At 65.1% G+C, this 56,335-nt stretch carries 54 protein-coding genes and 2 riboswitches (2 of these 56 running past the window's edge); of the genes, 38 read left to right on the top strand and 16 right to left on the bottom strand.

Annotation, left to right across the window (positions count from 1 at the left end):
- The 3 genes from ltrA to JJC00_RS26000 all read left to right on the top strand — a co-directional run.
- A protein-coding gene (ltrA, locus tag JJC00_RS26010) for a group II intron reverse transcriptase/maturase (protein ID WP_246773922.1) crosses the window boundary here: on the top strand, positions 1-859 show its 3' portion. Its footprint begins 395 nt before the window's first position; only the last 859 of its 1,254 coding nucleotides appear in the window; its start codon lies beyond the left edge, outside the window; the stop codon is at positions 857-859.
- 303 nt (positions 860-1,162) lie between these two features.
- Entirely contained in the window at positions 1,163-2,146 is a 984-nt protein-coding gene (locus JJC00_RS26005; RefSeq protein ID WP_246773921.1) for an alpha/beta hydrolase family protein, read from the top strand.
- 15 nt (positions 2,147-2,161) lie between these two features.
- Positions 2,162-2,314 (top strand): hypothetical protein, encoded by a 153-nt coding sequence (locus tag JJC00_RS26000; RefSeq protein WP_200468725.1) that lies wholly within the window; start codon positions 2,162-2,164, stop codon positions 2,312-2,314.
- A gap of 40 nt (positions 2,315-2,354) precedes the next feature.
- Here the strand turns inward: JJC00_RS26000 and JJC00_RS25995 are convergent, their stop codons facing one another.
- Both JJC00_RS25995 and JJC00_RS25990 read right to left on the bottom strand, forming a co-directional pair.
- Positions 2,355-2,975, bottom strand: a complete 621-nt coding sequence (locus JJC00_RS25995) for an alpha/beta hydrolase (protein ID WP_200468724.1) — start codon at positions 2,973-2,975, stop codon at positions 2,355-2,357.
- The gene (locus JJC00_RS25990; RefSeq protein ID WP_200468723.1) at positions 2,972-3,910 is read right to left on the bottom strand and encodes a ring-cleaving dioxygenase; all 939 of its coding nucleotides are present in this window, start codon (positions 3,908-3,910) and stop codon (positions 2,972-2,974) included. The genes JJC00_RS25995 and JJC00_RS25990 overlap by 4 nt, the downstream gene beginning before the upstream one ends.
- Positions 3,911-4,039: 129 nt before the next feature.
- On the opposite strand from JJC00_RS25990, the gene JJC00_RS25985 reads away from it, so the two are divergent.
- Positions 4,040-4,951 carry a LysR family transcriptional regulator gene (locus tag JJC00_RS25985; protein WP_200468722.1) on the top strand — a complete coding sequence of 304 codons (912 nt, stop codon included), beginning with the start codon at positions 4,040-4,042 and terminating at the stop codon, positions 4,949-4,951.
- Positions 4,952-5,055: 104 nt separating this feature from the next.
- On the opposite strand, the gene JJC00_RS25980 is transcribed toward JJC00_RS25985, so the two are convergent.
- The 4 genes from JJC00_RS25980 to cobU all read right to left on the bottom strand — a co-directional run bounded on the left by JJC00_RS25980 (position 5,056) and on the right by cobU (position 7,648).
- On the bottom strand, positions 5,056-5,589 hold the full coding sequence (locus JJC00_RS25980) for an REP-associated tyrosine transposase (protein WP_200468721.1): 534 nt from the start codon (positions 5,587-5,589) through the stop codon (positions 5,056-5,058).
- Positions 5,590-5,723: 134 nt separating this feature from the next.
- The gene (gene bluB / locus JJC00_RS25975; RefSeq protein ID WP_200468720.1) at positions 5,724-6,356 is read right to left on the bottom strand and encodes a 5,6-dimethylbenzimidazole synthase; all 633 of its coding nucleotides are present in this window, start codon (positions 6,354-6,356) and stop codon (positions 5,724-5,726) included.
- A 3-nt stretch (positions 6,357-6,359) separates the two neighbouring features.
- Positions 6,360-7,145 carry an adenosylcobinamide-GDP ribazoletransferase gene (gene cobS / locus JJC00_RS25970; protein WP_200468719.1) on the bottom strand — a complete coding sequence of 262 codons (786 nt, stop codon included), beginning with the start codon at positions 7,143-7,145 and terminating at the stop codon, positions 6,360-6,362.
- A complete protein-coding gene (cobU, locus tag JJC00_RS25965) occupies positions 7,142-7,648 on the bottom strand; it encodes a bifunctional adenosylcobinamide kinase/adenosylcobinamide-phosphate guanylyltransferase (RefSeq protein ID WP_200468718.1) in 507 nt (168 codons plus the stop codon). Before cobU ends, cobS begins: the two co-directional genes overlap by 4 nt.
- A gap of 121 nt (positions 7,649-7,769) precedes the next feature.
- On the opposite strand from cobU, the gene cbiB reads away from it, so the two are divergent.
- Both cbiB and cobD read left to right on the top strand, forming a co-directional pair.
- Positions 7,770-8,723 carry an adenosylcobinamide-phosphate synthase CbiB gene (cbiB, locus tag JJC00_RS25960; RefSeq protein WP_246773920.1) on the top strand — a complete coding sequence of 318 codons (954 nt, stop codon included), beginning with the start codon at positions 7,770-7,772 and terminating at the stop codon, positions 8,721-8,723.
- Positions 8,724-8,734: 11 nt separating this feature from the next.
- Positions 8,735-9,700 (top strand): threonine-phosphate decarboxylase CobD, encoded by a 966-nt coding sequence (cobD, locus tag JJC00_RS25955; RefSeq protein WP_200468717.1) that lies wholly within the window; start codon positions 8,735-8,737, stop codon positions 9,698-9,700.
- Here cobD and JJC00_RS25950 read toward each other — a convergent pair.
- Together JJC00_RS25950 and cobO are read right to left on the bottom strand one after the other, a co-directional pair.
- Complete coding sequence (locus JJC00_RS25950) at positions 9,689-11,137, bottom strand: cobyric acid synthase (protein ID WP_200468716.1); 1,449 nt, start codon at positions 11,135-11,137, stop codon at positions 9,689-9,691. The two genes, cobD and JJC00_RS25950, sit on opposite strands and share 12 nt — an antisense overlap.
- 22 nt (positions 11,138-11,159) lie before the next feature.
- Complete coding sequence (cobO, locus tag JJC00_RS25945) at positions 11,160-11,795, bottom strand: cob(I)yrinic acid a,c-diamide adenosyltransferase (protein WP_200468715.1); 636 nt, start codon at positions 11,793-11,795, stop codon at positions 11,160-11,162.
- A 40-nt stretch (positions 11,796-11,835) separates the two neighbouring features.
- Positions 11,836-12,053: riboswitch (cobalamin riboswitch) on the top strand.
- 95 nt (positions 12,054-12,148) lie between these two features.
- Here cobO and JJC00_RS25940 point away from each other — a divergent pair.
- From JJC00_RS25940 to cobJ, 7 genes are read left to right on the top strand one after another with little or no spacing between them, the layout of a single operon-like run.
- Complete coding sequence (locus JJC00_RS25940; RefSeq protein ID WP_200468714.1) at positions 12,149-12,523, top strand: DUF1636 family protein; 375 nt, start codon at positions 12,149-12,151, stop codon at positions 12,521-12,523.
- Positions 12,520-13,554: a cobalamin biosynthesis protein CobW gene (cobW, locus tag JJC00_RS25935; RefSeq protein ID WP_200468713.1), complete on the top strand. Its 1,035-nt coding sequence runs from the start codon at positions 12,520-12,522 to the stop codon at positions 13,552-13,554. The genes JJC00_RS25940 and cobW overlap by 4 nt, the downstream gene beginning before the upstream one ends.
- The gene (gene cobN / locus JJC00_RS25930) at positions 13,554-16,802 is read left to right on the top strand and encodes a cobaltochelatase subunit CobN (RefSeq protein WP_200468712.1); all 3,249 of its coding nucleotides are present in this window, start codon (positions 13,554-13,556) and stop codon (positions 16,800-16,802) included. The genes cobW and cobN overlap by 1 nt, the downstream gene beginning before the upstream one ends.
- Positions 16,799-17,959 (top strand): precorrin-3B synthase, encoded by a 1,161-nt coding sequence (gene cobG / locus JJC00_RS25925; protein ID WP_200468711.1) that lies wholly within the window; start codon positions 16,799-16,801, stop codon positions 17,957-17,959. Before cobN ends, cobG begins: the two co-directional genes overlap by 4 nt.
- Positions 17,959-18,588 carry a precorrin-8X methylmutase gene (locus JJC00_RS25920; protein ID WP_200468710.1) on the top strand — a complete coding sequence of 210 codons (630 nt, stop codon included), beginning with the start codon at positions 17,959-17,961 and terminating at the stop codon, positions 18,586-18,588. Before cobG ends, JJC00_RS25920 begins: the two co-directional genes overlap by 1 nt.
- Before the next feature lie 2 nt (positions 18,589-18,590).
- On the top strand, positions 18,591-19,322 hold the full coding sequence (locus JJC00_RS25915) for a precorrin-2 C(20)-methyltransferase (RefSeq protein WP_200468709.1): 732 nt from the start codon (positions 18,591-18,593) through the stop codon (positions 19,320-19,322).
- On the top strand, positions 19,319-20,053 hold the full coding sequence (gene cobJ / locus JJC00_RS25910; RefSeq protein WP_200468708.1) for a precorrin-3B C(17)-methyltransferase: 735 nt from the start codon (positions 19,319-19,321) through the stop codon (positions 20,051-20,053). The genes JJC00_RS25915 and cobJ overlap by 4 nt, the downstream gene beginning before the upstream one ends.
- On the opposite strand, the gene JJC00_RS25905 is transcribed toward cobJ, so the two are convergent.
- On the bottom strand, positions 20,029-20,775 hold the full coding sequence (locus tag JJC00_RS25905) for a cobalt-precorrin-6A reductase (RefSeq protein WP_200468707.1): 747 nt from the start codon (positions 20,773-20,775) through the stop codon (positions 20,029-20,031). The two genes, cobJ and JJC00_RS25905, sit on opposite strands and share 25 nt — an antisense overlap.
- Between JJC00_RS25905 and cbiE the strand changes: the two genes are divergently transcribed.
- The 7 genes from cbiE to cobT are packed head-to-tail and all read left to right on the top strand — an operon-like array spanning position 20,774 to position 26,946.
- Positions 20,774-21,955 (top strand): precorrin-6y C5,15-methyltransferase (decarboxylating) subunit CbiE, encoded by a 1,182-nt coding sequence (gene cbiE / locus JJC00_RS25900; RefSeq protein ID WP_200468706.1) that lies wholly within the window; start codon positions 20,774-20,776, stop codon positions 21,953-21,955. The genes JJC00_RS25905 and cbiE overlap by 2 nt on opposite strands.
- Positions 21,952-22,320: a cobalamin biosynthesis protein gene (locus tag JJC00_RS25895; RefSeq protein WP_200468705.1), complete on the top strand. Its 369-nt coding sequence runs from the start codon at positions 21,952-21,954 to the stop codon at positions 22,318-22,320. Before cbiE ends, JJC00_RS25895 begins: the two co-directional genes overlap by 4 nt.
- On the top strand, positions 22,317-23,099 hold the full coding sequence (gene cobM, locus JJC00_RS25890) for a precorrin-4 C(11)-methyltransferase (protein ID WP_200468704.1): 783 nt from the start codon (positions 22,317-22,319) through the stop codon (positions 23,097-23,099). The genes JJC00_RS25895 and cobM overlap by 4 nt, the downstream gene beginning before the upstream one ends.
- Positions 23,099-24,409, top strand: a complete 1,311-nt coding sequence (locus JJC00_RS25885; RefSeq protein ID WP_200468703.1) for a cobyrinate a,c-diamide synthase — start codon at positions 23,099-23,101, stop codon at positions 24,407-24,409. The genes cobM and JJC00_RS25885 overlap by 1 nt, the downstream gene beginning before the upstream one ends.
- A complete protein-coding gene (gene cobA, locus JJC00_RS25880; protein ID WP_200468702.1) occupies positions 24,406-25,137 on the top strand; it encodes a uroporphyrinogen-III C-methyltransferase in 732 nt (243 codons plus the stop codon). Before JJC00_RS25885 ends, cobA begins: the two co-directional genes overlap by 4 nt.
- Positions 25,134-25,883: a precorrin-6A synthase (deacetylating) gene (cobF, locus tag JJC00_RS25875; protein ID WP_200468701.1), complete on the top strand. Its 750-nt coding sequence runs from the start codon at positions 25,134-25,136 to the stop codon at positions 25,881-25,883. Before cobA ends, cobF begins: the two co-directional genes overlap by 4 nt.
- Before the next feature lie 10 nt (positions 25,884-25,893).
- Positions 25,894-26,946 (top strand): nicotinate-nucleotide--dimethylbenzimidazole phosphoribosyltransferase, encoded by a 1,053-nt coding sequence (gene cobT, locus JJC00_RS25870; protein WP_200468700.1) that lies wholly within the window; start codon positions 25,894-25,896, stop codon positions 26,944-26,946.
- On the opposite strand, the gene JJC00_RS25865 is transcribed toward cobT, so the two are convergent.
- Positions 26,947-27,519, bottom strand: a complete 573-nt coding sequence (locus JJC00_RS25865; protein WP_200468699.1) for a histidine phosphatase family protein — start codon at positions 27,517-27,519, stop codon at positions 26,947-26,949. It abuts the gene before it with no gap.
- A 73-nt stretch (positions 27,520-27,592) separates the two neighbouring features.
- Positions 27,593-27,794: riboswitch (cobalamin riboswitch) on the top strand.
- A gap of 116 nt (positions 27,795-27,910) precedes the next feature.
- On the opposite strand from JJC00_RS25865, the gene JJC00_RS25860 reads away from it, so the two are divergent.
- Positions 27,911-30,268 carry a TonB-dependent receptor gene (locus tag JJC00_RS25860; protein ID WP_200468698.1) on the top strand — a complete coding sequence of 786 codons (2,358 nt, stop codon included), beginning with the start codon at positions 27,911-27,913 and terminating at the stop codon, positions 30,266-30,268.
- Positions 30,269-30,280: 12 nt separating this feature from the next.
- Positions 30,281-31,708, top strand: coding sequence for a PepSY domain-containing protein (locus tag JJC00_RS25855; RefSeq protein WP_200468697.1), 1,428 nt, complete (start codon positions 30,281-30,283; stop codon positions 31,706-31,708).
- A 52-nt stretch (positions 31,709-31,760) separates the two neighbouring features.
- Here JJC00_RS25855 and JJC00_RS25850 read toward each other — a convergent pair whose 3' ends face one another.
- The gene (locus tag JJC00_RS25850) at positions 31,761-32,894 is read right to left on the bottom strand and encodes an MFS transporter (RefSeq protein WP_200468696.1); all 1,134 of its coding nucleotides are present in this window, start codon (positions 32,892-32,894) and stop codon (positions 31,761-31,763) included.
- A 246-nt stretch (positions 32,895-33,140) separates the two neighbouring features.
- Between JJC00_RS25850 and JJC00_RS25845 the strand changes: the two genes are divergently transcribed.
- From JJC00_RS25845 to JJC00_RS25815, 7 genes are all read left to right on the top strand, one after another.
- A complete protein-coding gene (locus tag JJC00_RS25845; protein ID WP_200468695.1) occupies positions 33,141-34,073 on the top strand; it encodes an N-carbamoyl-D-amino-acid hydrolase in 933 nt (310 codons plus the stop codon).
- 60 nt (positions 34,074-34,133) lie between these two features.
- Positions 34,134-35,603 carry a dihydropyrimidinase gene (gene hydA / locus JJC00_RS25840; RefSeq protein WP_200468694.1) on the top strand — a complete coding sequence of 490 codons (1,470 nt, stop codon included), beginning with the start codon at positions 34,134-34,136 and terminating at the stop codon, positions 35,601-35,603.
- A 181-nt stretch (positions 35,604-35,784) separates the two neighbouring features.
- Positions 35,785-37,389: an ABC transporter substrate-binding protein gene (locus tag JJC00_RS25835; protein ID WP_200468693.1), complete on the top strand. Its 1,605-nt coding sequence runs from the start codon at positions 35,785-35,787 to the stop codon at positions 37,387-37,389.
- A 17-nt stretch (positions 37,390-37,406) separates the two neighbouring features.
- Entirely contained in the window at positions 37,407-38,348 is a 942-nt protein-coding gene (locus JJC00_RS25830; protein ID WP_200468692.1) for an ABC transporter permease, read from the top strand.
- Entirely contained in the window at positions 38,345-39,268 is a 924-nt protein-coding gene (locus JJC00_RS25825; RefSeq protein ID WP_200468691.1) for an ABC transporter permease, read from the top strand. The genes JJC00_RS25830 and JJC00_RS25825 overlap by 4 nt, the downstream gene beginning before the upstream one ends.
- Before the next feature lie 19 nt (positions 39,269-39,287).
- Positions 39,288-40,277, top strand: coding sequence for an ABC transporter ATP-binding protein (locus tag JJC00_RS25820; RefSeq protein WP_200468690.1), 990 nt, complete (start codon positions 39,288-39,290; stop codon positions 40,275-40,277).
- The gene (locus JJC00_RS25815; protein WP_200468689.1) at positions 40,274-41,257 is read left to right on the top strand and encodes an ABC transporter ATP-binding protein; all 984 of its coding nucleotides are present in this window, start codon (positions 40,274-40,276) and stop codon (positions 41,255-41,257) included. The genes JJC00_RS25820 and JJC00_RS25815 overlap by 4 nt, the downstream gene beginning before the upstream one ends.
- Positions 41,258-41,296: 39 nt before the next feature.
- On the opposite strand, the gene JJC00_RS25810 is transcribed toward JJC00_RS25815, so the two are convergent.
- From JJC00_RS25810 to JJC00_RS25800, 3 genes are all read right to left on the bottom strand, one after another.
- Entirely contained in the window at positions 41,297-42,283 is a 987-nt protein-coding gene (locus JJC00_RS25810) for a helix-turn-helix domain-containing protein (protein ID WP_200468688.1), read from the bottom strand.
- Between the two features lie 193 nt (positions 42,284-42,476).
- Positions 42,477-43,184, bottom strand: coding sequence for a hypothetical protein (locus JJC00_RS25805; protein ID WP_200468687.1), 708 nt, complete (start codon positions 43,182-43,184; stop codon positions 42,477-42,479).
- Positions 43,185-43,301: 117 nt separating this feature from the next.
- Complete coding sequence (locus JJC00_RS25800) at positions 43,302-46,139, bottom strand: ATP-binding protein (RefSeq protein ID WP_200468686.1); 2,838 nt, start codon at positions 46,137-46,139, stop codon at positions 43,302-43,304.
- 332 nt (positions 46,140-46,471) lie between these two features.
- Between JJC00_RS25800 and JJC00_RS25795 the strand changes: the two genes are divergently transcribed.
- From JJC00_RS25795 to msrA, 6 genes are all read left to right on the top strand, one after another.
- Positions 46,472-47,143: a sensor histidine kinase gene (locus JJC00_RS25795; protein WP_200468685.1), complete on the top strand. Its 672-nt coding sequence runs from the start codon at positions 46,472-46,474 to the stop codon at positions 47,141-47,143.
- 132 nt (positions 47,144-47,275) lie between these two features.
- Positions 47,276-47,977: a VOC family protein gene (locus JJC00_RS25790; protein WP_200468684.1), complete on the top strand. Its 702-nt coding sequence runs from the start codon at positions 47,276-47,278 to the stop codon at positions 47,975-47,977.
- A 240-nt stretch (positions 47,978-48,217) separates the two neighbouring features.
- Positions 48,218-49,531 (top strand): epoxide hydrolase family protein, encoded by a 1,314-nt coding sequence (locus JJC00_RS25785; RefSeq protein ID WP_200468683.1) that lies wholly within the window; start codon positions 48,218-48,220, stop codon positions 49,529-49,531.
- Between the two features lie 52 nt (positions 49,532-49,583).
- Positions 49,584-50,432 (top strand): enoyl-CoA hydratase/isomerase family protein, encoded by an 849-nt coding sequence (locus tag JJC00_RS25780; RefSeq protein WP_200474237.1) that lies wholly within the window; start codon positions 49,584-49,586, stop codon positions 50,430-50,432.
- Between the two features lie 114 nt (positions 50,433-50,546).
- Positions 50,547-50,969, top strand: coding sequence for an OsmC family protein (locus JJC00_RS25775; protein WP_200468682.1), 423 nt, complete (start codon positions 50,547-50,549; stop codon positions 50,967-50,969).
- Positions 50,970-51,095: 126 nt separating this feature from the next.
- Positions 51,096-51,611 (top strand): peptide-methionine (S)-S-oxide reductase MsrA, encoded by a 516-nt coding sequence (gene msrA, locus JJC00_RS25770; protein WP_200468681.1) that lies wholly within the window; start codon positions 51,096-51,098, stop codon positions 51,609-51,611.
- A 142-nt stretch (positions 51,612-51,753) separates the two neighbouring features.
- Here msrA and JJC00_RS25765 read toward each other — a convergent pair whose 3' ends face one another.
- On the bottom strand, positions 51,754-52,377 hold the full coding sequence (locus JJC00_RS25765) for a TetR/AcrR family transcriptional regulator (protein WP_200468680.1): 624 nt from the start codon (positions 52,375-52,377) through the stop codon (positions 51,754-51,756).
- Positions 52,378-52,518: 141 nt separating this feature from the next.
- Between JJC00_RS25765 and JJC00_RS25760 the strand changes: the two genes are divergently transcribed.
- From JJC00_RS25760 to JJC00_RS25750, 3 genes are all read left to right on the top strand, one after another.
- Positions 52,519-53,664, top strand: a complete 1,146-nt coding sequence (locus JJC00_RS25760; RefSeq protein WP_200468679.1) for an HlyD family secretion protein — start codon at positions 52,519-52,521, stop codon at positions 53,662-53,664.
- Positions 53,661-55,163, top strand: a complete 1,503-nt coding sequence (locus JJC00_RS25755) for an MDR family MFS transporter (RefSeq protein ID WP_200468678.1) — start codon at positions 53,661-53,663, stop codon at positions 55,161-55,163. The genes JJC00_RS25760 and JJC00_RS25755 overlap by 4 nt, the downstream gene beginning before the upstream one ends.
- Before the next feature lie 72 nt (positions 55,164-55,235).
- A complete protein-coding gene (locus JJC00_RS25750) occupies positions 55,236-56,174 on the top strand; it encodes an aldo/keto reductase (RefSeq protein ID WP_200468677.1) in 939 nt (312 codons plus the stop codon).
- Between the two features lie 83 nt (positions 56,175-56,257).
- Here the strand turns inward: JJC00_RS25750 and JJC00_RS25745 are convergent, their stop codons facing one another.
- Positions 56,258-56,335: the final stretch of an ATP-binding protein gene (locus JJC00_RS25745; protein WP_200468676.1), read on the bottom strand. 2,763 nt of this gene lie beyond the right edge of the window; the window shows 78 of its 2,841 coding nt (coding positions 2,764-2,841); the start codon falls outside the window, past its right edge — the gene reads right to left on this strand; the stop codon is at positions 56,258-56,260.

The following is a 56,335-nucleotide window of genomic DNA, read 5'->3' as shown; positions in this document are numbered from 1 at the left end:
CGACCTCGATTTGGAAAAGTTCTTCGACCGGGTGAACCACGACGTGCTGATGGCACGGGTGGCGCGCCGGGTTGCGGACAAGCGGGTGCTGCGGTTGATCCGCCGCTACCTGCGGGCTGGACTGATGACGGGCGGGATTACGACGGCACGGAGCGAAGGCACGCCGCAAGGCGGCCCTCTGTCACCTTTGCTGTCGAACATCCTGCTCGACGATCTGGACAAGGAACTCGAGCGACGAGGCCATGCCTTCTGCCGCTACGCCGACGACTGCAACATCTATGTTCGGACGCGACGGGCCGGCGAGCGGGTGATGGCGTCGATCACGCGATTCCTGACCGAGCGGTTGAGGCTCAAGGTCAACGCAGCGAAGAGCGCGGTTGACCGTCCCTGGGTGCGGACCTTCCTCGGCTACACCATGACCGCTCACAAGCAGCCGCGCCTCCGGGTAGCGGTCAAAAGCGTGAAGCGGTTGCGGAGCAAGCTGAGGACGACGCTGCGCCAAGGGCGTGGACGAACACTGGCATCGACCGTCAAGACCCTGACCCCCATCCTGCGCGGCTGGCTGCAATACTTCCGGCTGGCGGAGGCCAAAGGGGTGTTCGAGGAGCTCGACGGCTGGATGCGGCGCAAATTGCGCTGTGTTCTCTGGCGACAGTGGAAACGGCCACGGACACGCCTCAAGCGTTTGATGCAACGCGGGCTCGATCCGGAGCGGGCATGGCGGTCGGCCTACAACGGCCGCGGCCCTTGGTGGAATGCCGGGGCCAGCCACATGAACGACGCCTATCGCGCCGCCTTCTTCACGCAACTCGGCCTGCCGTCCTTCGTCGGACTGCACCGCCACCTCAATCGTGCTTGACGAACCGCCGTATACGGGACCGTACGTACGGTGGTGTGGGAGGGGGAAGCCGCAAGGCTTCCTCCTACCCGATCGGCATCAAAGCGAAACCTGCAAAACAACCCCATGCACAGTAGCCGGGGCTAGTTCTTTCAATGGCTTGCGCGGCCCGTTCGGGTTGATTTCGTAAATCCGAAATTGCAGTTGACCCGTCGGGCAAAACACTGGCATGATGGCATTGTCGACACAGGCTGCGATGTTAGGCGAGGCACGCCATCAAGAATGCGCCACCAGTCGAGCGCCGTTGCACACGCAGGAATGGCAATGTTGAAAACCGCGAGAAGCGCGGCCCTCATGTCCTTGATTGTGAGCGCAAATTTACTCCTGATTTCGTCGGGAGCTTTGGCCCAGTCCCGGCCAGACGACGAGATGTTCGATCCAGTCAAAGTCATTAACGGAACGCAGATTTCGCCTGAGGCTTGCAAAGAGATGGAGGCGCGTCAAACGGCGGTCGGGGTGAGCGTAGAGGGCAACGGATATTGCCTCAGATACTACGCTGCAGGATTGAATGCAGACGGACAGAATCCGCTGGCGGAAGTCTGGATGCCGGGTGATGTAATGGGCGGCCCTAAAGGCGTGCGCCACCAAGCAGGGCTGGGCGTTGCAGCGATGATCGAACAATCGCAAGGGCAATTCGGACGATACGGCGTGCCGTTCATTTTCCTGGCCAGGCCGGGCACGTATGGAAGTGCGGGAAAGCACTATGACATCAGGCACACGCTGCTGGAAGCGAAGCTGATGGCCTCAGCAATCGATACCTTGAAGTCGCGCTATCACATCGGCCGCTGGGTGCTTGGAGGGCATAGTGGAGGCGGGACGCTTGCGGCAGAGTTCCTTGCTCAGCGCAATGATCTTCAATGCGTCGTCCTTTCTTCGCCGGCTGCGGCGTATCGCGCGCGATTGAGGGCGAGGGGATGGGTCAGCCGTTTGAAGACGGAAGTCTTTTTTGATCCTTATGATTCCTTGAAGCAAATACCGGATCAACCTGCGCGCAGGATATTCCTAATCTCCGACCCGCGTGACTCCAACATCCCGTTTTCAACGCAGGAACTGTATTTCAATGGACTGAAATCGCATGGACATGCTGCTTGGCTTGTCCCACTCACGAAGGCCCGAGGCCCGACGTATCATAGCCTCGTTGACTTTGGACTAGCGGCCGAAGGCATGTGCGCGAGCGGGGTGGCGACTGACGTCATGCTGCAAACCTTGCGTGCGATGCCAATGCAGTCAGATCGCATATCAAACTAATCGCGGCTTAAAAAAATGCGTTGGCCGTACTCAAAGTTGCTTCCTGGACCATTCCAGCATCCGAGCCGCAAGCTCATCCAACGTTTTGCTGTTCTCGAACACTTCAATTCCCTGGTCGGCGGCGTGCTGCCGCTGATCTGGTTCAAGCGGCGCGGTTGGTTCGAGTGAAGCTGCGGCGCACCGTTCGAAAACGATGCGCCGCCATCTGTTAAGCCGCTTTCGCGTCGACGTTGCCGATCCAGTTGCGGGCCAGCGTCAAATCGGCCTGCGACAGTTGGTGTCCTGCCGGCAGGACCTTGTGGTCGACACGCGCTCCTGCTTCCGACAACAGCGCCGCAAGCTTTGCCGAATTGCTCGCCGGCACGATCGGGTCAGCCTGTCCGGACAACAGCAGAACGGGCTTGCCTGCCAGGTTAGCCTTGGGTGGATCCGACAGCGGCACCATGGCACGCAGCAGGATCGCGCCTGCGAGCACGTCCGGCTTCAGCAGCAACAGCGAGGCTGCGATGTTGGCGCCGTTGGAGAAGCCGACCGCAATCGGTGCGGCGATGCCGTGTTGCTTCCTTGCTTCCGCGACAAAATCGCCGAGCTCGAGCGCGCGGCGGCGCACGTCATCCTCGTCGAACACGCCGTCCGCGAGACGGCGGAAGAAGCGCGGCATGCCGTGCTCGAGCACGCGACCGCGCGGCGAGAGCAGGGCGGAGCCGGGCGAGATCATCCTGCCGAGCCCGAGCAGATCGTTCTCGTCGCCACCGGTACCGTGCAGCAACAGGAGAGGCGGAGAGCCCTCGTCGCGCGCGGGCTCGAAACGATGGATGAAGTCGGTCATGACGCGGTCTCTTCCAAATTCGGCAGCACATCCTCGATCTGCTTGCGATGCTGTTCGAGGAAGCTCGGCAGCTTCAGGTCGCGTCCGAGCGTCGCGACGGGTTCGTCCACGGCGAAGCCGGGGATGTCGGTCGCGATCTCGAACAGCACGCCGCCGGGCTCGCGGAAATAGATCGAGCGGAAGTAGTTGCGGTCCTTCTGCTCGGTCGGGTGCAGGCCGTGGTTGCTCACGAGCTTTTGCGCCATCGTGCCCTGCTCGGCATCATCTGCCGCGCGAAAGGCGATGTGATGCACCGAGCCGCCGCCCTGATGTCCCCGCAGAAAGCCCTTGGCCTCGTAGATGTCGACGACGCTGCCTTCGGCATTGCCCGGCGCCTTGAAGCGGATCACCGAGCCTTCGCGCCCCGCTTCCTTGAAGCCGAACACGTCGGTGAGGACGGCGGCGGTCTTCGCCGCGCTGTCGAGCAGCAAGGTCACGCCGTGGAAGCCGCGGATCGCATGCTCGGCCGGCACGTCGCCATTGCTCCAGCCGGGCTCGTTCTCGGCGTCGGGAATGCCGACGAGCGCGAGCGCCATGCCATCCGGATCGGTGAACGGCAGCACGGGTTCGCCGAAGCGCTTCTCAAGCGCCTCATAGGCGATGCCCTTCTCGATGAAGCGCTGCGTCCAGTAGCCGAGTGAGCGCTGCGGCACACGGAAGGCGGTCTGATGGGTCTCGCCGACGCCGCGCCGCCCGGCCGGGACGCCGGCCCAGGGGAAGAAGGTCAGGATGGTGCCGGGGCGGCCGGTCTCGTCGCCGTAATAGAAGTGATAGGTGCCGGGATCGTCGAAATTGACCGTCTTCTTGACGAAGCGCAGGCCGAGATCCCTGGTGTAGAAGCCGAAATTGCGGATGGGGTCGCCGGCAATCGCGGTGACGTGGTGCAGTCCAGACATTGTCGTCCTCCTGAGTACGGGGAGCGGTCTTGCTCTGAACGGAAATATCGTTCCGCTTTGGATTGGAGACAATCCATGCAAATATGACATCTATGTCTACGATTTGGAAACAGTCGCGAGGCCTGGCCCTTGGATAAGGTCGCCAGCCTCCGGGCCTTCGTCAAAGTGGTCGAAAGCGGCAGCTTTGCCGAAGCCGGCCGGCAATTGCGGCTGTCGCGCTCGGCGATCAGCAAATACATCGCCGACCTCGAGGAGAGCCTTGGCGTCCAGCTTTTGAACCGGACCACCCGCCATGCGAGCCCGACCGAGAACGGCCAGCGCTATTTCGAGCGCGCCGTCGTCATCCTCTCGGAGATCGAGGCCGCCGATCAGGCGGTGTCGCAAGCCCAGTCGGCGCCGCGGGGACTGTTGCGCGTCAACGCGCCGATGTCGTTCGGCACCATGCGGCTCGGGCCCGTGCTGGCCGACTTCATGGCGCGCTATCCCGAGCTTCAGCTCCAGATCGTGCTCAGCGACGATCTGCTCGATCCCGTCCAGGACGGTTTTGACGTGACCTTGCGCATCGCGGAGCTGGAATCGTCTAGCCTCATTGCGCGCAAGATCGTGCCTGTGTCGCGCATGGTCTGCGCCTCTCCGGATTATCTGGCGCGCCACGGCACGCCTAAGCATCCGCAGGATCTGCGCGAGCATGCCTCGCTCACTTACGGCTTCCTGCTCACCGGCAATCAGTGGAAGCTCACAGGCCACGACGGCGACCACTGGATCCAGCCAGCCTGGTCGCTCTGCGTCAACAATGCCGAGGTGCTGCGCGACGTCGCGATCAAGGGCAGGGGGCTCGCGCTGCTGCCCGAGTTCATTGCCGCGGATGCGTTGCGGAAGGGCGAGTTGCGGACGGTGCTGGACAATTATTCTGCGCCGCCGCTTGCGCTCTATGCAGTCTATCCGCCGACGCGGCACCTGTCGGTGAAGGTGCGGCTGTTTATCGATTTTCTGGTGGAGCGGTTTGGGCGTGAAGAAGAGATGCGCGTGGGGACGCGCTGAGGCCGGGGGGCGCTGTCTCGTCAAGTGTCAAGCCGGCCGATGTCTGCTTAGCCCGACCAGCTCGTAGGATGGGTTGAGCCCTTGCGAAACCCATCTCTTCGCGATCATCGCTCGCCGTAATCGCGGCCATCATCTGACTGATCGCCTGCCCAATCGGGAGGATAGTTGCCAAGCTCTACGTGGCGATGAAACGAGGACGGCGCCCAATCGCCGACACGGTCGACGAGCCTGTGCTTGACCGGATTGATATGAACATAGTCGACATGCCGGGCAAAATCGATTTCGTCGCGAATAGTATGTTCCCAATATCTGCGTTGCCAGATGCCCCGTTCACCTTTTGCCGCGCGGCTTCGGGACATTCGTTCGTTTCGCGCCAGGCGGCGCGAAAAGGCGGACTTGATCAATTGCCAGCGCGTCGCAAAATCGGCGTCACCTTCAGGTAGTGTCCATACGGTGTGAAGGTGATCGGGCGACACCACGATGGCGTCGATCGTGAATGAGTGGCGTTGGCGTGTCTCACGAAACGCCACGCGCAACAGCTCGACATGATCCGTCAGCAAGGATAGCTTCCTCTCCGCCAGATTGACGGTGAAGAAGAAGCATCCACCCGGAACGAAGTTGCGACGGTAGGCGGTCATGGTACGACGTTATCACGAAACACGTGCGATGGGTTTCGCAAGAGCTCAACCCATCCTACGAGTCCCCGCGGTTAGTCCGCAACGGGTCCAAAAGCAGTCTACGCCGCACGCGTTGCAAAGGTCTGCTCGTCTAATTAGCGCCGCAGTGTAAACTCGTCCGCACCCCGCCGGTGTTCCCACTTCGCCCGCTCGAGCTCGGGCTGATCGCACTCGGCCTCGGGATAGCCGATGCAGAGATAGGCGATGAATTTCCAGGAAGCGGGTACGTCGAGCACCCCGTGGATGCGCTCCGGATTGAGGATGGAGACCCAGCCAAGCCCGATGCCTTCGGCGCGCGCGGCGAGCCACATCGCGGTGATTGCCGCGACCACGGAATATTCCGTCGTCTCCGGCATGGTCGCGCGGCCGAGGCCGTGGCCGATGTCGCTGGCCTTGTCGGCGAATACTGCGAGGTGGCGAGGTGCCTGTTCGAGGCCCGAGAGTTTTAGCGCGGCATAGCGGCCGGCGCGTTCGCCGGAGTAGCAATTCAGCGCCTCGGCGTTGCAGCTCCTGAAATCGTCGACCACGGCGCGGCGCCGTGCCGCATCATCGACGGTGACGAAGCGCCACGGCTGGCTCAGGCCGACCGACGGCGACAGGCAGGCCGTCTCGATCAGCCGCTCCACGGCGCCGTCGGGCAGCGCATCGCTGCGAAAGCGGCGCACGTCGCGGCGCCACACGAACAACTCGCGCAATTGCCGGCGGAAGGCGTCGTCGAACTCGACCATCGATCATCCTCCCGCGCGAAGGAAGGCTGCGGCCACCAGCAGGATCAGGATCTCGCCGATCTGCTCGAAAGCGCCGAGGATGTCGCCGGTCTGTCCGCCGATCTGACGGATGGCGAGCCGCGCCAGGATCAGCCCGGCGAGCGACAGCAGGACCAGGCCGACCAGCGCCTTGGCCGGTCCGAGCGCAAGGGCGAGGGCGAGCGTTCCAACAGCGAAGGCGATGGCCACGCTGCGGCCCGGCGGCGATCCGGCGCGCGCGGAGAGCCCGTCGGGACGCGCCGGGGTAACCAAGGACATGAAGGCCGGCACGCCTGCGCGGGCCGCAGCGTGGGCTGAGCACAAAGCGAGCATCACCGCCCATGGATCGGCGATTGCGATCAACGCGCTCCAGCGCAGGCCGAACGACAGGATCAGCGCGCAGACGCCATAGCTGCCGATCCGGCTGTCGCGCATGATCTCGAGCTTGCGCTCGCGGGTCTGCCCGCCGCCGAGTCCGTCGACGGTGTCGGCAAGCCCGTCTTCGTGCAGCGCGCCGGTGATGAGGGTCGTTGTGGCGAGCGCGAGCAGGGCGGCCATGCCTGGTGCCAGTCCGAGCTTGCTCGCAAGCGCGTAGACCACGGCGCCTGCAAGGCCCACCAGCAATCCCGCGATCGGCAGCGCCCAGGTCGCGCGCGCGATGTCACCGTCGCCGGCCGGCTTCGAGGATGCCACCGGCACGATCGTGACGAAGGACGCCGCGATCCTGAGATCGGCGACGACGTCTTTCAGAATGTCGGCGCGCGGCGTCATTTCAGCTTCATCGGCAGGCCGGCGACCACGAACTCGACCTCGTTGGCGACGGCCGCCATGATCTGGTTCATGATGCCGGCGGCGTCGCGATAGCTGCGCGCCAGCGCATTGTCGGGCACGATGCCGAGACCGACCTCGTTGGTGACGAAAACCACCGGACTTTTCTGGCCGCCGAGGAAGACGGCGAGTTTCGTGACCTCGTGTTCCCAGTCGCGCCCCGCGTGCATCATATTGGAGAGCCACAAGGTCAGGCAGTCCACGAGCCTTGGGCCACCGCCATCGGTTTCGATCAGCGTCTGCAGGAGATCCAGCGGTACCTCCCGCTCAATCCAGTCGACCGCCGCGCGCTTGGCTCGATGCTTCGCGATGCGCGACTCCATTTCGGCATCGAGCGCCTCGGCCGTCGCGATGTAGATGGGCCGGCCCGGAAAGCTGCGCGCGCGCTTCTCCGCGTGGGCGCTCTTGCCCGATCGCGCTCCGCCCGTGATCAAGATGACGGCCATAAAGATCTCCTGTGGGCCTGACTAATCACCAATCGCGGCCAAAGACAAAGCCGAAATCAGGCGCCCGGGGGCTTGCGCTCGCCGCTTGCTTTGCGCAACAGGGGCAGGACAGGAGACGGGTGTGGGTTTTGCGGGCGCGATGGTGGTGGCGATGGCGGTGGATGCCCTGCTGGGCTGGCCTTCACCGCTGTTCGCGTGGATCGGCCACCCCGTGACCTGGCTGGGCCGGCTGATCGCCGGCATCGATACCGGCTGGAATCGCGCGTCTGCCCCGCCGGTGCTTCGCCGCGCTGCCGGCATCGCCGGCACGCTTCTGGTGATTGCGCTTGCGGTCGCGCTTGGTTGGCTGCTTCAATCCTTGCTTCAGTTCTTATTTCCCTGGGTCTGGATCCAGATCGCGCTGGTCGGCGTCCTCGCTTGGCCGCTGGTGGCGCTACGTTCGCTGCATGATCATGTCGCCGCCGTCGCGAATCCTCTGCAGGGCGGCGACATCGCCAGCGCGCGCGAGGCGGTCGCGCGCATCGTCGGCCGCGATCCCGCCGCGCTCGATGAAGCCGGCATCGCGCGCGCCGCCATCGAGAGCCTCGCAGAAAACGCGTCCGACGGCATCGTCGCACCCGTGTTGTGGGGCGCGCTGTTCGGCCTGCCCGGCATTTTGGGCTACAAGGCGATCAATACGCTGGATTCCATGATCGGCCATCGCAGCGAACGGCACGAAGCCTTTGGCTGGGCGGCTGCGCGCATCGACGATGTCGCGAATTTCATTCCGTCCCGTTTGACCGGCTTCCTCTTCGTGGTGCTCGCGCCAAAACGATCCGAGGCGCTGTCGTGCATGACGCGCGATGCGCGCCGCCATCGCTCGCCCAATGCCGGCTGGCCGGAGGCGGCCATGGCCGGCGCGCTTCGCGTGCGGCTCAGCGGCCCCCGCATCTATCACGGCAGCGCGACCGACGAGCCCTGGCTCAATGAAGGCGCGCGCGATCCGCTTGCGGCCGACATCGTCGAGGGATTGACGATCTACCGCCGCGCCATGCTGCTGCTTGCAGGCGTCCTTGCGATCCTGGCCTTCGCGTGAAAGAACAGGGGATGCGCGAGCACGGTGGAAATCTCGATCTGGCCCAGCAGCGTTTCGGCGGACGCGCGGAGGACTGGATTGATCTGTCGACCGGGATCAACCGGCTGCCTTATCCGGTGGGCGAGATTGACGCGCATCATTGGCAGGCGTTGCCGTCGCGATCCGAGATCGAGGCTCTGCATCAGGCGGCCGGGGACGCCTATGGGACAGGCGCACCAATCGTTGCGACAGGCGGCGCGCAAGCCGTCATTCAAATGTTGCCGCAGCTCGCGCCGCGCGGCCGGGCGCGTATCCTGGCGCCAACCTACAACGAATATGCTGCCGTTCTGTCGGCTGCGGGATGGGAGGTCGGGGAGGTGAGGGCGCTCGATGCGCTGGCGGGGGCGAACCTCGCCATCGTCGTCAATCCCAACAATCCCGACGGTCGCCGTTATTCGCCGAAGGATTTGCTCGCGCTCTTGCCGCGCGTCGGGCACCTCGTCATCGACGAGAGTTTTGTTGACGCCGTTCCCGAGCTCTCGCTCGCTTCAGAAGCGGCGCAGCCTGGGCTGCTGATCCTGCGCTCGTTCGGAAAGTTTTATGGCCTTGCCGGCCTGCGGCTCGGCTTCGCAATCGGCAATGCGGACGACATCAGCAATCTCGCGGCGGCGTCAGGTCCCTGGCCGGTCTCTGGAGCTGCGATTGCGATCGGCTGCCGCGCCCTGCGTGACGATGCCTGGGCCAAGGCGACGTCAGCGCGACTTGCCCGCGACTGCGTTCGCCTCGACGACATGGCGCAGGCGCTAGGCTGGCGGCTCGTCGGCGGCGCACCGCTGTTTCGTCTCTACGAGACGCCCGACGCGCGTGCCGCGCAGGAGAAACTCGCGCGCGGCCAGATCTGGTCCCGCGCCTTCGCGCAAAACCCGACATGGCTGCGCCTCGGGCTTCCGGGCGTTGATGCCGAATGGTCGCGCCTCGCCGAGGTCCTAGCGCGCTAGCGCGAGCAGGCCTTCGACGTCGAGATGCTTTTCGATGTGGTCGGCCAGCGCATCGAGTGCGCTCTCGACCCTGGCGTGATAGGGCTCGTCGCCTGCGGGAATATCGAGCTTCGCAAGATACGCCTTGCGGAAATCATCCGACGTGAAGAGGCCGTGCAGATAGCTACCCTGCACGCGCCCATCACGCGAGATCGCGCCTTCCGGCTCGCCATTCAGTTTCGCGAACGGTCGCGCGCGATCCGATCCATCGGTACGGCCGATATGAATCTCGTAGGCCTGGATCGGCTGATCCGTCGCCGCATGCACCGCCGTAACACGCGTTAGCGTCTTCTGCGGACTCATCACCGTTTCCACCTCCAGAAGGCCAAGGCCCGGCGTGTCGCCCGCAGGGCCTTCAATGCCGTCGGGATCGGCGACGCTGCGTCCGAGCATCTGGTAGCCGCCGCAGAGGCCGAGCACATGGCCGCCGCGGCGGTGATGTGCGAGCAAATCGATGTCCCAACCCTGCGCGCGCAGGAAGGCGAGATCGCCGCGGGTGGACTTCGAGCCGGGGATGATGACGAGACGCACATCGCCGGGAATCGCTTCGCCCGGACGCACCATCACGAGATCGACGCCCGGCTCGAGTTTCAGGGGATCGAGGTCGTCGAAATTGGCGATCCGCGACAGCGCGAGGCACGCGATCTTGCACTGGCCCGGCTTGCGCGCGTCGCTCAGGCCCAGCGCGTCCTCGGCCGGCAGCTCGCCGGCGAGCGCGAACCAGGGCAGCACGCCAAAGCCGCGCCAACCGGTCTTCGCTTCGATCAGCCTGTAGCCGTCGTCGAACAGCGTGGGATCGCCGCGAAACTTGTTGATGACAAAACCCTGGACCATCGCGGCATCGTCAGGGTCGATCACCGTCTTGATTCCGACGAGCTGTGCGATGACGCCGCCGCGATCGATGTCGCCGACCAGCACGACCGGCACATCGGCCTTGCGCGCAAAGCCCATATTGGCGATGTCGGCCTTGCGCAGGTTGACCTCGGCGGGACTGCCGGCGCCTTCGACCAGCACCAGATCAGAACGCGCCTTCAGCCGCTCAAAGCTCTCCAGCACCGCGCCCATTAGCGAGGGCTTCATCGCCGCATATTCGCGCGCCCGCGCGGTCGCGATGCGCTTGCCCTGCACGATCACCTGCGCGCCGACATCGGTCTCGGGCTTGAGCAGCACCGGGTTCATATCGGTGTGCGGCTCGACGCCGGCGGCGAGCGCCTGCAATGCCTGCGCACGGCCGATCTCGCCGCCGTCGACGGTGACGGCCGCATTGTTCGACATGTTCTGCGGCTTGAACGGCAGCACGCGCAATCCACGCCGCGTGAAGGCGCGCGCGAGGCCGGCGACGATAAGCGATTTGCCCACGTCCGAGCCGGCCCCCTGGATCATCAATGCGCGCGTCATGGTGTTTTCAGAACTGGTATCTTCAGAACTCGACGCCGGCTTGCGCCTTGATACCGGAGCGGAACGGATGTTTCACCAGCGTCATCTCGGTGACGAGATCGGCAATCTCGATCAGCTCGTCCTTGGCGTTGCGCCCGGTGAGCACGACATGCGTCATCGGCGGCTTCGAGGTCTTCAGGAAATCGACCACCTCCGCGATGTCGAGATAGTCGTAGCGCAGCGCGATGTTGATCTCATCGAGCACGACCATGCGCAGGTTCGCATCGAGGATCAGCTCTTTCGCCTTGTCCCAGCCGGCGCGCGCGGCCGCGATGTCGCGGGCGCGATTCTGTGTCTCCCAGGTAAAGCCTTCGCCCATGGCGTGGAACTGGCAGAGCTCGCCAAAATGGCCGGTGAGCAGGCGCCGCTCGCCGGTATCCCAGGCGCCCTTGATGAACTGCACGACCGCGCAGGGAAAGCCGTGGGCGACGCAGCGCACGATCATGCCGAAGGCCGAGGACGACTTGCCCTTGCCGGCGCCGGTGTGGACGATGATGAGGCCCTTTTCGCCGCTCTTGGTCGCCATGATCTTGTCGCGGGCGACCTTGATCTTCGCCATTTTCGCGGCGTGCTTGGCGTCGGTTTCCTCGGCCGTTTTTGTATCCGGTTCAGGCGTCATCGTACCCGGTCCTTCGGCTTGACAAGAGGCGGCCGGGGGCAAATGGTGGCCCGGCGTTGGTTCCTGTCCTATGACAGGCGAAGAGGGAATGCGATAGGGTCCGAATCGGCAAGATTTGGGTCCAAAATGCAGCCGCCCCCGCGACCGTGACCGGAGAGATGCCCAAAGCCACTGATCCCCTGGGGATCGGGAAGGCGGGGATCGAAGGGGAAACCCTGCTCCGCAAGCCGGGAGACCTGCCAGCGCGGACGATTTTTGGACCGGCGGACGGGGTGTTCCGCGACGGGGAAACGGGCCTTCGCAAGAACGGTTCGTGGGCCTCTTCGCCTCCCGCTGATACTCTGGAAGAGGCGATGACCGTCACACTGCATGTCTGCATTACCTGCCGCGCCGGCCAGACGCTCGGCGAGGGCGAGGTCACGCCCGGTCAGCGCTTGCATGGCGCAATCCTCGAGGCCGGCGTGCCCGACGGCGTCAATCTGGTTCCCGTCGAATGCCTGTCTGCATGCAGCCAGGGCTGCTCGGTCGCGCTCAGTGCGCCCGGCCGCTGGTCGTATGTCTATGGCCGGCTGTCGGATTCCCACGCGCAGGACGTGGTCGCGGGCGCCGCCGCCTATGCCGCTGCGCCGGACGGCCTCGTGCCGTGGCGCAGCCGTCCGGAGATCTTCCGCAAGCAGTCGCTTGCCCGCATTCCTCCCATTGCCGTCGTGCCAGAGGCCGCAGAATGAACTCGCTCGCAAAAGTCCCGGTTACCGTGGTCACCGGTTTTCTCGGCTCCGGCAAGACGACGCTGATCCAGCATCTTCTCGCCAATCCCAACGGCAAGAAGCTCGCCGTGCTCGTCAACGAGTTCGGCAGCGAGGGCGTCGATGGCGAGATCCTGAAATCCTGCGCCGATGCGAACTGCCCGGAGGAGAACATCGTCGAGCTCGCCAATGGCTGCATCTGCTGCACCGTCGCCGACGATTTCATTCCGACGATGGAGAAGTTGCTGGCGCGGCCCGTGCGGCCCGACCACATCCTGATCGAGACCTCGGGCCTGGCGCTGCCAAAGCCGCTGCTTAGAGCATTCGACTGGCCGGAGATCCGCTCGCGCATCACGGTCGATGGCGTGATCGCGCTGGCCGATGCCGAGGCCGTCGCCGCAGGCCGCTTCGCGCCGGACCCGATTGCGGTCGAAGCGCAGCGCGCGGCGGACGAGAATCTCGATCACGAAACGCCGCTGTCCGAAGTGTTCGAGGACCAGATCGCCTGCGCCGACATCGTGCTGCTGACCAAGGCCGATCTCGCCGGCACCGCAGGCATCGAGGCCGCCAAGGCCGCGATCACCGCCGAGATGCCGCGCCGCGTGCCGATGCTGCCTATCACCGATGGCGTGATCGATGCGCGCGTCATCCTCGGCCTCGGCGCTGCCGCCGAGAATGATCTTGCCGCGCGGCCCTCGCATCACGACGGCGAGGAGGAGCACGAGCATGATGATTTCGCTTCCGTCGTGATCGATCTTCCTGAGGTGACCGATATCGACGCGCTGGTTGCGTCGGTCCAGAAGCTGGCGCGCGAGCAGAAAGTGCTGCGCGCCAAGGGCTATATTGCGGTCGCGGGCAAGCCGATGCGGCTGCTGCTGCAAGCGGTCGGCGAGCGCGTGCGTCATCAGTTCGACAAGCCCTGGAGCACCGGCGGGCGGCAATCAAAGCTCGTCGTGATCGGCGAGCACGGCGATATCAACGAGGCCGCGATCAAGGCGGGATTGGGAGTCTGATGCACGTCGTCTTCCGCGAGAGCCGCGGTCTGGAGGAGACCGCGACGCCAAGGGACATCGGCCAGGACCCGGCCGATCTCGTGGTGCTCTCGTACTCGGACTCGGATCTCGCGGCGTTTGCGGCCGGCTGGCGCCGCGGCCGCAACAACCTGCCATCGCTGCGGCTGGCGAACCTCGCGGAGCTCCGTCATCCGCTGTCGGTCGACACCTATATCGAGCGCACGCTGTCGCGGGCGCGCGGCATTTTGGTGCGGCTGATCGGCGGTGAGTCCTACTGGTCGTATGGCCTCGCGGCGCTCCAGCAGCTGGCGAAGGACCGCGGTATCGTGCTTGCCGTGCTGCCGGCCGACGGCCGTGACGACACGCGGCTCGATGCTCACTCCACCTTGCCGGTCTCGACGCTGCGCCGGCTGAAAGTGCTGTGCGACACCGGTGGTCCCGTTGCGGCGCAAGCCGCGATCGCGCAGCTCGCGCTGGCCTCGGGACTTTACGCCGGGCCGGTCGCCGGCGAGACGACCGTCCCCGAGATGGGGTTTTACGATCCCGCGCGCGGTGTCATTGCTGCGCCGGTCGGCGGCGAGCGCAAGCCGCGCGCGCTGGTGGCGTTCTATCGCTCCTATCTCACCGCTGCGGACACCGGCCCGGTCGATGCGTTGATCGCGGCGCTACGCAACGATGGCTTTGACGCGCATGGCGTGTTCGCGACGTCGCTGAAGGCCGCAGGCGTTGCGGATTGGCTGCGGGCGCATCTCGCGCAAAGTCCTCCGGCGGCAATCGTCAATGCGACGGCGTTCTCGGCGACCGGTGAGGACGGCACGACGCCATTCGATGCTGCGTCATGTCCCGTCTTCCAGGTCGCGCTCTCATCGGCGCGGCGCGAGGATTGGGCGGAGTCATTGCGCGGCCTGTCGCCCGGCGATCTCGCGATGCATGTGGTGCTGCCGGAAGTCGACGGCCGGCTGTTCGCGGGCGTGGTGAGCTTCAAATCGGCTGCGGAGCGCGATCCGGATCTGCAGTTCTCGCATCTGGCCCACAGGCCGGATGAAGAGCGTGTGAAGGCCGTCGCCGCCCGCGTTGCGGCCTGGCGGAATCTTGCCGAGAAGCCCGCCGCTGAGAAGCGGCTGGCCATTGTGCTCTCAAACTATCCCGGCCGTCCGCACCAGATCGCGCATGCGGTCGGTCTCGACGCGCTCGCCTCGGTCGAAGCGCTGGTGTCCGATCTCACTGAAGCCGGCTTCGATGTTGCGCCCGTCGCGGCGCTCGGCGAGACGCTGCTCAGGCAACATTTGACCTGGAGCGTCGCCGATTATCGCGCCGCGCTCTCCCGCTTACCGAAATCCTTGCAGGATGATCTCGCGCAAGCCTGGGGCACACCGGAGAACGATCCGAGCTGCCGCGATGGTGCGTTCCACTTCGCTGCGGTCCCATGCGGCCACTCGATCATCGCGGTTCAGCCCGAGCGCGGCGATGCGACCACGCGCGATACCGACTATCACGATCTCGCCCGCACGCCGCGCCATGCCTATGTCGCGTTCTATCTCTGGCTCCGCGAGCAGGGGATTGATGCCGTCGTGCATATGGGCGCGCACGGTACGCTGGAATGGCTGCCCGGCAAATCCGTGGCGCTGTCCTCCAACTGCTGGCCGGAAGCGCTGATCGGTGATCTCCCCATTATCTATCCCTTCATCGTCAACGATCCCGGCGAGGCCGCGCAGGCCAAGCGGCGCTTAGGCGCCGTCGCCATCGGCCATCTGCCACCGCGGTTGGAAGCATCCGCGGTGCCGGAGAGCCTGCGTCGGCTCGAACGTCTGCTCGACGAATATTCGACCGCCGATGGTCTCGATCCCGCCCGCCGCCAGCGTCTGATCGCCGCGATCCGCGACGAGGCGCGCACAGCCGGCCTCGAAGACGATCTCGGTCTCGATGCTTCGGCAGCACCGGCCGAAGCGATCCCGCGGATCGATCGTTTCGTCTGCGATCTCAAGGAAAGCCAGTTCGGCGATGGCCTGCACGTGTTCGGCCGCGGCGCCTGCGGCGATGCGGAGCGCGATGCTCTGCGTGCCGCACTCACAGGCCAGCGCGTCGCGCCGGGCCCGTCGGGCTCGCCCTATCGTGGGCGCCAAGACGTGCTGCCCACGGGCCGCAATCTCTTCGCCGTCGATCCGCGCGCGGTGCCGACGCCGTCGGCGCATGCGCAGGGCATCAAGCTCGCCGAAGAGCTGCTGCGTCGTCATCTTCAGGATCACGGCGACTGGCCGAAAGGCCTCGTGGTCGATCTCTGGGGCTCCGCGACCATGCGCACCGCGGGCGAGGAATTTGCGATGGCGCTGCATCTCGCCGGCCTCGCGCCGCGCTGGGACCATGCGTCGGGCCGCGTCACCGGCTACGACATCATTGCGCCGGCCGAGCTCGGCCGCCCCCGCATCGAGGTCACGCTGCGCGTATCAGGCCTGTTCCGCGATGTCTTCGCAGGCCTCGCGCAATTGTTCGAGGCCGCCGCCGAGGCGCTCGCATCGCGCGAAGACGAGGGGGCCGAAAATCCCTATCTCCACCGCGCCTCTCGCGTGTTTGCACCGCGGCCCGGACAATACGGCGTCGGCCTCTCGGCAGTCCCGGATGCGTTTACGCCCGAGACCCGCGACGCTGCCGGCGAAGCCTGGCTGTCGGCATCGTCCTGGGCATTCTCCGCCGACGGCGAGATCAAGCCCGATCGCGCCGGCATCGAGCAGCGGCTCGCGTCCGCGGATGCCTTCGTCCACGTCCAGGATCTACCGGAAACCGATCTGCTGCTCGCCGCCGACTATGCCGCGCATGAAGCCGGCGTGGCGGCGGCCGCAGCGCATCTCGGCGCAGCAGCGCCATCGCTCTATCATCTCGACACGACGCGCCCTGAGCAACCGCACGCGCGCACGCTGACGGAAGAAATCTCCCGCGTCGTCCGTGCCCGTGCCGCCAATCCGGGCTGGATCGCCGGCATGATGCGTCACGGCTTTCGTGGCGCCGCCGAGATCACCGCGACGCTGGAGCACATGGCGGCCTTCGCCCATCTCGCTGCTGCCGTGCCGCCGCATCTGTTCGATCTCTATTATGATGCGACGCTCGGCGACGCCGATGTCCGTGCCTTCATGGCGCGCGACAATCCGGCGGCGCTTGCTGCGATGGAAGCCTGCTTCACGCGCCTGCACGAGGCCTCGCTCTGGCGAACGCGCCGCAATTCGATTGCGGCTGCGCTCAAGGAGGCGTCATGAGCGCTTCGGTGAAGGGCTGGTGCCCTGGCGCGCTGCGGCCGATGCAATCGGGTGACGGGCTCGTGGTTCGCGTGCGCCCATTCGGCGGCCGGCTCGATGCGGCGCAGGCCGCCGGGCTTGCGCATCTCGCCGAGCGCCACGGCAATGGTCTGATCGACGTGACCAGCCGCGCCAATCTCCAGATCAGGGGCGTCAGCGAGGCCGGCCACCGGCTGCTGCTTGATGGTCTTGCGCAACTGACATTGCTCGACCCTGACGCCGATACCGAATCCCGTCGCAACATCCTGGTCACGCCGTTCTGGCGCGACGGCGACGAGACCCAGGCGCTCGCCGCCGAACTCGAAGAGGCGTTGGCGGACTCCAGGCTCGAGTTGCCGACCAAATTCGGTTTCGCCATCGATGACGGCAAGTCACGTGTGCTCGCCGGCAATTCCGCTGACGTGCGGATCGAGCGTGACGCTGCCGGCGGTCTCCTCGTGCGTGCGGATGGTGCCAGGCTTGGCCGCCTCGTCGGGCGCGGCGAAGCCGTGAACACCGCGCTCGCTGTCGCAAGCTGGTTCATTGCCTCCGGCGGCGTCAGGGATGGGCGAGGGCGGATGGCAGCGCATCTTGCGACTGGCGCAGAATTGCCCGAAACCCTGCGCGGCGATGCGGAGTCCGCGCCCATCATGGCCGCCGCACGTCCCGGGCTCTATCCGCAAGGCGCCATGATCGGCGTCGCCTTCGGGCAGATGCCGCACGCGACGCTCAATCAACTGTCCGGTTGCGGTCATGCGCTGCGGATGACGCCGTGGCGGATGGTCTTGAGCGAAGGCAAGCGGACGATGCCGTCCGCGTCCGGCCTGATCACCGAGGCCTACGACCCAGCGCTGCGCGTCATCGCCTGCAGTGGCGCGCCGCGCTGCCGTGAGGCCCACGCCGACACCCGCGCGCTTGCGGCGGCGCTCGCTCCGAATATCGGCGCGGCCTCGCGGCTGCACGTCTCCGGTTGCGCCAAGGGCTGCGCCCATTCCGGCGCGGCCGCGATCACGCTGATCGCGACCGGTGCGGGATTCGATCTCGTCCGCGGCGGTTCGACCCGCGATGAGCCGATCCTGCGCGGGCTCGACTGCGACGACATCATTCGCGATCCCTCCATCCTGATGGGAGGGCACTGATGCCGTACGCTTACGAGACCGACGGCGCCGCGATCTACCGGCAATCCTTCGCGACGATCAGGGCCGAGGCCGATCTGGCGCGCTTCATGCCGGACGAGGAGCAGGTCGTGGTGCGGATGATCCATGCCGCCGGCATGGTCGGACTTGAGGCACATATCCGCTTCACGCCTGGCATGGCGACCGCCGCACGTGCGGCGTTGCAGAAGGGCGCGCCGATTCTGTGCGACGCGCGCATGGTCTCGGAAGGAATTACGCGCGCGAGACTGCCCGCAGCCAATGCCGTGATCTGCACGCTCGGCGACGAGACCGTTCCCGCGCTGGCGCAATCCATGCGCAACACGCGCTCGGCCGCGGCGCTGGAGCTATGGCGTCCGCATCTCGACGGGGCGATCGTCGCGATCGGCAATGCGCCGACCGCGCTGTTTCATCTTCTCAACATGCTTGAGGACCGCGACTGCCCGCGGCCCGCGGCGATCATCGGCTGCCCCGTCGGCTTCGTCGGTGCGGCCGAATCCAAGGCGGCGCTGATGGCCGATCCGCCTGCGCCGGCGCTGACGGTCGAAGGCCGCCTCGGCGGCTCCGCGATCACGGTCGCCGCCGTGAACGCGCTGGCGAGCCGGAGCGAATAGCGATGGGACGCATCATCTGCTGCGGTCTCGGCCCCGGCGATCCTGATCTGATGAGCGTGCGCGCCGATCGCACCGTGCGCGGCGCGAAGCACGTCGCCTATTTCCGGAAGAAGGGCCGGCCCGGCCAGGCGCGGCGCATCATCGAAGGCATGTTGGCGAGCGATGTGGCCGAATATCCCATGGAATATCCGGTCACCACGGAGATCGCGTTCGATAGCGCTGAATACGTGCAGCTGCTGGCCGGCTTCTACGATGAATGGGCCGAACGGCTGGCGCGGCTTTCGCGCGCGGTCGATGTCGTCGTACTGTGCGAGGGCGATCCCTATTTCTACGGCTCCTTCATGCATCTGCACACGCGCTTGCAGGGCCGCGTCGAGATCGAGGTGATCGCCGGCATTCCCGGCATGGTCGGCTGTTGGAATGGCGTTGGTCAGCCGATCGCACTCGGCGACGACGTGACGACGGTGCTGATGGGTACGCTCACTGAGGCCGAGCTCGAACGCCGCATGCGCGATTCCGATGCGCTGGTGATCATGAAGACCGGCCGCAATCTCGCGAAGGTACGCCGCGCGCTCGCGTCAGCCGGCCGGCTCGACGACGCCTGGCTGGTCGAGCGCGGCACCATGCCGGGCGAGCGTGTGGCGCGGCTCGCCGAGATCGATGCCGCCGACTGTCCCTACTTTGCGATCGTGCTCGTGCACGGTAAGGGCCGGCATCCGGACGCCGCCGAATGACGGGCACGCTGACCATCGCGGGCCTCGGGCCGGGCAGTGATGCGCTGGTGACGCCTGAGGTTTCCGCCGCGCTCGCCGCCGCGACCGATATTCTGGGCTATGCGGCCTATGTCGCGCGCGTCCCGCCGCGTGCCGGTCTCGCCCTGCATCCCTCCGACAACCGCGAAGAGCTGCAGCGCGCGCGCGAAGCGTTGCGTCTGGCGGCCGAAGGCGGACAGGTCGTCGTCGTCTCCTCCGGCGACCCCGGCGTGTTTGCGATGGCATCGGCCGTGTTCGAGGCGCTCGAACAGGCACCGCAATATCAGGAGCTGCCGATCCGCGTGCTGCCGGGTATCACCGCGATGCTGGCCGCGGCCGCGCGCGCGGGTGCGCCGCTGGGCCACGATTTCTGCGCGATCAATCTCTCCGACAATCTCAAGCCCTGGGCGGTGATCGAGAAACGCCTCCGGCTCGCCGCGGAAGCGGATTTTTCGATTGCGCTGTACAATCCCCGCTCGGCGAGCCGGCGGGAAGGATTTGGCCGCGCGCTCGCGGTGTTGAAAGAGGCGGGCTGCGGTGAGCGCCTCGTGATCTTCGCGCGCGCGATCAGCGCGCCTGACGAGAAGATCGTGACCGTGACGCTGAACGACGCGACGCCCGAGATGGCCGACATGCGCACGCTCGTCATCGTCGGCAATTCGCAGACGCGCCGCGTCGGCTGCTGGGTCTATGCGCCGAGGCAGGTCCGATGACCGAGCCACTGCATCACTTCAGTGACGCTCTCCACCCGCAGCCGTTCGGGCAGTCGTGGTCGCGAGATCATGATCACGGGCAGGCCGAGCATGCGGGCGGCATCGATTTTCGCACGCGCGCCGTCGCCGCCGGAATTGCGCGCCACGATCCACGTGATGCCTTGCGTGCGCATCATCTCCAGCTCGCCCTCAAGGGTGAACGGTCCGCGCGACACGATCACGTCGGCAGCGAAGGGCAGGGGCACTTCCGGCGGATCAACAAATCGCAGCGTGTAGGCGTGTTGCCGCCGCGCCGCGAACGGTGCGATATGCTGGCGGCCGATGGCGAGGAACACGCGTGCGGGCGCTTCGGGAAGGGCGGCAACCGCGGCGTTGACATCACCGACTTCAATCCAGTTGTCGCCGGACGCTTCGGTCCACGGTGCGCGCTCGAGCGCGATCAGGGGCGTACCGGTTTCCGAGCACGCTTCAACGGCGTTGCGGCTCATCTCGGCCGCGAAGGGATGCGTCGCGTCGATCACATGCGTGATGCCTTCGCGCCTGACGTAATCGGCAAGCCCGCTCACGCCGCCAAAGCCGCCGATGCGCGTCGGCAGCGGCTGATCGGCAGGCGCACGGGTGCGGCCGCCGTAGGAATACACGGCATCAATCCCTGCGCGTGCGATCTCCGCGGCGAGCAGGCTCGCATCGGCAATTCCGCCCAGTATAAGGGCGCGCATCATGTCTGATCCCTGGCTGACCATCATCGGTATCGGCGAAGATGGCCTTGCCGGCCTGTCCGAGGCAAGTCGAAAGGCGCTAGCCAACGCGGAAACCGTGTTCGGCGGCGAGCGTCATCTTGCGCTTGCGGATGTCGGAAGCCGCGGCCGCGCATGGCCGGTGCCGTTCGACGCGGACGTCGTGCTGAGCTGCCGCGGCCGGCCGACAGCGGTGCTGGCCTCCGGCGACCCCTTTTGGTACGGCGCGGGTGCAAGCCTTGCCGAGAAGCTTTATGGGGACGAGTGGATCGCGCATCCGGCGCCATCGACCTTCTCGCTCGCCGCCGCGAGGCTGGGCTGGCGCCTCGAAGCAACCACCTGTCTCGGTCTCCACGCCGCACCGTTCGAGCGCCTTGTGCCGCATCTGGCGAAAGATGCACGCATCATTTGCCTCGTGCGTGGCGCAGCGGCGGTCGACGAGCTCGCGAAGTGGCTGACGAAGCGCGGATGGGGCGCCTCACTCCTGTGGACTCTCGCAGCCCTCGGCGGCCCAAGCGAACACATCGATCAGCATCGCGCCGATCTCTTTTCTGAGGATATTTCCGGGAATCTGGTTGCAGTGGCGGTGCAGGCGATGGGAGGCCAAGCCATTCCCCGCAGCTCGGGACTATCGGACGATCTGTTCGTCCACGACGGCCAGATCACCAAGCGGCCGGTGCGCGCGCTGGCGCTCTCCGCGTTGGCGCCGCGCCCCGGCGAGCTTCTGTGGGACATTGGCGCCGGCTCGGGCTCGATCTCGATCGAATGGGCGCTATGCGGGGGAACTGCCGCAGCCATCGAGGCGCGCGAGGATCGCGCCGCGAACATCCACAGTAACGCAGCCGCGTTCGGACTGGCGCATCGCATCACCATTATTACTGGACAGGCGCCGGAAGCGCTCGCCACGTTGGATGCACCCGACGCCGTCTTCGTCGGCGGCGGTCTCGACCGCGCGATGTTCGGCGCCGTCTGGTCCAGGCTTGGGTCGGGCGCGCGGCTGGTCGCACATTCAGTCACGCTGGAAACGGAAGCGCTGCTCGGCGAGCTGCATCAGCAGCATGGCGGCGAGCTGATGCGGGTCGAGATTGCGCAGGCCACTCCGCTCGGCCGCTACCGGTCATGGGAGGCGGCGCGGCCGGTCGTGCAATGGAGTGTGGTCCGATGAAGGTCGCCGGACTCGGCTTCAGGCAGGATGTCACTCTGGCCTCGTTGCGCGAGGCGCTTGCGGCGGCCGGCGGTGCCGACGGACTTGCGGCCATGGCGACTGTCAGCGACAAGGCCGACGCTGAGCCGCTGAAGCAGCTCGCGCGCGAATGCGGTCTGCCGATCAAGGCTATCCCTGCCGATGTGCTCGCGAGTATCGAAACGCCGATGCAATCAAAGCTCGTCACCGAAAAGTTCGGCACGGGATCCGTCGCCGAGGCGGCAGCGCTCGCGGCGGCCGGCCCTCGCGCGCGGCTCATCGCAACACGCGCGGTCTCGCAGGATCGCACTGCGACCGCGGCGATCGCGGAAGGAGACGGCCCATGACAGTGCACTTCATCGGCGCCGGACCGGGCGCCGCCGATCTTCTCACTTTGCGCGGACGCGATTTGATCGCGGCCTGTGCGGTTTGCCTCTATGCCGGCTCGCTGGTGCCCGAGGGCGTGCTGGCGCATTGCCCGCCCGGCGCGCGCATCGTCAACACCGCGCCGCTGACGCTCGACCAGATCATCGCGGAGATTGTCGCAGCGCATGCCGAGGGCAAGGATATTGCGCGACTGCATTCCGGCGACCTCTCGATCTGGTCGGCGATGGGGGAGCAGCTTCGCCGCCTGCGCGCACTTGGCATTCCCTTCACTGTCACGCCAGGCGTGCCATCTTTCTCCGCTGCGGCGGCCGCGCTCGAAGCCGAGCTGACATTGCCCGGTCTTGCCCAGACCGTGGTGCTGACGCGCACCCCGGGCCGCGCCAGCGCGATGCCCGAGGGCGAAAAACTCGCGGCCTTTGCCGCAACCGGCGCGGTGCTCGCCATTCACCTCTCGATCCATCTGCTCGACAAGGTCATCGCCGAGCTGACGCCGCATTACGGCGCGGATTGCCCGGTCGCTATCGTCTGGCGCGCGAGCTGGCCGGACCAGCGCATCGTCCGCGCCACGCTTGCAACGCTCGATGCGGGCGTAGGCGGCGAGATGGAACGCACCGCGCTGATCCTGGTGGGCAAGACGCTGGGCGCGGCGGATTTTGATGAGAGTCGCCTCTATGCGGCCGATTATGACCGCCGCTATCGGCCGGTCGGCGCCGAGCCGCATTTTCCGGAGGCGTCGTGATGCCGGCGGGCCTCGTCATCTCCGCGCCGGCCTCCGGCGTCGGCAAGACCACGCTGACGCTGGCACTCGCGCGCGCCTGGCGCAATCGCGGATTGCGCGTGCAGTGCTTCAAGAGCGGGCCCGATTACATCGATCCCGCCTTCCATGCCGCCGCCACGGGCCGCGCCTCCGTCAACGTCGATAGCTGGGCGATGGACCGCGCGACGATCGCGCATCTGGTCAGCCGGGGCCTTGACGCCGACATCGTGCTCGCCGAGGGCTCGATGGGCCTGTTCGACGGCGTCGCCGCCCGCGGCGTCTCCGGCGCCGGCGCCACCGCCGACATCGCGGAGATGCTGGGCTGGCCTGTTGTGCTGGTGATCGACCCCTCCGGGCAGGCGCAGACGGCCGCGGCGATCGCCGCGGGGCTTCGTGATTATCGCACCGGCGTGCGTCTTGCCGGCGTCGTGCTCAACCGCGTCGCGAGCCCGCGCCATGAAGACCTCGTGCGTCGTGCGCTCAACGACGCCGGCATCGCAATGTTCGGCGCGCTGCCGCGCCATGCCGAGATCAGCCTGCCGAAGCGGCATCTGGGCCTGGTGCAGGCCGAGGAGCAGGCCGAGATCGGAAAGCTGATCGACGAGGCCGCGCGCTTTGTCGCCGAGCATGTCGATATTGACGCTGTGCTGAAAGCGGCTGCTGCCTGGTCGCCGCAACCTGCCGCAAACGGCCTCAACGTGACGCCGCCCGGTCAGCGCATCGCGCTTGCCCGCGATGCCGCGTTCTCCTTCGTCTATCCGCATATGCTGGAAGCCTGGCGCACGGCCGGCGCGGAGATCTCGACATTCTCGCCGCTGGCCGATGAAGCGCCTGATGTCAGCGCAGATGTGTGCTGGTTGCCCGGCGGCTACCCCGAGCTTCATGCCGGCAAGATCGCCGCCAATGCGCGATTTCGTGCTGGCCTGCGCGCGTTCGCCGAGACACGGCCGGTGCACGGCGAATGTGGGGGGTATATGGTGCTGGGAACGACTTTGACCGATGCCGACGGTATCCGTCATGAGATGACAGGCCTGCTTGGACTGGAGACGAGCTTTGCCAAGCGCCGCATGCATCTGGGTTATCGTCTCGCCGCTCTCGCTGCACCAATGCCGGGCCATCAGGTCGGTGCGCGGCTGCGCGGTCATGAATTCCACTATTCGACGATCGTCGCCCAGCCCGATACGCCGCTGGCGGTCGTGCACGACGCAACCGGCGCGGTCATCGCCGAGACCGGCTCGCGGCGCGGCCACGCCACTGGCACGTTCTTCCATCTGATCGCGGAGGACCGGTGAGCGGTTTTGTCTCCTTCGTCTCCGCCGGCCCCGGCGATCCCGAGCTTCTCACGCTCAAGGGCGCCGCGCGGCTGCGCGAAGCCGACGTCGTGCTCTATGACGATCTCGCCTCCGGCGCGATCCTCGATCTGGCGCGGCCCGGCGCCAATCTCGTCGCGGTCGGGAAACGGGCAGGGCGGCCCTCGACCAAGCAACACCACGTCAACCGCTTGCTGGTCGACTATGCTGCCACGGGCGTGCGCGTCGTGCGGCTGAAGTCGGGCGATGCCGGCATTTTTGGCCGGCTCGAGGAGGAGCTCGAGACGCTACGCGAGGCCGGCATCGGCTACGAGATCATTCCCGGCGTCACCTCGGCCTGCGTTGCCGCCGCGCAAGCCGGCGTTCCGCTGACGCGCCGCCACACCTCGCGTCGAGTGCAGTTCGTCACCGGGGCCGATGTGACCGGCGAGCTGCCGCAGAATTTGAACTGGGCAGCGCTGGCCGATCCTGATGCGACGACGGTGGTCTATATGGGGCGGCGCACCTTTCCGGCGCTGGTCGCGAAATTGATCGAGCACGGCCTGTCACCGAGCACCCCGGCGCTGTTCGCGGAGTCCCTCGGCCGTGCCGACGAGCGGCTGGTGCGCATCACCATTGCCGAGCTTGCCGAGCAGCTCGCGCGCGGCGGTGCTGCTTCCACGGCGGCCGTGATCATGTTCGGCGCGCTGGCGGAGGGCGGATCGTCATGATGACGCTCTCCCTGATCGGCATCGGTTGCGGCGATCCCGGGCAGCTCACGCGCGCTGCGGTTCAAGCCATCAACGCCGCCGATCTCGTCCTGATCCCGCGCAAGGGGACCGCAAAATCCGATCTCGCCGATCTCAGGCGGACCATTTGTGCCGATGTGCTCACCAACGACAAGACCCCCATTGCCGAGTTCGATCTGCCCGTGCGCGACGCCGGTGAGGCCGATTATCGCAAGGGCGTGGATGATTGGCACGATGCGGTCGCCGGGACCTGGTCGCAAACGATCGCTGATCATCTCGGTGGTGACGGCAAGGTCGCGCTGCTGATCTGGGGCGATCCGTCGCTGTACGATTCCTCGCTGCGCATCGCGCGACGGCTCCATCCGTTGCCTGAGATAGAGGTCGTGCCCGGCATCACCTCGATCCAGGCGCTGTGCGCTGCGCATGCGCTGCCGCTCAACGACGTCGGCGAACCGTTTCTGGTCACGACGGGACGCCGCTTGCGCGAGGGCGGCTGGCCGGCGGGCATCGATACAGTCGTTGTGATGCTCGACGGCGGCACGGCGTTCCAGTCGCTCGATCCGGCGGGACTTCACATCTGGTGGGGCGCCTATCTCGGCATGGCCGACCAGATCATCATGTCCGGCGCGCTGGCCGAGGTGGGAACGCGCATCGTCGCCATGCGACAGGACGCGCGCGAGCGTCACGGCTGGATCATGGACAGTTACATTCTCAAGCGCAGACCGTAAGCGAGGCAGCATGCTCCCCGAATGGGTCTACCAGCAGTGCCCCGAGATCTCCGTGGTCCACCGCGAGGCGGCGATCGCGCGGCAGGCGCAACTGACAAAGCCGACCGGCGCGCTCGGCCGGCTGGAGCAGCTCGCGATCGAGCTGGCCGGCCTGCAGGCGACTGAACGCCCTCGCGCCGCACGGGTGCCGATCATCGTCTTCGCCGGCGATCACGGCATCGTCGCGCAGGGCGTGTCGGCCTATCCGCAAGGAGTGACCATCGCGATGATGGCGAATTTTGCCTCCGGCGGCGCCGCAATCTCGGTGCTGGCGCGCGAGCTCGGCTCGACCCTCGAGGTCGTCGACGCCGGAACGCTGGCGCTGGAGCAGATGCCGGGCATCATCACGGACAAGCCGCGCCACGGCACCCGCGATTTCAGCGTCGACGCTGCGCTCACGCCCGCCGAACTGGCATTCGCCTTTGAGGCTGGCCAGCGCGCAGTGGCGCGAGCGGAGGCCAATCAGCCCGATCTCCTGATCTTCGGCGAGATGGGCATCGGCAACACCACGGCCTCGGCGGCGATCGCAGCAGGCCTGCTCGGCATCAGCGCCGAGGAAATTGCCGGCAACGGCACCGGTGTCGATGCGGCGGGTCGTGCGCACAAGGCGCGCGTGATCGATGCCGCGATCGTGCGCCATGGTGTTGCGGCTGCGGCGCCCGAGAAGATCCTGTGCGCCGTCGGCGGGCTCGAAATCGCGGCGATCTGCGGCGCGATCATCGCAGCCGCGCAGGCGCGCATTCCCGTGCTGATCGACGGGTTTATCGTGTCGGTCGCGGCGCTCGCGGCGGTGCGGCTGAACCCGTCGTGCCAACCGTTCCAGCTCGCCTCGCATCAATCGGCGGAGCAGGGGCATCGGCTGGTGCTGCGGGCGCTGAACGTGCAGCCGTTGATCAGCCTCGATCTCAGGCTCGGCGAGGGATCGGGCGCCGCGATCGCGCTGCCGCTGGTGCGATCGGCCTGCGCGCTTCACAACGACATGGCGACGTTCGCGCAGGCCAATGTCCCGGATCGACCGGCCTGATCAGGCCATGCGCTGATTGACCGAGACGACGCGCCAGCCGGTCGCGAGCCGATCGATCCGGGTCAGCGACAGCGGATCGATCACGAAGCGCAAGGCTGCCTGCGGCGTCAGATCCAGTGCGATGCAGAGCGCTGCGCGGATGGTGCCGGAATGCACGACGAGCGTCGCATGACCTGCGCCGATCCGCGCAAGACCTAGCCGGACCTGCACGACCTGATCTTCAAAGCTCTCTCCATCAGGCGGCCGTCCGCGCGACGGATCGCTCCAGAATTGCGCATAGGCCTCGCCACCGCTCGCGGCGAGCTCGTCATGCCGCCGGCCCGTCCAGTTGCCAAAATCCTGCTCTCCCAACTCGGCCACCAGCTCGGGCGCGAGTCCCAGCGCGCACGCCGTCTCGACCGTGCGCCGCGCCGGGCTGGCATAGCCCGCTGCATCCCGCGGCAGAAGCCCGCGCAGTGCCTCGAGCTGCGTGCGATCGCGAAGGTCCGCCGGCGCATCGGTCGCATGGATGGTCCCCGCGACGCCGTCGACGGGGGCATGCCGTACCAGCCAGAGGAAGGTCTCGCTTCCCATGCAGATCTCCCAAGGAAGTTGGCCGCTGTGGCGATATCGCCGCAACAGGCACATTGACTCTGTCTTCGCCGTAATCCTACATGGCGATGACGGTTTCCCCGAGAGGGGATGAAAAGGGAATGCGGTGCGGGGACATTGTCCCCAATGCCGTAGCTGCCCCCGCAACTGTAAGCGGTGAATCCTTCGTCAGAAGCCACTGGGTCCTCGGTCCCGGGAAGGCGACGAAGCGGTCACGACCCGCGAGCCAGGAGACCTGCCGTCAGCCGTGGTCACACGCGAAGATGTCGGTCGGGGAGTACAGACATTCGGCTTCATCGGAAGGCTTATAAGCCGGAAGATGGGACTTGGTTCGCGGTGACGTGCCACTGACGTCACACCGAGGTCCAAGACCGTGTCTTCTCTCCGTATTGTACGACCGCGCCATTTCCTGCTGGCGTCGGCCGCTCTCACATCTTTTGTCGCCATCGACATGCCAGCCGCCTTGGCGCAGCAGACCCGCGAACCCCTGCCGCCGGTGGAGGTGTCGCCCCCGCAATCCCGCAAGCAAGCCAAACCGGCCGGCCGGGATACCGCAAGCATGCGCCGCGCGGCAGCGCGCAGACCTGGCGCAGCACCGGCCGGGCCAAAGCCGGTCGTGCCGAACGCGGCGGCGCCGACGCCGCTCAACAGCAACGCCGTCGCCGAGAGCGCCTCGCGCCTCGGCCTGACCGTGCGCGAGACGCCCGCGACCGTCGAAGTGATCTCCGCCGAGACCATGCGCGAGCAGGGCTACCGCACCGTCTCCGACGTCGCGCAAGGCGCGGTCGGCGTCACCGCCGGCGACAATCCCGCCGAGCCTTCAGCTTTCTCGATGCGCGGCTTCACCAACAGCCAAATCAATACGCTCTACAACGGCATCAAGATCGGCCCGCAGAACATGACCTCGCGGATCATGGACACGGCCAATCTCGAAGCCGTGGAGATCCTGAAGGGGCCGGCTTCGCTGATCTCTGGCGAGGGCGCCGCCGGCGGCGCGATCAACTTGGTCACCAGGCAGCCGCACACCGGGCCGATCCGGAACGAAGCAGACTTTTCCTGGGACTCGCTCAATTCGTTCCGCGCGCATTACGGCTCAGGTGGCAGCACCAATGTCGAGGGCCTCGACTACCGCTTCGACGTCAGCCGCTCGACGCTCAACGGCTTTGCCGACGACACCAACACCAAGACGCTCGACGTCTCCGGCCAGCTCGACTATCGCGTCTCCGACAGCCTCAAGGTCTGGGGCGCGATCGAATATCGTGAGGACCGCTCCAAGGCCTATTGGGGCGCGCCATTGGTGCCGGTGGCCTTCAGCGGCTCGCATGCGACGGCTGGCATCGTCTCGGGCACTTACATCTCGAGCTTCAACCCGTCAGCGCTCGGGCCGATCACGATCGACGATCGCACGTTCAACACCAACTACAACGTCCTCGATAATCGCAACGTCGCACAGGAAGTCTGGCTACGCGGCGGCTTCGAGCTGAGGCTGGCGCCCGACCTGACGCTGAAGAGCCAGGCCTACGCCTATGGCGCGGAACGCTCGTGGTTCAACAACGAGGTCGAGGCATTCAACACCGCGACCAACACGGTGGACCGCAGCCGTTTCTATGTCGCGCACAGCCAGCGCCTCGTCGGCAACATCACAGACCTGACCTGGGATGCGAACATCGCAGGCTTCGACAATCGCCTGGTTACGACGCTGTCGTCGAGCTATCTCGATTTCGTTCGGCCGGGTGCTGCGAATTTTCCCGGTGATTCCGTTGATCTCGTCGATCCTAACCGTGGGTTCTATGGCCTGCTGACCACCAAGCAGCAGACCGCGCGTATCGACAACGAGGCGCTGTCGCTCGAGGACCGGCTGAAGCTGACGCGGACCTTCGCGCTGATCGGCGGCTTGCGCGTCGAGCGTATCGGGCTGGATCGCAATTCGACCGACGTTAACGGCCTGGAGAACGCGAATTTCCCGTTCTCGAAATCCTGGGCACCGGTGACCGGCCGCATCGGCTACACCTGGGAGGCCGTTCCCAGCCTGACCTTCTTCAGCCAATACGCCACCGGCGCGGACATCTCGGCCAACAACATCTTCCTGCTCGCTCCGACCCAGCCGCTCGACCTGACGACCGCGCGCACCTACGAGACCGGCGTCAAGCATGTGTTGTGGGACAACAGGGCGGAGTGGTCGTTTTCGGCCTACGACATCCTGCGCAAGAACGTCTATGCGGCGGCCGGCGGCATGCAGCTCAACATCGCCGGGCGACAAGAGTCCAGGGGTGTCGAGCTTGCAGGATCGATCCGCCCGATCGAGCCTTTGCGTCTGTGGGGCAACATCGCCTATGTCGATGCGCGCTATGCCGACTACGACTTTGCCGGCGGTTCGTTCTCCGGCAATACGCCGCCGAACGTGCCGCGCATCGTCGCCAATGCCGGGGCGTCCTGGCGCTTCTTCACGCCCTGGCCGGTGGAGGTCGGCATCACCGGCCGCCATGTCGGCGACCGCTACAACGCCGACGCCAATACCGTGACCATGAACGCCTATACGGTCGGCGATGTCTACGCCTTCGTCGATATCCCCAAGACGGTCTTCAATGCGGTCGACCAGGCCCGCCTGACCTTCCGGGTGCGCAACTTCACCGACAAGCGCTACGCGATCTGGGGCGACCCGTTCTATCCCGACCAGGTCCTGCTGCGCGCGCCGCGGACCTACGAAATCTCCGCGGCGTTCAAATGGTAGGGCGCTGATCCCATGATGGGCGCGATCGTCCTCTCACACCGCTGGCTCGGGATCGCGTTCTGTCTCCTGTTCGCGATGTGGTTCGCGAGCGGAATCGTGATGCACTTCGTTCCGTTTCCGTCGCTGACGGAAGCGGAACGCCTTGCCGGGCTCGCGCCGGTGGAGCGTGCCCAGGTGGTCATTGGTGTGACCGATGCGGTGGCGTCCAGCGGTATTGCCGGGGCCACGCGCGTTCGCCTCATCCAGCGGAGCGACGGGCCCGTCTATATCGTGTCGGGAGCCGTGCTGATGCGCGCGGTGCATGCGTCCGACGGACAGGACGCCACGGTTACGTCTGCTGGTGTTGCACTGGCCATTGCGCAGGCTCATGCCCGCAACCGCGGAATTGATGCCGCACAAGCCGGCATCGTTGCGCGCCGGAACTACGATCAATGGACGGTGCCGAATGGCTTCGATCGTCACCGGCCGTTATTCCGCGTGGCTCTTGGCGATGAAGCCGGCAGGGAAGTCTATGTCTCGTCGCCGACCGGTGAAGTCGTTCTTGATACGACGCGCAGCGAGCGCGGATGGAATTGGGCCGGCAGCGTCCTGCACTGGATCTATCCCACGGTGCTGAGACGCGACTGGCAGCTCTGGGATCGCGTGGTCTGGACATTGTCGCTGTTCGCTTCGGTCTCAGCCTTGCTCGGTGCGGTGCTCGGTATCGTACGGATCAAGCGACGAGGAGGGGTGCTGGGCTCGCCTTACCGCGGCTGGCACGCCCTGCATCACCTGATAGGCCTCGCGGCGACGATCTTCGTGCTGACGTGGATTGTCAGCGGCTGGCTGTCGATGGATCACGGCCTGCTGTTCTCGCGGGGACAGCTGACCACCGGAGAAGTCGGCGAGGTGGACGCCGCGCCGGATTGGAGGACGGTCTCATCGCTCGGATCGATGCCGTCGCCGGCTCGCGAGATCGAATGGTTCGCCTTCAAGGGAGATCTCTATCGTCGCGATCGGACCAGCCTTGCAGGCCAGATTTTGACCAGAGCGGGTGAGCCACCCCGTAGCGGTCAAACCGGATTCTTGAACGCGCAGGAGATCGCCAGCTTGATCGCGCGTCTCGCGTCCGGATGCGGCGCGCCGGTCGTGCTTGCGGATAACGACGACTATCTGGCTCAATCCGTCGTCCCCGGCGCACCGGTCTACCGCGCCCGCTGCGGCGACCTCTGGTTTGATATCGACGGCGCCGATGGCCGCGTGCTGCAAAGGCTCGATGCATCGCGCCGCGCCTATCGCTGGGCCTACAGGGCCCTCCACACGCTGGATTTCCCGGTCCTCATGGCGCATCCGCGCCTGCGCGATGTCCTGATCGTCGGGCTCAGCGCACTTGGGCTGATGTTCTCCATCACGGGTATCGTGATCGGCTGGCGGCGTTTGCAGTCGAAATTTTCAACCTGAACTGCATGACGCGCATGGCAAGGTGCGTCACCGCAGGCTGTGGCGCGCCTTTCTATTTTGCGGTGACGGCGCGCGCGGACAGCGTGACGAGGCACATCAGCGCCGCGAGCATCCAGAATGCCGCCGGCAGCCCGGCGGCGTGGGCGATAAAGCCGATGCCGGCGGGGCCAACCAGAACGCCGGCATAGCCGGCGGTGGTGATTGACGCTACCGCGAGCCCCGTGGGCATCGCGGTCTGCATCGCCGCACCACGGAACAGCACCGGCACGAGGTTCGATGCGCCGAGGCCGATGAGCAGGAAACCGGCGATGGCAACGGCCGCGCTTGGCGCGAGCAACAGCACGGCAAGGCCTGCGACGGCAAGCAGGCTTCCACCGACCAGCGTTGTGCGGTCGCCGATACGCGCCACGACGGCATCGCCGCCGAGCCGGCCGGCAGTCATCGCGATCGAGAACACGATATAACCGATCCCGCCCTGGGCCTCGCTGACGAGGCCCTTGCCGATGACGAGCAGTGCGCCCCAGTCGAGCATCGCGCCTTCGATCAGGAAGGTGACGGCCGCCAGCAGCGCCAGCAGCAGCACGATGCCATGCGGCAGCACGAACAGCGGCCCCTCTTGCGCCTGCGCCCGGCGCAGCAGGCGCGGCCAGGCGAGCGCCATCGCAATCAGCATCAGCACGGAGCAGATCAATGCGCATGCGAGCGATCCAAGATGAAACGACAACAGCGCTGTCATCACCGCCGATCCGGCAAAGCCGCCAATGCTGAAGAGCGCGTGAAAGCCCGACATCAGCGGTTGTCCTGCCGCGCGTTCGACCTCGACGGCATGAATGTTCATGGCAACATCGATCGAGCCGAGCGCCGCGCCGAATGCGAGCAAGGCCATTGCCAGTGTCACCGGCGTGCCTGCGATGACCAGCAGGGGCAAGGCCAGGGCGAGACCGATCCCGCCTGCGATGATGATCGGCTTGGTGCCGTAGCGTGCGCTCAAAATGCCGGTCGCGAGCATCGCGACGACCGAGCCGATACCGAGGCTGAGCAGCAGCAAGCCAAGGACCGCGTCATCGACCGCGAGCCGCTCCTTCGCGAACGGCACCAGCGGCGCCCAGGACGCCATGCCGAAGCCGGCGACCAGGAACGAGAGGCGCGTGGCGAGCCGCGTCGCCGGCCGGTCGGCTGATGTCATTCGTGAAGCTCCGGAGCGGATTGGGGGAGAAGAGAGTGGCGCAGTTATAAACCGAGGCGAGGAGAGAGGTTCCGCATGCTTGTAGCCCGGATGGAGCGGCTTGTCCGCAGAACGAGGTCGCGGCATGAAAGCTGCTTGGCTGGAAAAACGGCGCGAGGCTGCGTTATGCTGCGTGCGCCGGCACACCCTGAAGCTGCGATCCCCCCAGCCTCGCCAAGAAATATGCCAAAAATCAGGAACTCGCTGATGCGTATCGTCAATGTTGCCGCCGCCCAGTTGGGCCCGATCCAGAAGGCCGACAGCCGCGAGGCCGTGGTCAAGCGCATGATCGCGCTGATGGACGAAGCCAAGGCCAAAGGCGCCGACCTGATCGTCTATCCGGAGCTGGCGCTGACGACGTTCTTCCCGCGCTGGTACGTGGAGGACCGGGCCGAGTTCGACAGTTGGTTCGAACGCGAAATGCCAAGTTCTGCAACCAAGCCGCTGTTCGAGCGTGCGGCGAAGCATCAGATGGCAATGAATTTCGGCTATGCCGAGCTGACGCCCGACGGCCGCCACTTCAACACGGCGATCCTGACCGACAAGTCCGGCAAGATCGTCGGCAGATATCGCAAGGTCCATTTGCCCGGCCATGCGGACTACGACACCAATCGGTCGCACCAGCATCTGGAGAAGCGGTATTTCGAGCCGGGCGATCTCGGCTTCAACGTCTGGCGGGAGCTCGGCGGCATCATCGGCATGGCCATCTGCAACGACCGCCGCTGGCCGGAGACCTATCGCGTCATGGGCTTGCAGGGCGTCGAGATGGTGCTGATCGGCTACAACACGCCCTCAGTGAATGCGGAGCGAAGCGAGGAGGGCGTCGAGAAGCGCCTGTTTCACAACCGCCTCTCCGTGCAGGCCGGCGCGTATCAGAACGCGACCTGGGTGGTCGCGGTGGCCAAGGCTGGCGTCGAGGACGGCCACGCGTTGTTTGGCGGCAGCCTGATCGTCGATCCCGACGGCGAGATCGTTGCCGAAGCCAGGACCGAAGAGGACGAACTCCTGGTCTATCCCTGCGACCTCGATGCCACCACCTTCGGCAAAACCACGATCTTCAACTTTGCGCAGCACCGCCGCATCGAGCATTACGGCCTGATCACCAGCCGCACCGGCGCAGTGCCGCCGCCGGAGAAATGATGCCGATGGTCTTTCTGCAAATCGGCGATCATTTTGCTCAGGCCTATCATGGAGTGTCGCATGACTGAACCCACTTACGATCTGATCATCCGCGGTGGCCGCGTCGCGACCACGACCGATGTGTTCGAGGCCGATGTCGCCATCTCCGGCGAGACCATCGCAGCCATCGGCCGCGGGCTTCCGCCCGCCAAGCGCGAGATCGACGCGCGGGGCAAGCTGGTGCTGCCCGGCGGCGTCGACAGTCACGCGCATATCGAGCAGCTGTCTGCCGCCGGCATCATGAATGCCGACACTTTTGAAAGCGCGACCGTGTCGGCGGCCTTTGGCGGTACGACCACGGTGATTCCGTTCGCGGCCCAGCACGTCGGTATGAAGCTGCCGCAGGTGGTGGAGGACTATCATGCGCTGGCAAAGAAGAGCGCCGTGATCGACTACGCCTTTCACATGATCATCGCGGACGCGACCAAGGAGACGGTCGAGGAGCACATTCCGGCGCTGGTCAAGCAGGGACACGCCTCGATCAAGATCTTCATGACCTACGACCGGCTCAAGGTCGACGACGAGCCGCTGCTCGACATTCTCCTCGCCGCACGCCGGTCCGGCGCGATGTTGTGCGCCCATGCCGAAAATCATGGCATCATCGCCTGGATGGTCAAGCGGCTGCTCGCGCGCGGCTACACGATGCCGAAATACCACGCCATCAGTCATGCGCGCGTCTCGGAGGCGGAAGCCTTCACCCGGCTGATCGGCATGGCGGCGCTGATCGATCAGCCGATCATGATCTTCCATGTCTCGACCGCCGAGGGCGCCAAGGTCATCCGCGACTCGCGCGGGCAGGGGCTCAAGGTGTTTGCCGAGACCTGTCCGCAATACCTGTTCCTCACGGCTGATGATCTCGACAAGCCCGGTGCGGAAGGCGCCAAGTGGATGTGCAGCCCGCCGCCGCGCACGTATCAGGACCAGGAGGCGCTGTGGCAGGCGCTGTCGCTCGGCGATCTCCAAACCATCTCGTCGGACCACGCGCCGTATCGTTACGACGAGACCGGCAAGCTGCGCGCCGGCCCCAATCCGAACTTCAAGCAGGTCGCGAATGGCCTGCCGGGACTGGAGCTGCGGCTGCCGCTGCTGTTCGACGCGATGGTGTCGAAAGGACGGCTCGGCCTTGAAAAGTTCGTCGAGCTGACCGCGACCGCGCCGGCAAAGATCTACAATCTGCATCCGCGCAAGGGCTCGATCGCGGTCGGCGCGGATGCCGATATCGCGATCTGGGACCCCAATCGCGAGACCACGATCGCGGATGAGATGATGCACGATCTCGCCGGTTACACGCCGTTTGCGGGCCGCAAGCTGAAGGGGTGGCCGGTGTCCGTGCTCTCGCGCGGCCGCGTGATCATTGACGGCGACAAGTGCCTCGCCAGCGCCGGCAGCGGCAAATTCCTGGCGCGGAGTGGCGGCGAGGCGGCAAAGCCGACCGGCCGGCTCGTGGCGGACATGGATCCTGAGCGGAATTTCGGGGCAAAACTGCTGTGACCGGGCCAGCCCTGGCAGCCGCTTCTTGACGCCCGCTCCTGCGGTCCTGGCCGGCAAAAGGCGATGAGATCCCGCTGGCGAAGGTTCGTTTACTGGCATACCATTTGCACGCTAATGGGCTCGCTTTCACCTGCCCTTGGCCAATGAACGGCCGGTATCACGGCACTACTGGGAGGACTTCATGGATCGCAGGACCGTATTGAAGGGACTGGCTGGCGCGGGCGGTCTGGCATTGTCCGGTGGCCTTTCGGCGCCGGCGATCGCGCAAGGCGCCTCCGCCCGCACCTTGCGTTTCGTGCCGCAGGCCAATCTCGCCAATTTCGACCCCATCTGGGGCACGCAGTATGTCGTGCGGAACGCCGCAGCGCTGGTCTGGGACACGCTTTACGGCATCGACTCCTCGCTTCAGCCGCAACGTCAGATGGTCGAATCCGAGGAAGTGACCGACGACGGCACGACCTGGACGTTCAAATTGCGGCCGGGCCTCAAATTCCATGACGGCGAGCCCGTCTTGAGCAAGGACGTCGTCGCGAGCCTTTCGCGCTGGGCGGCGCGCGATCCGATGGGCCTGATGATCAAGGCGCTTCAGCAGGAGCTCACGGCGGTCGACGATCGCACCTTCAAATGGGTGCTGAAGCAGCCCTTCCCGAAGATGCTCTACGCGCTTGCGAAGAACAATTCGCCCTGTGCATTCATCATGCCCGAGCGCATCGCGCAAACCGATCCGTTCAAGCAGATCGGCGACTATGTCGGCTCCGGACCGATGAAGTTCGCCAAGGGCGAATGGGTCCCCGGCGCAAAGGCCGTGTTCGAGAAGTTCGCCGACTACGTGCCGCGGCAGGAGAAGGCGTCGTGGCTCGCCGGCGGCAAGCAGATCCTGATCGACCGCGTCGAATGGATCGTGATGCCGGATGCAGCGACCGCAGCCGCCGCGCTGCAGAACGGCGAGGTCGATTGGTGGGAGAGCCCGATCGCCGACCTCGTTCCGGTCCTGAAGAAGAACAAGAACATCAGCGTCGACATTGGCGATCCCCTCGGCAATATCGGCTCGTTCCGCATGAATTTCCTGTATCCGCCGTTCAACGACGTACGCGCCCGACGCGCGGTGCTGATGGCGATGAGCCAGGAAGACTATATGCGCGCGATCATCGGCGACGACAATTCGCTGTGGAAGCCGCTGCCCGGCTTCTTCACGCCGGATACGCCGCTCTACAGCGAGATGGGCGGCGAGATCCTGAAAGGCAAGCGCGATCTCGACGCGGCCAAGAAGCTGCTCGCCGAGAGCGGCTATTCCGGCCAGCCGGTAGCATGCCTCGTCGCGCAGGACCAGCCGATTACGAAGGCGCAAGGCGACGTCACCGCGGATCTTCTCAAGCAGCTCGGCATGAATGTCGACTTCGTCGCCACCGATTGGGGCACGGTCGGCTCCCGCCGCGCCGCCAAGACTCCGCCGGGGCAGGGCGGCTGGAACATGTTCCACACCTGGCACGCCGGCGCGGACTGCATCAATCCCGCGCCCTACACCGCCATTCGCGCCAACGGCGACAAGGCCTGGTTCGGCTGGCCGACCAGCGCCGGCACGGAGAAGGAAGTCACGTCCTGGTTCGAGGCCAAGAACCTCGACGAGGAGAAGGCCGCGATCGGTCGTCTCAACAAGGCGGCGCTCGATGACGTCGTCTACGCGCCGACCGGGTTCTTCCTGAGCTACACGGCCTGGCGCAAGAACGTCTCCGGTATCACCAAGGGACCGTTGCCGTTCTTCTGGGGCGTATCGAAGACCGCATGACCCTGCGCTGAGGCCAGATGCTCTCCTATATCCTCCGGCGCATCGTCGCCACCTTGCCGGTGATGGCGATTGTTGCACTGTTCGTGTTCAGCCTGCTCTATATCGCGCCGGGTGATCCCGCCGTGGTGATCGCGGGCGACCAGGCGAGCCCGGAGGATGTGGAGCGCATCCGCCAGGGCCTCGGCCTCGACCGTCCCTTCCTGATCCAGTTCGGCAGCTGGGTCTGGCGCATCCTGCATGGCGATCTCGGCACGTCGATCTTCACCAATCTGCCGGTGTCCGCGATGATCGGGCAGCGTCTCGGACCGACGCTGTCGCTGATGACCGTCACGCTTCTGCTCACGATCGTCGTCGCGGTGCCGCTGGGCGTGGTCGCGGCATGGAAGGCGGGAAGCTTCATCGATCGCGCCATCATGGCGTTCGCCGTGTTCGGCTTCTCGCTGCCCGTCTTCGTCGTCGGCTATGTCCTTGCCTACATCTTCGCGCTGGAGCTCGAATGGCTTCCCGTGCAGGGCTATACGCCGCTCACGGAGGGCTTCTGGCCGTGGCTGCAAAACCTGATCCTGCCGGCGATCGCGCTCGGCTGCGTCTACATCGCGCTGGTTGCGCGCATCACCCGCGCCACCATGCTCGAAGTCCTGCAACAGGACTATATCCGCACCGCGCGCGCCAAGGGGATGGGGCAAGGCGGCATCCTGTTCATTCACGCATTGAAGAATGCGGCGGTGCCGATCGTGACCGTGATCGGGATCGGCATCGCGCTCCTGATCGGCGGCGCGGTCGTGACGGAAAGCGTGTTCGCGATCCCCGGTCTCGGCCGCCTCACGATCGATGCGATCCTGCGCCGCGACTATCCGGTCATCCAGGGCATCGTGCTGCTGTTCAGCTTCGTCTACGTCCTCGTCAATCTGATGATCGACGTCACATACACGCTCGTTGACCCGAGGATCCGCTATTGACCGATACGACCGTCAACCCGCAGTCGCTCCCCGCCGGCTTCGTTCTCGCGCCGCAACTGCCGGAGATCCTGCGGCCGGTCATCATCCGGCGCGGCTTCATCGGCTTCCTGCGCGGCCATCCTACCGTCGCGATCGGCGGCGCGCTGCTGCTCGCGCTGGTTCTGATCGCAATCTTTGCGCCCTATCTCGGGACAGTCGACCCGACCGCGCTCGCGCCCGCCAAGCGGACCCGCGCACCGTCGGCCGCTTTCTGGTTCGGCAGCGACGTGCTCGGCCGCGACATCTATTCGCGCGTGCTCTTTGGCGCGCGGGTCTCGCTCACGGTCGGCCTGTCGGTTGCGATATTGGCATCTGCGGCCGGGCTCGCCATCGGGATTGTCTCCGGCTTCATTCGCTGGGCGGACGGCATCCTGATGCGATTCATGGACGGCCTGATGTCGATCCCGCCGATCCTGCTGGCGATCGCGCTGATGGCGCTGACGCGCGGCAGCGTCGGCAACGTCATTCTGGCCATCACCATCGCCGAGATCCCGCGCGTCTCGCGGCTCGTCCGAAGCGTCGTGCTGTCGCTGCGCGAGCAGCCCTATGTCGACGCCGCGGTCGCTTGCGGCACGCGTACGCCGATGATCATTCTTCGCCATATCCTGCCCAACACGCTCGCGCCGATGCTGGTGCAGGCGACTTACATTTGCGCCAGCGCCATGATCACGGAGGCGATCCTGTCCTTCATCGGTGCCGGTACGCCGCCCACCATTCCGTCCTGGGGTAACATCATGGCCGAGGGCCGCGCGCTGTGGCAGGTCAAGCCCTATATCGTGTTCTTCCCGGCGGCCTTCCTCTCCGTCACCGTGCTCGCCGTGAACCTGCTCGGCGACGGCCTTCGCGATGCGCTCGATCCGCGCATGGCCAAGAGCCTGTGATGTCGAGGGGCTGATCGCGATGGCGTTGCTCGAAGTCGAAAATCTGCAAACCCACTTCCGTACCCCCAGCGGTATCAACCGCGCGGTGGACGGTGTATCCTTTCATGTCAACGAAGGCGAGACGCTCGCCATCGTCGGCGAGTCCGGCTGCGGTAAGTCGGTGACCTCGATGTCTCTGATGCGACTGATCCCGGAGCCGCCGGGCAGGATCGCAGGCATCATTCGCTTCGCGGGCAGGGACCTCCTGCAGCTCTCAGACCGCGAGATGCGCGAGATCCGCGGCAACGACATCTCGATGATCTTTCAGGAGCCGATGACCAGCCTCAATCCGGTCCTGACCGTCGGCCGTCAGATCCGCGAAACGCTGATGATCCATCAGGGTCTCGACAATGAGGCCGCCGAGGCGCACGCGGTCAAGATGCTGACCCTCGTCGGCATTCCCGAGCCGAAGCGGCGCGTGCGCGAATATCCGCACCAGCTCTCCGGCGGCATGCGCCAGCGCGTGATGATCGCGATCGCGCTGGCCTGCAATCCAAAGCTTCTGATCGCGGACGAGCCGACCACAGCGCTCGATGTGACCATCCAGGCGCAGATCCTGAAGCTGATGCTGGACCTGAAACATCGGGTAGGGGCGGCGATCATCCTGATCACCCATGATCTCGGCGTGGTCGCCGAAATCGCCGAACGCGTCATGGTCATGTACGCCGGCCGCAAGGTCGAGGAGGCGCCGGTGACTGAACTGTTCCGCTCGCCGCGTCATCCCTATACCCAAGGCTTGCTCGGCGCGGTGCCACGGCTTGGCTCGTCGCTGACAGGTACGGCGAGGCGGCTCGCCGAGATCCCCGGACAGGTGCCTGATCTGCGCGAGCCCATCACCGGCTGCGTCTTCGCCGGCCGCTGTGCGCTCGCGACCGATCTCTGCCGACAGTATGCACCGGGGCTCGAGGAGAAGGGGCCGCGCCACATCGCGGCCTGCCACTACGCGGCCAAGGGAGCGGTTGCGGCATGAGCCCTCCGCTGCTCCAGGTCAACGACCTCAAGAAGCATTTTCCGGTCAAGACCGGCTTGTTCGGGCGCAAGTCCGAATGGGTCTACGCGGTCGATGGCGTGTCCTTCGAGATCGCGAAGGGCGAGACGTTATCGCTTGTCGGCGAGTCCGGCTGCGGCAAGTCGACGGTCGGTCGCGCGATCCTGCGGCTGTTCGATGTGACCTCCGGCCAGGTCATCCTCGACGGCCAGCGTATCGACGACGCACATCCGAGCACGATGCGTCAGCTGCGGCAACGCATGCAGGTGGTGTTCCAGGATCCGTTCTCGAGCCTCAATCCGCGTATGCGCGTGCGCGATATTCTCGCGGAGCCGATCCGCAATTTCGGCCTCGCCAAATCCGCGACCGATCTCGAGACACGCGTGACGGCGCTGATGGATACGGTGCGCCTGCCGCGCGAAGCGCTCAACCGCAGGCCGCACGAATTCTCCGGCGGCCAGCGTCAGCGCATCGGCATTGCACGGGCGCTCGCGGCCGAGCCGGAGCTGATCGTCTGCGACGAGGCGGTCTCGGCGCTCGACGTCTCGGTCAAGGCGCAGATCGTCAACCTGTTGCAGGATCTGCAGCGCGAATTTGGCCTCGCGCTGCTGTTCATCAGCCATGACCTCGCGATCGTCGAGCACATGACCCACCGCGTCGCGGTGATGTATCTCGGCAAGATCGTCGAGGTGGCGCCGCGCCGGGAGATCTTTGCCGCGCCAAGGCATCCCTATACCAAGGCGCTGTTGTCGGCGGTTCCGCTGCCGGAGCCCGGAGCTCAGCGCAATCCCATCATCCTCAAGGGAGACGTGCCGAGCCCGATCAATCCGCCGAGCGGATGCCGCTTCCACACCCGCTGCCCGTACGCGTTCGATCGGTGCCGGACTGAAGAGCCGCAACTTCGTTCGGTGGAAGGCGAGCAATGGGTGGCCTGCCATCTCGATGCGCTGCCGGCAGGATGAGCCGGCGCAAGCGACAGGGCACTTGCGCCAAAACCATTCTCATGCGGCGGTACCCGCGAAGCGATCGCCATCCCAGGATGGACGCCGTCGCGGCAGCGTTTCAACATCAGGCCGCTGGTTCCTGGAGGCCGCGCGCCAGCGCGCCGGCGTCTGGCCGCTGATACGCTTGAACACAGTGGAGAAATGCGCCTGGGTGCTGAAGCCGACGGCAAGTGCGATCGCGGCCAACGGTCTCTCGCTCGCCGTCAACATCGACTTCGCCTGCTCGATGCGATGATTGAGCAAATATTCGCGCGGGCGATAGCCGGTCGCTGCGCGGAATTGCGCGGCGAAATGCATTCGGGACAGCCCGGCAACGCCGGCGAGCTCGGACAGGCTGATGCTCCGCTCGAAATGGGCGGCGATATGCTGCTCGACGCGTCGAAGGCGCCATTTGGGCAGGGCGTTGACCTTGGCGCGCCGCATTTCAGAGCGCGTCAGGCGCATCGCAAGGATTTCACCGATACAGCGCGCAAATTGGTGGCCCGCGGTATCGCCTTGTTCGGCAAGTGCCTTGGTCAGCCCCGCGGCGAGCGGGTCGCGCAGCAGAACGAGGTCGTCGAGCTCCTCGGCCGCGTCCGGCGACCATCGTGCGGGGAAATGGTCGGCGGAGATATGGAAGTGCAGGAATTCGCAGGGCCCCTGGAATTGCGCGCTCAGCTGTCGCGACGGCGCGCTGACATACAGCGTGCCTGATGGCATGGTGCCGTCGAAAATGATCTGGCGTTCCCTGGTCAGTTTCGCTCGCGTCGTTTTCAGCGCGATCCCGACGAAATACCGGCCATCAGGCGTCGTCGCTTCGTGCCATTTGGTGTCCCGCGAATCTTCCCATCGCGAGATCGTGATCTCTTCGATCTTCGAACCCGAAGCAATCTGGCGCCACCCGTCTTCTCGGGCGATCGCCTGGCTCGCGTGATGGATTTTCTGATCCCGCGGGCCGGCCGGACGATCAATCCAAGTGTAGGCCGTCTGCGATTCGGTCAACATTGCTCATCCTCTCTCAGCTTCTCGTCGTACTTGTGGTCAACTGCGAATTCGCAATCTTCCCATGATGAGAGGATAGGCGTGGGTAGGCCTGGAAGCTCGTTAGGGGTGATTAGGATCTGTTAGATTATGTGCGAGCCGCGAGGATGCGGCGGCCGGCCGCAGGAGATGGAATTTTAGCCAATATTTCATGCAGCTACTCGAAGACGGCATCGAAGATCTCGACGTCGATCAGCACGGGCTTTGCAATCACGGTGCCGTCGGGCTGCAACGTCAGCGTACGCCGAAGAGTTGGAACCACGATGCCGCCGAAGGTTTCGTGGGCCCACGAATAGTGCGCGACGGGTGCGCCGAGGAGATCGTGATCGGTCCGCCTCTGCAAAGCGTTCTCGTCGAAATAGAACACCTGCTCGGATGCAAGGCCGATCGGGCTTGGCGGGAATTGTGCGCGAAGACGCCGCCACGTTCCGGTGTTTTCCTGCCACGGGGCTAGCTCCTCCACCACGACGTCGGGACGAGCGAGGAGGAACGGCGTGGTGAGATAATTCCAAATCTGGACGCCGCAGAAGCAGACCAGATGAAGTTCGTCTGCCAGCGCATGTGTGCCATTGGTCGGGAAAGCGAGGCTTGGGTTGTGCCAGGTCCGCAGCACCTGACCATCCAGGCTTTCGATCGTGATCGCGTCCGGCGCAAATGCGCCGGACAGCTCGCCGCCGGTGATGCCGGTGAAGCGGACCGATTGTGTCCGCGTCGATCCCTCCGCGGTGACGTCCTTGAATTCGCGGGCATGTCCGGCGTCGGAGAACAGGGCTCCTCCAACGGAAAGATGCAGCGTGAACCGGCTCAAGCTGTTCCAACGGGCCAAGCCCCCGCAGGCGTCGATCGCATCGTCAAGAAGTGCCATGTCTCGCTGCATCCACCGTGATTCCCAGCACCATGGCGGGGCGGATGCGGCTTGGCGTGTTAGAAGTTGTTAGGAGTTGCAAGAGCCCAATCGGGCGGTATCCCGTTGAACATGCTCTTAATTCAGCGCGCTCAGGAGTCCCTTGGCGGCGACCAGGTCGCGGCTCGACAGGCCTTCCTGATATTGCGCGACCAGCGGTGCGAGCAGAGCCTGCGCTTCGCCCTTTCGCCCAGCCCGCTGCCAGACCCGAGCCAGGCTCATCGCCCCCCGCAGCTCCCAGCCGCGCGCGCATTGCCGGCGCGACAAGGCAAGCGATTGCTGGAGCCAGGCTTCGGCCTCCGTCGCCCTGGCGGATTGGACCAGGATGTCCGCCTTGACCCGCAGCATTTCCGGCATATCGAAGGATTCGCCGTGATCGCCGATCTGGGCGATGGCTTCGTCGATCGTGCGCAAGGCCTCATCGGCCTCGTTGTGGGCGGCCAGCCCCTCCGCGAGTGCTGTCGCAAACACTGTCGTCATGATCCGGTGCCGGGTGGCGTACAACGTCGCCTGGCTGCGGCGAAGATGCTCGATGCCGCCGGCGATGTCGCCGCGGCGGAGCAGGAGCTCGCCCTTCTGACCGATGCCGACCGCGTGATAGGGGCCGAGGAAGTGCCGTGCGGCATGTTCGATCAGCCGATCGATCAGGCTTGCGGCGCTGGCCCAGTCGCCGACCCACAAAAACACGTAGATGGTCCAGATCAGGGAAATGCCGAGCGTCAGGGGCTGCTCGAGTTGTTCGGCCTGCTGCACCGTGTATCTGGCCGCCTCGATGGCCCGGTCGGGCCTGCCGCTGAGCCAGAGCCCGCGCGCCAAGGCGACCAGCGCGACGATGCGGTCGTCATAGCCGAGATGGCCGATATTCAGCCGCTGCGAGCTCGGATTGTGCACCATCGCGCTCTCGCAGAACTGGACGGCCTTGTCCTGGTTCCCGATCAGATGATGTGCCACACCCAGCATCCACTCGACGTTCAGCGTGCTGGTCGGGTCGTTCAGCTTCCTGGCGACGCCTTCGCCCTGTACGCCGGTGCCGAGCGCGCCGTGAAAATCTCCGACGCGAGTCAGATAGATGTGCAGCCCGCGCAACAGCCAGAGCTGCCAGTGCAGGTCGTCGAGCTCCTCAGCCAGTTGCAGGCTTCGCGTGAACGCCGACCGGACCCCCTCTGTGTTGCCTTGCGTGAACATCACGGAGACGCCGAGAGCCGCCTGCAAGGTCATTTCCTTGCGGCTGTCGACCAACTCGGCAGAGGCGAGCGCCTGCTGGGTCCAGCTATGGCATTCCGTCAGCAATGTCAGCTCGAGGAAGAACTGCGCGGCCGCGGCCGCCAGGTCGACGCCGAGCGCGCGGTCGCCGGCCTCTGAGAAGCTCCAGGTCAGGGCGGTCCGCACATTTGGCAGATGATCGGCATAGGGCAGGAAGCCGCCCGCGCTCTGCATGCCGTTGGACTTGATGGAGATGTCGTGCAGGAAGTCGCGGAAATATTCGGCGTGGGCGCGCGCCACGCGGGCTGCTTCCCCACTCTCGATGAGCTTGTCGCCCGCGAAGGCGCGGGTCGTGTCGAGCAGGCGGTATCTCAGCCGTCGTTCGGCAGGCGACGTTGCAATCAGGGATTTTGACAGCAAATTCGAGATCGCTTCGGCCGCTTCCGCCTCGTCGATGCCCTGGCATGCGGCGACCGCGAGCGCAGCTTCGAGTGTGAACGGACCGACGAAGACCGACAGGCCGCGCAACGTCGCGCTTTCGGCCTGGGGCAGCAGGTCGTAGCTCCAGCTCAGCGCCGCGCTCAGTGTCTGGTGCCGGGGAATCGCGGTGCGGCGTCCCCGCCACAGCAGCGAGAAACGGCTGTCGAGCAGCGAGGCCGTGCCGGCGATCCCGTAGGCGTTGACCCGTCCGGCGGCGAGTTCGATCGCAAGCGCAATGCCGTCCAGACGCCGGCAGATATCGGCGACCAGAGGCGCATCCTCTTCACTGAGCTCGAATTCGCTCAGGCTTTCGGCAATTCGCTCGACGAAAAGCTGGCTCGCCGGATAGGCAAGGATGTCGGCCATGCTCAGCCCGTCGCGTTGTGGCGGACAATCCAGCGGAAACAGCCGATAGACCCGTTCGCCCTCGGTGCGAAAGGATTCGCGGCTGGTGGCGAGAACATGCAGCTCCGGAGCTTCCCGCACCATGCGCTCTGCCAGGGGAGCGAGCGCGTCGATGATGTGCTCGCAGCTGTCGAGCACCAGCAGCGTCCGGCGGTTGCGCAATGACAGCAGCAGCCCGGGTATCGGGTCGTCGGAATTGACGGTCAGGCCAAGCGCCGCGGCAATCGTGCCGGGAACGAGCCGCGGCTCCGTCAGCGCGCCAAAATCGACGAAGCACACCTGGCCCTCGAATTCCGCATGCTGACCATGCGCAACGGCAAGTGCGACCGAGGTCTTGCCGATGCCGCCGGGGCCGACGATGGTGACAAACCGATGCAGGGACAGTTCAGTCGCGATCTTCTCGACGGCGTCGTCTCGGCCAATCATCTTCGCGAGTGGGGCAGGTATGGACCGGCGCGAGGACACAGTCGCGGCTGGCCGGTTCTCCGCGGGCGCGGCGCGGTGCAGGGGAGCCGTGAAGCAATAGCCGCGGCCGGGCACGTTGACGACATAGCGGGAGCCTTCGCCGCCATCGCCCAGGGCCTTGCGCAGGGACGTGATGTGGAAGCGCAGGCTGCCCTCGTCGACATTCACGTCAGCCCAGATCCGCTTGACCAATTCCCGCTTGTCGACGACCTCGCCGGCTCGCTCGGCGAGAAAGATGAGGATGTCGAGCGCACGACCGCCGAGATGAAGCGGGGCGCCGTTTCTCTCGAGCAACCGCGACTTCGGAAGCAGTCGGAAGGCCCCGAAGGAAATGGCTGAGTCCTGGTCGTTAGTGTCTGGCACGCGCCGTGATTCCAGCGAAAGGAAAGTGCTGCTGTCTATCTTGGTCTATCAGAACGAGGCCCTCAGTAAACCGGTTGAAAGCGGCGAAATAGCGCAGCGCACGCCGGATTGCTTTTGGACGATATGCTGCAAATTTCGCTTAAACGCGAACGGCTTATGCCGTGATCGGGACGATCTCGGCAGCGCGTTCGAACCGTCACGCGGCAGTCATGTTCTGCTAGCGTCTTGCGCATGCGACCATAACACAATCTTGCAACGTCTAACGAGCGTGAGCCGCGGGTCTGCATCAGTATAGCCTTCGAATTAGGCCCATTTCCAACGGGGAGGCTATGATGGTCGCTATCAGCTCTCGGACGAACGACAGAGCCGTTCGCCCTCACTTTGTCGCCAATCTTGACGATGTCTCGCGTGACTGGGAACTCGTGCTGCGCGAGTCGCACCATCGCATGAAGAACACCCTGACGCTCTTGGGTGCGTCAGTCCGTCGCGACTTCACGCGGGCCGGGACCAAGGACATGTCGGTTGCGGTGGACCGGCTGGAGCGGCGCATCGTCGCCTTCGGCAGGCTCTATCAACTTTTGTCCGACAATGACGATCTGGCGATGATCTCTGTCGAGGCTTTCTTTGGAGGCCTCTGCGGCGCGCTGTCCGAGGCGGTGCTCGAACCGGCCGGTATTCGCTGCGAGGCATCGATCGAAAGCGGCACGCTGCCGGCATGGCAGTGCCACCGGCTTGCGCTGATGCTGACGGAGCTGGTCACGAATGCGGCAAAACATGCCTTTCCGAACAAGAAGAGCGCGCTGATCCGCATCGAGGTGGCGAACCGCGAGGGCAGCTGGCTCTGCACGGTGACTGACAATGGTGTCGGCGCGGTCGGGCCGCTGCAGGGCGCCGGCAGCCGGATCCTGGAAGGCCTGGCGCGCAGCATCAGTGCGCGGATGCAGGGCGAGGCCGGGCAGGGCGGTACACGCGTGACAATAGCAATGCCGCTCGCGGTCACCTGAGGAGGCCGCGCTCACAATCGCTAACGAGCCATAACAACCGATAGCGAGCATTATTCCCCAGTCTGCGCGAAAGTCGTGGTGCCAGAAGCGAGCCTCGGTCGCGAGCCCGCACCTCAAACCAGGGAGTTTGACATGACCACCGCCGAGTTGAATCATCCGGCCGACGCCAAGCCAGAGAACAAGCCAGAGAAATCGCGTGCAGTCGATCTCAAGCTCGAGGTCATCGTGATTCCTGTGTCGGACGTAGACCGGGCCAAGGCATTTTATGCGAGCCTCGGCTGGAGACTGGACGCCGATTTCGCCTCGGAAGACGGTTGGCGCGTGATCCAGTTTACGCCGCCCGGTTCGGCCTGTTCCGTGATCTTCGGCAAGAACGTCACAGCCGCCGCGCCCGGTTCGGCGCAAGGCTTGTACCTGATCGTGTCCGATCTCGACGCGGCCCGGCAGGACCTGCTCGCGCGCGGCGTCAAGATCAGCGAACCCTTCCACGGCGGCGGCGACGTTCACGCCGGGGCGGACGAGCCGTACCTCTTCGGCAGCGTCCGGCTCAACGGCGCGGATCCAAAACGCGGCAGCTATAGCTCGTTTGCCTCCTTCAGGGATCCCGATGGCAACGGCTGGTTTTTCCAGGAAGTCACAACACGGCTGCCCGGCCGGATCGAGGCGACCGACACCAATTTCACCTCGTCGAGCGAACTTGCACGTGCGTTGCGCCGCGCGGCGGCGGCGCATGGTGAGCACGAGAAGCGTACCGGGGTTCACGACGAGAACTGGCAGGACTGGTACGCCGACTACATCGTGCGTGAGCAGGCCGGCCAGCCGCTGCCGACCTGAAGCGCGAGCGTCGATGGTTGGATCAATGTTCACGGCGCGCGATGGTTCATCGCGCGCCGTGATGCGTTTGCATGACGCATCTTGCGAAGATCATCCCTCGTCACGACTCGCAACGGCTAACGCAGCCTAACAATCCATAACGAGCTAATTGCGATTGCTTGATCCATTCTCCCAGCAGGACGAACCGATATGTCGATGCAATTCGGTCAACGTCACCAATCGAACCGAGGGAGATCCAAAATGACGACGCAAGCACGAGCCGACATCCTGAACCCCGACCGCCGCCAGTTGCTGACCCAGGCCGCGATGGGCGCCGTTGCCGCCAGCATGGCAAGCCTGTTGCCGCTGCATTCGGCGAAAGCCGCCGTGAGCGGGGCAATCCGACCGTTCCACGTCAACGTGCCCGAGGAAGATCTGCTCGATTTGCGCCGCCGTCTCGCTGCGACGCGCTGGCCGGATCGCGAGATCGTCGCCGATCAATCGCAGGGCGTGCAGCTCACGACGGTTCAGCAGCTCGTGCGTTACTGGCAGACCGAGTATGACTGGCGCAAGATGGAAGCGCGGCTGAACGCGTTGCCGCAATTCGTCACCGAGATCGACGGTGTCGACATTCACTTCATTCACGTGCGCTCCAGGCACGAGAATGCCCTGCCGATGATCGTGACCCATGGTTGGCCGGGCTCGATCATCGAGCAGATGAAGATCGTCGGTCCGCTGACCGATCCGACCGCGCACGGCGCAACAGCCGCAGATGCATTCGATCTCGTGATTCCTTCGCTTCCCGGTCACGGCTTCTCCGGCAAGCCGACCGAGCTTGGCTGGGATCCGCAGCGTGTGGCACGCGCCTGGGTCGTGCTGATGAAGCGACTTGGTTACAACCGCTACGTCGCCCAGGGCGGCGACTGGGGCAATGCGGTCACCGAGCAGATGGCGCTGCTGGCGCCGCCGGAGCTGCTCGGCATCCACACCAACATGCCCGCGACCGTTCCCAACGACATCGCCAAGTCGCTTCAGCCCGGTGGCTCGAAGCCATCTGGCCTCTCGGCGGACGAGAATCATGCCTACGATCAGCTCGACGATTTCTACAAGCATGGGCTCGGCTATGCGATCGAGATGTCGAACCGGCCGCAGACCCTCTATGGCCTGGTGGATTCGCCGGCGGGCCTGGCCTCCTGGATGCTCGATCACGACGCGCGCAGCGCCGCGATGATCGCGCGCGTGTTCGACGGCAAGACCGAAGGGCTGTCGCGGGATGATGTGATCGACAACATCGCGCTCTACTGGCTCACCAACACGGCGGTGTCATCGGCGCGTCTGTACTGGGAGAACAAGCTGGTGTTCTTCGCGCCCAAGCATGTGAACATCCCGGTCGCCGTCAGCGTCTTCCCGGACGAGATCTACGCCGCGCCGCGCAGCTGGGCCGAGAAGGCCTATCCGAAGTTGATTCACTACAACCGCCTCGACAAAGGCGGCCACTTCGCGGCCTGGGAGCAGCCCGCACTATTTTGCTCGGAAATGCGCACCGCGTTCCGGCCGCTGCGCCAGTCGATCTGAGTTGAGCGGGACGCGGATCCCCTTCCTTCAAACACATATCAGGAGTGAAAACATGAATCGTCCCGAACGCAATTTCACAGCAAATGAGATCCGGTTGGAGCGACGCCTGCCGACATACTGGCGTGTCACCTTCGACATGCCGCCGGTGAACATCTTTGGCCCGAGACACCTGCCGTTGCTCAACGATATCATCACGACGATCGAAACCGATCCGCAGGTGAAGGTCGTTGTGTTTGACAGTGCCGTCGAGGGGTTCTTCATCACGCACTACGATTTCCTCGCGCCGCTGGAGGACTCTCTGAATGTCCCGCCGGGGCCAACCGGGCTACAGGCGCTGCCCGACATGCTGGTGCGCCTGAGCCGGGCACCGGTGGTGTCGATTGCTTCAATCAGGGGCCGGGCGACCGGTGTGGGCAGTGAGCTTGCGCTCGCAAGTGACATGCGCTTTGCCAGCCGCGAGAGGGCGATCCTGTCGCAATGGGAGGTCGGCGCGGGCCTGGTGCCCGGCGGCGGACCGATGGCGCGGCTGCCCCGCCTCATGGGTCGCGGTCGTGCGCTCGAAGTGCTGCTAAGCGCCGATGACATTCGCGGCGATCTTGCCGAACGCTACGGTTATGTGAACCGATCGCTGCCGGATGCTGAGCTCGATGGTTTCGTCGAGGCACTCGCCATGCGTATCGCGTCCTTCGACAAGGATGCGATTGCCGAGACCAAGCGTCTGGTCGATGTCGCGAGCCTGCCGCCGGATGAGGAGATCAAACCGGAATGGGGTGCTTTCATAGCCGCTCTCGGTCGTTCTGCAAGCCAGACCAGGATCAAGGCGCTGATGGCGCGTGGTTTTCACCGCGCGGGCGACGTCGAGAACCGGCTGGGCTTCCACGTCGGACAGATCGGCATCTGATGGAACCGCTGCGGCGCTCGACTGGTTGGAAGGCGACACGGCGGCGGCGCCGGGAGAGCCTTCCACCGATGCGGAGCGCCGCCAAACAACCACAAGCAAACACGGAGAAACGAGATGATCCGAAAGGCAAAAGCAGTATGGCAGGGCACCGGCCGCGATGGCACCGGCCATCTATCGAGCGAATCCGGCGTGCTCGCCGAGACGCCCTATTCGTTCAAGACGCGCTTCGAGAACGAGAAGGGCACTAATCCCGAGGAATTGATCGCAGCGGCACACGCCGGCTGCTTCACCATGGCGCTGGCCTTCGGTCTTCAGCTCGCCGGCTTCACGCCGACCGAGCTTTCAACGGAAGCTGCAGTCACGCTCGATCCTGAAGGCAAGGGCTTCAAGATCAGCAAGTCGGCGCTGACCTTGCGCGCCAAGGTGCCGAATCTCGACGACGCCGGCTTTGCTCGTATCGCCGGTGAGGCCGAGAAGAACTGTCCGGTGTCGAAAGTGCTCAACGCAGAGATCACGCTCGACGCCAAATTGACCTAGCCGAACTGGGAACTGCCCCCGGGACTTGCCAGCATCGGCCCGATGAAGGCAAAGTCCCGGGCGTGTCGGGGATAGGGCGTATCCGCTTGAATCGCGGCCGTCCCGACGCAGCAGATGGAGCATCAAATGACGACAGAGCGCGCAGTTTTGGCCGGGGGCTGCTTCTGGGGCATGCAGGATCTCATCCGCAGGCAGCCCGGCGTGATCTCGACGCGGGTCGGCTACACCGGCGGTCGGGTGAAGAACGCCACCTATCGCAATCACGAAGGTCATGCCGAGGCGATCGAGATCATGTTCGATCCCGCCAAGACCGACTTCCGGACCATGCTGGAGTTCTTCTTCCAGATCCACGATCCCACGACGCTCAATCGCCAGGGCAACGATCTGGGAGCGAGCTACCGTTCGGCGATTTTCTACACGTCGGACGAGCAGAAGCGCATCGCCGAAGACACCATCGCCGACGTCGAGGCATCGGGTCTGTGGCCCGGCAAGGTGGTGACCGAGATCGCGCCGGCCGGCGAGTTCTGGGAAGCTGAGCCAGAGCATCAGGATTATCTCGAACGCTATCCCGATGGCTACACCTGCCATTTCATCAGGCCGGACTGGAAGCTGCCGCGGCGCGCGGTCGCTGCGGGAGGCTAGCGAGGGCGACCGCACGCGCGTGAGGCCGGAACAGGAATGCGCTGGTCTTCGGCTGGAAACGGTCGCTAATTTCTGACGAGAAGGCGGGGCGCGAATGTGCGGGCTATCCTCATCGCGTTGCCGCCCGGCGCGCCGCCGCTCGTCATCCGCAGATCACATCGACCGCCTTCCGGGCAATCTCCCTCAATTCGGCACGAGAAGCGCCAGCACGGGCACGAATCGCAATGGTATGCATCGTGGCCGCAGCGAGGATCGCGAGGGTCGCGGGATCGGCATCGCGCTTCAGCTCGCCCTTCTCTTGTGCAAGGCGGAATCGCGCTTCGAAATCAGCGTCGATCGCGCGAAGTCCCGCCGCAACGCTTTTCCGGATCGCCGCATCTTCCGCGGCTTCCGTGACTGCGGTTCCGACCACGAAGCAGCCACGCGCGTGCCCTTTGCCCGAAAAATAGATGGACAGCGCTGCGTCGAAGGCAAGCATCAGCGCTTCGTCCAACGGATGGTCCCCCGCGAGGGCCTCGCGGGTCGCGGCAAGGCTGATGTCCCAATAGCGTGCGAGTGCCTCCAGGTAGAGGGCATGCTTGTTGCCGAAGACGGCATAGAGGCTCGGCGGACTCATCCCGGTGGCGGCCGCCACCTTGTCCAGGGAAGTTCCGGAGTAGCCGGTCTTCCAGAAGGAGTCGGTGGCCCTTTTGAGGGCTGCCTGTGCGTCATAGGCAGGTGGCCGCCCCCGCCGTGCGGGTCCCGTTTTGCTGGTTTTCCGCGCCATATTGTCAAAACCTCGGCTGCTCGATCGTCTGATATATTTGTATAGGCCGTTATAAAAATCAATGAGCGGGGCCTTGATTGCGGATCCACGCGACAGTATTTGTAACGAGCGTTATTAAATAAATCGGACGTGAGGTCTTCGATGCGTTTGAATTTTGCGCCAATCGCCGGCTGGTTGGGCGATCACAAGAGCTTCCGCGGGAGCGAAGCTGTTGGGCGGCTGCCTGGTGTGGAGCTCGGCAGGCGGCTGCGCGGTCCTTTGATGCTGGCGGTTCCGATCGTCGCGGCTGCGATCGGCGTCTCGATGTATCTCGCCCAGGAGCAATTCGTCTCAACCGACGACGCGTTTGTCCGGGCTGCCAAGGTGACCATCAACGCTCGGGTTTCCGGTCAAGCGGTTGAAGTCGCCGTGCGGAACAACGAGCGCGTTCGACAAGGCCAAGTGCTGTTTCGAATCGATCCGGAGCCCTATCAGATCGCCGTCGATCAGGCGGAAGCCAGGCTTGGCGGCGCGCGCCTTCAGATCGACGCTCTCAAGGCGACCTACCGTCAACAGCAGGCAGAACTGCAATCGGCCAGGGAATCGGCTTCCTTCGACGAACGCGAGTTCGACCGCAAGAGGATGTTGGTCGCCTCCGATTTCACGCCGCGCGCGGTCTATGAGCGGGCCGAGACGGACATGAAGGTCTCCCGCCATCGCATGGCGTCGATCGAGCAGCAGATCGCCAACACGGTAGTCGCGCTCAATGGCGACCCTGATATCGACATCGACCGCCATCCAACCGTTCGCGCCGCCAGGGCTCAGCTCGACCGCGCGCGACTCGATCTGTCCTATGCCACCGTGACGGCCCCCGACGACGGTATCGTGACGAAGGTCGACGATCTGCAGATCGGCGGCTTCGTCAGCGCCGGCGCAGCCACGTTCTCACTGATGTCGAGCCGGCACGTCTGGATCGAGGCGAACTTTCGCGAGACAGGCCTAACTCATATGCATCCGGGCCAGGAGGCGACGGTCGACGTCGACGCCTATCCGGACCGCAAGTTCAAGGCGCATATCGTCAGCATGAGTCCCGGGACCGGGTCTGACTTCTCGGTCCTGCCGCCCGAGAACGCGACCGGAAACTGGGTCAAGGTCGTCCAACGTCTGCCGGTGCGTCTCGAACTCGATGATCTCGATCCGAACCGGCCGTTGTTCTCGGGCATCAGCGTGACGGCCCGGGTCGATACCGGCTTTCGCCGCACCTGGCCGCATCTGCTCCAACCCGCGCTCGCGACGGAGGGCAAATGAGTACGCTTCGCCCATCGACCGCTGCGCCCGGCGGTTATCGTGCAATCTCCGCGGCGGCCCTCATGGCGACCTACATGCAGGCCGTCAACATATCGATACCGAACGCGGCGCTACCGCATATTCAGGCGACGCTCGCGATGGCCAATGACGAGGTCGGCTGGGTGTTTTCGTCGTACATCGCGGCGAGCGCCGTGACCATGTCGATCACGCAATGGCTCGCGGGTCGTTATGGCCGGAAGGCGGTCTATCAGAGCTCGATCGCGATCTTCGTGCTAGGTCTCGTCCTCAGCACGCTGGCGACGACGTCGATCCAGTTCGTGCTGGCACGGATTCTCCAGGGATTGGCAAGCGGGCCGCTCGCGCCGCTTTCGCTGGCGATCCTGCTCGAGGTGACGCCGCCGCCGCGGCACGCGCGCATGAGCCTGGCATGGACTGTGTGCTCCCTGCTCGGCATCAGCACCGGCCCCGCCATCGGCGGCTGGCTCAGTGAATACTGCGGCTGGCCTTCGATCTTCTATTTCAGCCTGCCGATGACGGGCTTCATCTTCCTGACGATGGCCCAGTTGCTGGGCGAGAAGCGCGCGGAGCAGAGCAAGTCTTTCGACTTCTTCGGGTTGACGACGTTTTCCGTCGGCATGATCGGACTGCAAATGCTGCTCGATCGTGGCGAGCGTCTCGAATGGTTCGCCTCGACGGAGATCTGGATCGAAGCGATCGCTTCGGTCCTCGGTTTCTATCTCTTCATCGTCCACGTCATGACAACAAGGGAGCATTTTCTCCGCACCGCGCTGTTCAGGGATCGCAATCTCGTGCTCTCGACGGTCATCTCGTTCGCGCTCGGCTTCGTCCTGTTGCCGACCCTCGCGTTGACGTCCTCGATGCTGGAGGAATTGCTCAACTACCCCGTCGACACCACTGGCTACATGACGATTCCGCGCGGCGTGGCGCTGGTGGGCGCGCTGGTGCTGACGAGCCTGGTTCCGGCGCAAGTCGACTATCGCCCGTTCCTGATGGGCGGGATGGCGCTGGTGGTCTATGCCAACTGGCTGATGCTCGGCTATTCACCCGCAATGGACTGGCGGCCGGTGGTCGAGGCCGGCCTGCTCCAGGGGGCCGGCATCGGCATGTTGTTGCCGGCGCTTGCGAGAGCTGCGTTCGGCACGCTCGATCCGAAGCTCCGCCCGGAAGGCAGCGCGCTGATCAACCTGTCGCGCCTCTATGGCAGTACCATCGGCATCGCGGTGGTCCAGCTTTTCTTCTACGCCAACACTCAAGCCGTGCACATCGCACTCGCAAAGAACCTGACGCCATACCGGGTCGCCGCTTTCGTTGGAGGCTGTGTTGGCAAGCCAGGCCTCGCCGCGCTCAACGGCATGGTCACGCGTCAGGCGGCCACAGTCGCGGTCATCGACCAGTTCGAGATCTTGATGTTCGCGATGCTCGTGGTGATCCCGCTCGTGTTCCTGCTCCGCAAGCCGCGGCCGGCCGGCTTGTCGTGAAATGACATCGTGTCCGTAACCTCGATCGACCTGTCCGCATCGCGCGGCGGGCGGTCAACAAGGAGTATCACCATGGCGACCTCCGATTCACTTCGCTACACGAGGATTCCCACCCATGAGTCCGGGACGATTCCCGCGGTGGGGTTTGGCACGCTCATTCCGGACCCGGTCGTGACCAAGGAGGCCACCAAGGCTGCATTGGAGGCGGGATTCCGACATCTCGATTGCGCGGAGCGCTACCGCAACGAAGCGGCGGTCGGCGATGCGCTGCAGGAGGCGTTCAAGGCGAGGAAGCTTCAGCGACAGGACCTGTTCGTTACGACGAAGCTATGGAACACCAATCATCGGCCCGAGCGGGTCAAGCCTGCCTTCGACGCTAGCCGCCGGCGGCTGCAACTGGACGAGATCGACTGCTACATCATGCACACGCCCTTTGCCTTTCAACCCGGCGACGAGCAGGACCCGAGGGACGAGCACGGTCGGGTCATCTATGACTCAGGAGTTACGCTGGTGGAGACGTGGCACGCGCTGGAGCGCCTCGTCGACGAGGGACACTGCAAGTCGATCGGCCTGTCGGACATTACCTTGGAAAAGCTGCGCGAGATCGTTGCGGTCGCGCGGATCAGGCCTGCCATGGTGCAGGTCGAATCGCATCCGTATCTTCCCGAATGGGAACTGCTCGATTTCTGTCGAGAGCACGGGATCGTGCTCCAGGCGTTTGCAGCGCTGGGACACGCCATGAAGCCAAACGTCCTGGCCGACCCGGTGATCACCGCGATCGCGGAGCGCCTGCACAAGACGCCGGCTCAGATTGCTCTGGCCTGGGCGGTCCAGCGCGGCACTGCTTTCCTGACGACGTCGACCAATCCTGGCCGTATCCAGGAAAATTTCGATATCTCAGCCATGCCTGAAGACGCCATGCGGGAGATGCGAGAGCAGATCACGACGAGCATCAGGTTCAACACGGTGGTCGAGACCGGCGTGCCCGGATTTATTCCCCGGGCGGGATGAAGCGAGCAGCGCGGTGCCGCGTTCCGCGACCGGGACGCGGCGTTGATGTTCGGGTCGAATACCCTTGGGGCAGGACGGGCGGATCAGGTTCGCAATTGCGCGATCAGGCTGCGCGCGATCCGCATATCCGCGATATCGGATCCTTCGGTCAGCGCGGCGCA

Origin of the sequence: Bradyrhizobium diazoefficiens (genome assembly GCF_016616885.1) — a bacterium.
Lineage (GTDB): Bacteria > Pseudomonadota > Alphaproteobacteria > Rhizobiales > Xanthobacteraceae > Bradyrhizobium > Bradyrhizobium diazoefficiens_F.
The sequence above is the reverse complement of the archived record's forward strand: the minus strand, read 5'-3'. Positions and strand labels throughout refer to the sequence as shown.

Bases quoted from the DNA above. Each gene is read 5' to 3' on its own strand.
- JJC00_RS26005 (WP_246773921.1), top strand. From the start codon at position 1,163: ATGTTGAAAACCGCGAGAAGCGCGGCCCTCATGTCCTTGATTGTGAGC.
- JJC00_RS26000 (WP_200468725.1), top strand. From the start codon at position 2,162: ATGCGTTGGCCGTACTCAAAGTTGCTTCCTGGACCATTCCAGCATCCG.
- JJC00_RS25995 (WP_200468724.1), bottom strand. From the start codon at position 2,975: ATGACCGACTTCATCCATCGTTTCGAGCCCGCGCGCGACGAGGGCTCT.
- JJC00_RS25990 (WP_200468723.1), bottom strand. From the start codon at position 3,910: ATGTCTGGACTGCACCACGTCACCGCGATTGCCGGCGACCCCATCCGC.
- JJC00_RS25980 (WP_200468721.1), bottom strand. From the start codon at position 5,589: ATGACCGCCTACCGTCGCAACTTCGTTCCGGGTGGATGCTTCTTCTTC.
- bluB (WP_200468720.1), bottom strand. From the start codon at position 6,356: ATGGTCGAGTTCGACGACGCCTTCCGCCGGCAATTGCGCGAGTTGTTC.
- cobS (WP_200468719.1), bottom strand. From the start codon at position 7,145: ATGACGCCGCGCGCCGACATTCTGAAAGACGTCGTCGCCGATCTCAGG.
- cobU (WP_200468718.1), bottom strand. From the start codon at position 7,648: ATGGCCGTCATCTTGATCACGGGCGGAGCGCGATCGGGCAAGAGCGCC.
- cobD (WP_200468717.1), top strand. From the start codon at position 8,735: ATGCGCGAGCACGGTGGAAATCTCGATCTGGCCCAGCAGCGTTTCGGC.
- JJC00_RS25950 (WP_200468716.1), bottom strand. From the start codon at position 11,137: ATGACGCGCGCATTGATGATCCAGGGGGCCGGCTCGGACGTGGGCAAA.
- cobO (WP_200468715.1), bottom strand. From the start codon at position 11,795: ATGACGCCTGAACCGGATACAAAAACGGCCGAGGAAACCGACGCCAAG.
- JJC00_RS25940 (WP_200468714.1), top strand. From the start codon at position 12,149: ATGACCGTCACACTGCATGTCTGCATTACCTGCCGCGCCGGCCAGACG.
- cobW (WP_200468713.1), top strand. From the start codon at position 12,520: ATGAACTCGCTCGCAAAAGTCCCGGTTACCGTGGTCACCGGTTTTCTC.
- cobN (WP_200468712.1), top strand. From the start codon at position 13,554: ATGCACGTCGTCTTCCGCGAGAGCCGCGGTCTGGAGGAGACCGCGACG.
- cobG (WP_200468711.1), top strand. From the start codon at position 16,799: ATGAGCGCTTCGGTGAAGGGCTGGTGCCCTGGCGCGCTGCGGCCGATG.
- JJC00_RS25920 (WP_200468710.1), top strand. From the start codon at position 17,959: ATGCCGTACGCTTACGAGACCGACGGCGCCGCGATCTACCGGCAATCC.
- JJC00_RS25915 (WP_200468709.1), top strand. From the start codon at position 18,591: ATGGGACGCATCATCTGCTGCGGTCTCGGCCCCGGCGATCCTGATCTG.
- cobJ (WP_200468708.1), top strand. From the start codon at position 19,319: ATGACGGGCACGCTGACCATCGCGGGCCTCGGGCCGGGCAGTGATGCG.
- cbiE (WP_200468706.1), top strand. From the start codon at position 20,774: ATGTCTGATCCCTGGCTGACCATCATCGGTATCGGCGAAGATGGCCTT.
- JJC00_RS25905 (WP_200468707.1), bottom strand. From the start codon at position 20,775: ATGATGCGCGCCCTTATACTGGGCGGAATTGCCGATGCGAGCCTGCTC.
- JJC00_RS25895 (WP_200468705.1), top strand. From the start codon at position 21,952: ATGAAGGTCGCCGGACTCGGCTTCAGGCAGGATGTCACTCTGGCCTCG.
- cobM (WP_200468704.1), top strand. From the start codon at position 22,317: ATGACAGTGCACTTCATCGGCGCCGGACCGGGCGCCGCCGATCTTCTC.
- JJC00_RS25885 (WP_200468703.1), top strand. From the start codon at position 23,099: ATGCCGGCGGGCCTCGTCATCTCCGCGCCGGCCTCCGGCGTCGGCAAG.
- cobF (WP_200468701.1), top strand. From the start codon at position 25,134: ATGATGACGCTCTCCCTGATCGGCATCGGTTGCGGCGATCCCGGGCAG.
- cobT (WP_200468700.1), top strand. From the start codon at position 25,894: ATGCTCCCCGAATGGGTCTACCAGCAGTGCCCCGAGATCTCCGTGGTC.
- JJC00_RS25865 (WP_200468699.1), bottom strand. From the start codon at position 27,519: ATGGGAAGCGAGACCTTCCTCTGGCTGGTACGGCATGCCCCCGTCGAC.
- JJC00_RS25855 (WP_200468697.1), top strand. From the start codon at position 30,281: ATGATGGGCGCGATCGTCCTCTCACACCGCTGGCTCGGGATCGCGTTC.
- JJC00_RS25850 (WP_200468696.1), bottom strand. From the start codon at position 32,894: ATGACATCAGCCGACCGGCCGGCGACGCGGCTCGCCACGCGCCTCTCG.
- JJC00_RS25845 (WP_200468695.1), top strand. From the start codon at position 33,141: ATGCGTATCGTCAATGTTGCCGCCGCCCAGTTGGGCCCGATCCAGAAG.
- hydA (WP_200468694.1), top strand. From the start codon at position 34,134: ATGACTGAACCCACTTACGATCTGATCATCCGCGGTGGCCGCGTCGCG.
- JJC00_RS25835 (WP_200468693.1), top strand. From the start codon at position 35,785: ATGGATCGCAGGACCGTATTGAAGGGACTGGCTGGCGCGGGCGGTCTG.
- JJC00_RS25830 (WP_200468692.1), top strand. From the start codon at position 37,407: ATGCTCTCCTATATCCTCCGGCGCATCGTCGCCACCTTGCCGGTGATG.
- JJC00_RS25820 (WP_200468690.1), top strand. From the start codon at position 39,288: ATGGCGTTGCTCGAAGTCGAAAATCTGCAAACCCACTTCCGTACCCCC.
- JJC00_RS25815 (WP_200468689.1), top strand. From the start codon at position 40,274: ATGAGCCCTCCGCTGCTCCAGGTCAACGACCTCAAGAAGCATTTTCCG.
- JJC00_RS25810 (WP_200468688.1), bottom strand. From the start codon at position 42,283: ATGTTGACCGAATCGCAGACGGCCTACACTTGGATTGATCGTCCGGCC.
- JJC00_RS25805 (WP_200468687.1), bottom strand. From the start codon at position 43,184: ATGGCACTTCTTGACGATGCGATCGACGCCTGCGGGGGCTTGGCCCGT.
- JJC00_RS25795 (WP_200468685.1), top strand. From the start codon at position 46,472: ATGGTCGCTATCAGCTCTCGGACGAACGACAGAGCCGTTCGCCCTCAC.
- JJC00_RS25790 (WP_200468684.1), top strand. From the start codon at position 47,276: ATGACCACCGCCGAGTTGAATCATCCGGCCGACGCCAAGCCAGAGAAC.
- JJC00_RS25785 (WP_200468683.1), top strand. From the start codon at position 48,218: ATGACGACGCAAGCACGAGCCGACATCCTGAACCCCGACCGCCGCCAG.
- JJC00_RS25780 (WP_200474237.1), top strand. From the start codon at position 49,584: ATGAATCGTCCCGAACGCAATTTCACAGCAAATGAGATCCGGTTGGAG.
- JJC00_RS25775 (WP_200468682.1), top strand. From the start codon at position 50,547: ATGATCCGAAAGGCAAAAGCAGTATGGCAGGGCACCGGCCGCGATGGC.
- msrA (WP_200468681.1), top strand. From the start codon at position 51,096: ATGACGACAGAGCGCGCAGTTTTGGCCGGGGGCTGCTTCTGGGGCATG.
- JJC00_RS25765 (WP_200468680.1), bottom strand. From the start codon at position 52,377: ATGGCGCGGAAAACCAGCAAAACGGGACCCGCACGGCGGGGGCGGCCA.
- JJC00_RS25760 (WP_200468679.1), top strand. From the start codon at position 52,519: ATGCGTTTGAATTTTGCGCCAATCGCCGGCTGGTTGGGCGATCACAAG.
- JJC00_RS25755 (WP_200468678.1), top strand. From the start codon at position 53,661: ATGAGTACGCTTCGCCCATCGACCGCTGCGCCCGGCGGTTATCGTGCA.
- JJC00_RS25750 (WP_200468677.1), top strand. From the start codon at position 55,236: ATGGCGACCTCCGATTCACTTCGCTACACGAGGATTCCCACCCATGAG.